This window comes from Mastigocoleus testarum BC008, from assembly GCF_001456025.1.
Lineage (GTDB): Bacteria > Cyanobacteriota > Cyanobacteriia > Cyanobacteriales > Nostocaceae > Mastigocoleus > Mastigocoleus testarum.
The window spans coordinates 1-57,671 of sequence record NZ_LMTZ01000099.1 but is presented as its reverse complement, the minus strand read 5'-3'; the positions used below and the strand labels follow the sequence as shown (position 1 = coordinate 57,671).

41 protein-coding genes are annotated in these 57,671 nt (G+C 37.1%); 24 read left to right on the top strand and 17 right to left on the bottom strand.

What is annotated here, in order from left to right; translation table 11 throughout:
• The first annotated feature begins 28 nt into the window (after nucleotides 1-28).
• Nucleotides 29-1,462: a vWA domain-containing protein gene (locus tag BC008_RS22580; protein WP_027844430.1), complete on the top strand. Its 1,434-nt coding sequence runs from the start codon at nucleotides 29-31 to the stop codon at nucleotides 1,460-1,462.
• 168 nt (nucleotides 1,463-1,630) lie between these two features.
• Nucleotides 1,631-2,230: a translation elongation factor Ts gene (tsf, locus tag BC008_RS22575; RefSeq protein ID WP_027844431.1), complete on the top strand. Its 600-nt coding sequence runs from the start codon at nucleotides 1,631-1,633 to the stop codon at nucleotides 2,228-2,230.
• 169 nt (nucleotides 2,231-2,399) lie between these two features.
• On the opposite strand, the gene BC008_RS22570 is transcribed toward tsf, so the two are convergent.
• Complete coding sequence (locus tag BC008_RS22570) at nucleotides 2,400-3,797, bottom strand: TldD/PmbA family protein (protein ID WP_027844432.1); 1,398 nt, start codon at nucleotides 3,795-3,797, stop codon at nucleotides 2,400-2,402.
• Nucleotides 3,798-4,183: 386 nt separating this feature from the next.
• A complete protein-coding gene (locus BC008_RS22565; RefSeq protein WP_027844433.1) occupies nucleotides 4,184-4,540 on the bottom strand; it encodes a Rieske (2Fe-2S) protein in 357 nt (118 codons plus the stop codon).
• 1,667 nt (nucleotides 4,541-6,207) lie between these two features.
• Here BC008_RS22565 and BC008_RS22560 point away from each other — a divergent pair.
• Nucleotides 6,208-6,639, top strand: a complete 432-nt coding sequence (locus BC008_RS22560; RefSeq protein WP_161938143.1) for a hypothetical protein — start codon at nucleotides 6,208-6,210, stop codon at nucleotides 6,637-6,639.
• Between the two features lie 132 nt (nucleotides 6,640-6,771).
• Here BC008_RS22560 and BC008_RS22555 read toward each other — a convergent pair whose 3' ends face one another.
• The 4 genes from BC008_RS22555 to BC008_RS22540 all read right to left on the bottom strand — a co-directional run bounded on the left by BC008_RS22555 (nucleotide 6,772) and on the right by BC008_RS22540 (nucleotide 11,881).
• The gene (locus BC008_RS22555) at nucleotides 6,772-7,284 is read right to left on the bottom strand and encodes a TIGR00725 family protein (RefSeq protein WP_027846380.1); all 513 of its coding nucleotides are present in this window, start codon (nucleotides 7,282-7,284) and stop codon (nucleotides 6,772-6,774) included.
• A 117-nt stretch (nucleotides 7,285-7,401) separates the two neighbouring features.
• Nucleotides 7,402-8,745 carry a peptidoglycan-binding protein gene (locus tag BC008_RS22550; RefSeq protein ID WP_036268388.1) on the bottom strand — a complete coding sequence of 448 codons (1,344 nt, stop codon included), beginning with the start codon at nucleotides 8,743-8,745 and terminating at the stop codon, nucleotides 7,402-7,404.
• 188 nt (nucleotides 8,746-8,933) lie between these two features.
• On the bottom strand, nucleotides 8,934-10,082 hold the full coding sequence (locus BC008_RS22545; protein ID WP_027846379.1) for a DMT family transporter: 1,149 nt from the start codon (nucleotides 10,080-10,082) through the stop codon (nucleotides 8,934-8,936).
• Nucleotides 10,083-10,522: 440 nt separating this feature from the next.
• Entirely contained in the window at nucleotides 10,523-11,881 is a 1,359-nt protein-coding gene (locus BC008_RS22540) for a glycosyltransferase family protein (RefSeq protein WP_027845465.1), read from the bottom strand.
• Nucleotides 11,882-12,152: 271 nt separating this feature from the next.
• Here BC008_RS22540 and BC008_RS22535 point away from each other — a divergent pair, with 271 nt between their 5' ends.
• Together BC008_RS22535 and BC008_RS22530 are read left to right on the top strand one after the other, a co-directional pair.
• Nucleotides 12,153-16,139, top strand: coding sequence for a magnesium chelatase subunit H (locus BC008_RS22535; protein ID WP_027845464.1), 3,987 nt, complete (start codon nucleotides 12,153-12,155; stop codon nucleotides 16,137-16,139).
• Between the two features lie 127 nt (nucleotides 16,140-16,266).
• Nucleotides 16,267-16,446, top strand: a complete 180-nt coding sequence (locus BC008_RS22530; RefSeq protein WP_058183848.1) for a hypothetical protein — start codon at nucleotides 16,267-16,269, stop codon at nucleotides 16,444-16,446.
• Nucleotides 16,447-16,769: 323 nt separating this feature from the next.
• Here the strand turns inward: BC008_RS22530 and BC008_RS22525 are convergent, their stop codons facing one another.
• From BC008_RS22525 to BC008_RS50675, 3 genes are read right to left on the bottom strand one after another with little or no spacing between them, the layout of a single operon-like run.
• Nucleotides 16,770-20,828, bottom strand: a complete 4,059-nt coding sequence (locus BC008_RS22525) for a LamG-like jellyroll fold domain-containing protein (RefSeq protein ID WP_058183847.1) — start codon at nucleotides 20,826-20,828, stop codon at nucleotides 16,770-16,772.
• Between the two features lie 3 nt (nucleotides 20,829-20,831).
• Entirely contained in the window at nucleotides 20,832-21,449 is a 618-nt protein-coding gene (locus tag BC008_RS50680) for an IS630 family transposase (protein ID WP_072207749.1), read from the bottom strand.
• Nucleotides 21,359-21,820 carry a helix-turn-helix domain-containing protein gene (locus tag BC008_RS50675; RefSeq protein WP_082650598.1) on the bottom strand — a complete coding sequence of 154 codons (462 nt, stop codon included), beginning with the start codon at nucleotides 21,818-21,820 and terminating at the stop codon, nucleotides 21,359-21,361. The genes BC008_RS50680 and BC008_RS50675 overlap by 91 nt, the downstream gene beginning before the upstream one ends.
• Before the next feature lie 258 nt (nucleotides 21,821-22,078).
• Here BC008_RS50675 and BC008_RS22510 point away from each other — a divergent pair, with 258 nt between their 5' ends.
• From BC008_RS22510 to BC008_RS22460, 11 genes are all read left to right on the top strand, one after another.
• Nucleotides 22,079-22,771: a glutathione S-transferase family protein gene (locus BC008_RS22510; protein WP_027842065.1), complete on the top strand. Its 693-nt coding sequence runs from the start codon at nucleotides 22,079-22,081 to the stop codon at nucleotides 22,769-22,771.
• A 140-nt stretch (nucleotides 22,772-22,911) separates the two neighbouring features.
• On the top strand, nucleotides 22,912-24,192 hold the full coding sequence (locus tag BC008_RS22505) for a cytochrome P450 (RefSeq protein WP_027842066.1): 1,281 nt from the start codon (nucleotides 22,912-22,914) through the stop codon (nucleotides 24,190-24,192).
• Between the two features lie 104 nt (nucleotides 24,193-24,296).
• A complete protein-coding gene (locus tag BC008_RS22500; protein WP_027842067.1) occupies nucleotides 24,297-25,583 on the top strand; it encodes a cytochrome P450 in 1,287 nt (428 codons plus the stop codon).
• Nucleotides 25,584-25,988: 405 nt separating this feature from the next.
• Nucleotides 25,989-27,374, top strand: a complete 1,386-nt coding sequence (locus BC008_RS22495; RefSeq protein WP_036264951.1) for a cytochrome P450 — start codon at nucleotides 25,989-25,991, stop codon at nucleotides 27,372-27,374.
• A gap of 263 nt (nucleotides 27,375-27,637) precedes the next feature.
• A complete protein-coding gene (locus BC008_RS22490; RefSeq protein ID WP_027842069.1) occupies nucleotides 27,638-27,868 on the top strand; it encodes a peptidoglycan-binding domain-containing protein in 231 nt (76 codons plus the stop codon).
• A 961-nt stretch (nucleotides 27,869-28,829) separates the two neighbouring features.
• Nucleotides 28,830-29,312, top strand: coding sequence for a RidA family protein (locus BC008_RS22485; protein ID WP_027842070.1), 483 nt, complete (start codon nucleotides 28,830-28,832; stop codon nucleotides 29,310-29,312).
• A gap of 718 nt (nucleotides 29,313-30,030) precedes the next feature.
• On the top strand, nucleotides 30,031-31,485 hold the full coding sequence (locus BC008_RS22480; RefSeq protein WP_058183845.1) for an aromatic ring-hydroxylating dioxygenase subunit alpha: 1,455 nt from the start codon (nucleotides 30,031-30,033) through the stop codon (nucleotides 31,483-31,485).
• A 257-nt stretch (nucleotides 31,486-31,742) separates the two neighbouring features.
• Nucleotides 31,743-33,395: an MFS transporter gene (locus tag BC008_RS22475; protein ID WP_027842071.1), complete on the top strand. Its 1,653-nt coding sequence runs from the start codon at nucleotides 31,743-31,745 to the stop codon at nucleotides 33,393-33,395.
• 490 nt (nucleotides 33,396-33,885) lie between these two features.
• Entirely contained in the window at nucleotides 33,886-35,106 is a 1,221-nt protein-coding gene (locus BC008_RS22470) for an MFS transporter (protein ID WP_027842072.1), read from the top strand.
• 158 nt (nucleotides 35,107-35,264) lie between these two features.
• Nucleotides 35,265-36,221 carry a c-type heme family protein gene (locus tag BC008_RS22465; protein ID WP_058183844.1) on the top strand — a complete coding sequence of 319 codons (957 nt, stop codon included), beginning with the start codon at nucleotides 35,265-35,267 and terminating at the stop codon, nucleotides 36,219-36,221.
• A 443-nt stretch (nucleotides 36,222-36,664) separates the two neighbouring features.
• Nucleotides 36,665-37,075: a hypothetical protein gene (locus BC008_RS22460; RefSeq protein WP_027842074.1), complete on the top strand. Its 411-nt coding sequence runs from the start codon at nucleotides 36,665-36,667 to the stop codon at nucleotides 37,073-37,075.
• Between the two features lie 309 nt (nucleotides 37,076-37,384).
• On the opposite strand, the gene BC008_RS22455 is transcribed toward BC008_RS22460, so the two are convergent.
• The 3 genes from BC008_RS22455 to BC008_RS22445 all read right to left on the bottom strand — a co-directional run bounded on the left by BC008_RS22455 (nucleotide 37,385) and on the right by BC008_RS22445 (nucleotide 41,676).
• On the bottom strand, nucleotides 37,385-38,869 hold the full coding sequence (locus BC008_RS22455) for a serine/threonine-protein kinase (protein ID WP_027842075.1): 1,485 nt from the start codon (nucleotides 38,867-38,869) through the stop codon (nucleotides 37,385-37,387).
• A gap of 428 nt (nucleotides 38,870-39,297) precedes the next feature.
• Entirely contained in the window at nucleotides 39,298-40,461 is a 1,164-nt protein-coding gene (locus BC008_RS22450) for a DUF1822 family protein (RefSeq protein WP_027842076.1), read from the bottom strand.
• A gap of 3 nt (nucleotides 40,462-40,464) precedes the next feature.
• Nucleotides 40,465-41,676 (bottom strand): sigma-70 family RNA polymerase sigma factor, encoded by a 1,212-nt coding sequence (locus tag BC008_RS22445; protein ID WP_027842077.1) that lies wholly within the window; start codon nucleotides 41,674-41,676, stop codon nucleotides 40,465-40,467.
• 562 nt (nucleotides 41,677-42,238) lie between these two features.
• Here BC008_RS22445 and BC008_RS22440 point away from each other — a divergent pair.
• The gene (locus BC008_RS22440) at nucleotides 42,239-44,809 is read left to right on the top strand and encodes a caspase family protein (protein WP_027842078.1); all 2,571 of its coding nucleotides are present in this window, start codon (nucleotides 42,239-42,241) and stop codon (nucleotides 44,807-44,809) included.
• 72 nt (nucleotides 44,810-44,881) lie between these two features.
• Here BC008_RS22440 and BC008_RS22435 read toward each other — a convergent pair whose 3' ends face one another.
• Nucleotides 44,882-45,820: a c-type heme family protein gene (locus BC008_RS22435; RefSeq protein ID WP_235595908.1), complete on the bottom strand. Its 939-nt coding sequence runs from the start codon at nucleotides 45,818-45,820 to the stop codon at nucleotides 44,882-44,884.
• Nucleotides 45,821-46,537: 717 nt separating this feature from the next.
• Between BC008_RS22435 and BC008_RS22430 the strand changes: the two genes are divergently transcribed.
• A complete protein-coding gene (locus BC008_RS22430; RefSeq protein ID WP_058183843.1) occupies nucleotides 46,538-46,999 on the top strand; it encodes an HIT family protein in 462 nt (153 codons plus the stop codon).
• A 338-nt stretch (nucleotides 47,000-47,337) separates the two neighbouring features.
• A complete protein-coding gene (locus BC008_RS22425; RefSeq protein WP_027842081.1) occupies nucleotides 47,338-47,805 on the top strand; it encodes a GNAT family N-acetyltransferase in 468 nt (155 codons plus the stop codon).
• Nucleotides 47,806-47,821: 16 nt separating this feature from the next.
• Here the strand turns inward: BC008_RS22425 and BC008_RS22420 are convergent, their stop codons facing one another.
• The 3 genes from BC008_RS22420 to BC008_RS22410 all read right to left on the bottom strand — a co-directional run bounded on the left by BC008_RS22420 (nucleotide 47,822) and on the right by BC008_RS22410 (nucleotide 51,095).
• Nucleotides 47,822-49,579, bottom strand: a complete 1,758-nt coding sequence (locus BC008_RS22420; protein WP_027842082.1) for a tetratricopeptide repeat protein — start codon at nucleotides 49,577-49,579, stop codon at nucleotides 47,822-47,824.
• A 43-nt stretch (nucleotides 49,580-49,622) separates the two neighbouring features.
• A complete protein-coding gene (locus BC008_RS22415) occupies nucleotides 49,623-50,093 on the bottom strand; it encodes a hypothetical protein (RefSeq protein ID WP_027842083.1) in 471 nt (156 codons plus the stop codon).
• A 165-nt stretch (nucleotides 50,094-50,258) separates the two neighbouring features.
• Nucleotides 50,259-51,095, bottom strand: a complete 837-nt coding sequence (locus BC008_RS22410) for a TrmB family transcriptional regulator (protein ID WP_027842084.1) — start codon at nucleotides 51,093-51,095, stop codon at nucleotides 50,259-50,261.
• Nucleotides 51,096-51,203: 108 nt separating this feature from the next.
• Between BC008_RS22410 and BC008_RS22405 the strand changes: the two genes are divergently transcribed.
• The 5 genes from BC008_RS22405 (at nucleotide 51,204) to BC008_RS22385 (ending at nucleotide 56,451) form a co-directional block, all read left to right on the top strand.
• Nucleotides 51,204-52,169 carry a branched-chain amino acid transaminase gene (locus BC008_RS22405; protein WP_027842085.1) on the top strand — a complete coding sequence of 322 codons (966 nt, stop codon included), beginning with the start codon at nucleotides 51,204-51,206 and terminating at the stop codon, nucleotides 52,167-52,169.
• Between the two features lie 99 nt (nucleotides 52,170-52,268).
• A complete protein-coding gene (locus BC008_RS22400; protein WP_027842086.1) occupies nucleotides 52,269-52,970 on the top strand; it encodes a hypothetical protein in 702 nt (233 codons plus the stop codon).
• 355 nt (nucleotides 52,971-53,325) lie between these two features.
• Entirely contained in the window at nucleotides 53,326-55,116 is a 1,791-nt protein-coding gene (locus BC008_RS22395; protein ID WP_058183842.1) for a GMC oxidoreductase, read from the top strand.
• 259 nt (nucleotides 55,117-55,375) lie between these two features.
• Nucleotides 55,376-55,903: a dihydrofolate reductase family protein gene (locus BC008_RS22390; RefSeq protein WP_027842087.1), complete on the top strand. Its 528-nt coding sequence runs from the start codon at nucleotides 55,376-55,378 to the stop codon at nucleotides 55,901-55,903.
• Between the two features lie 179 nt (nucleotides 55,904-56,082).
• Nucleotides 56,083-56,451 (top strand): hypothetical protein, encoded by a 369-nt coding sequence (locus tag BC008_RS22385; RefSeq protein WP_027842088.1) that lies wholly within the window; start codon nucleotides 56,083-56,085, stop codon nucleotides 56,449-56,451.
• A gap of 399 nt (nucleotides 56,452-56,850) precedes the next feature.
• Here BC008_RS22385 and BC008_RS22380 read toward each other — a convergent pair whose 3' ends face one another.
• A complete protein-coding gene (locus BC008_RS22380; RefSeq protein WP_082650597.1) occupies nucleotides 56,851-57,555 on the bottom strand; it encodes a sensor histidine kinase in 705 nt (234 codons plus the stop codon).
• Nucleotides 57,556-57,671: the final 116 nt, after the last annotated feature.

Below are 57,671 nucleotides of genomic sequence, written 5' to 3'. Positions count from 1 at the left end.
AATTCGCTTCGTTTTAGGAGGTAGTAAGATGAATACAGCAGAACGCGATTTACGTTTGGAACTTCTCAATAGCTTGCTAACAACTCCTCATCGTCAGTTAGACAAAGTTACAGAATTCCACAAATTAATGGTGGAACTCGATCCACTCTTTTATGGACATTTGGCGGTATGGTATCAGCATAATGGTGATGTCCGCGACCATAAGGAAGTATTTTTAGGACATTTGCTCACAAGTAACCTTACAGAACATCGCGATGCAGGTTTTGTGATGTTGCAAGAATTCCCACCTTATCAAGTAGCGCGCATTGTAGACTTTATGAAGCAGCATCGAGGTAAAGTTCCTCGTTCTGCACGTACTGCGGTAACTCGTTATTTGAAAGCGCGGGAAATAGATCGCAAATTCTTTGATCGCGCAGCTTTGCGGGGACGTAAAGCAATGAAGCATCTGTATGCAAGTTTGCATATTAAGCCCAGTCAGCGTGCAGACAAGGTTTTGTTTAAAGATGAACCTCCAGAGGACAGTCTTGCATACATCCTCAAGCAGTTGGCGAAAGCTGAAACACCTGTAGAACAAGCTGCTTTAATTGTCGAACACAATATTCCTTACACCATTGCAATTGGTACAGTGAAGCAGTTAACACCTACTGTATTAGTAGCGTTAATTAACTCCATGTCTCCTCAAGAGGTTATTAATAACCTTAAATCCTTGCAAGCGCGGGGTGCAATGGAACATCCTCAAGTTAAAGCTTTGATTGATGGAAAGTTAGAGGAAGCAAGTAAGAGTAAGCGGGTAAGTGCATTCAAAGCTCGTGTAGCTGCTGACGTCACCCAGGTAGATGCTGCGACTGCTCAAAAGTTAGAAAAAGTCGCCAACGAACAGGTGAAAAAGCGCGGTAGAATTCGCAAATCAACTGCTTTGTTTGTGGATAAATCCGGAAGTATGGACGTAGCTCTGGATGTTGGTAAGCAAATCGCAGCTTTGATTTCTGGGATTACAGAAGCTGACTTGTTTGTTTACGCATTTGATACCATTGCTTATCCTGTCAAAGCTCAAGGTAAAGAACTATCTGATTGGGAAAAAGCTTTTGAACATATCTTTTCTGGTGGAGGTACCAGTATTGGTGCAGCTTTGGAAGTTATGCGTTCGAAAAAGCAAATGGTGGAACAAATCATCATCGTCACTGACGAGGGTGAAAATACTCAGCCATATTTTACCCAAGCATACACAGCTTATCAGAGAGACTTGGCTACAATACCAAACGTCATCATAGTTAAAGTGGGTGGTGCTTATGGCTATTTGGAAAACCAATTAAAGCAAAAACAAATTCCTGTAGACAGCTTTACTTTCAAAGGTGACTACTACTCTTTACCTAACTTGATTCCCTTACTATCTCGTCCATCACGCTTGGAGTTGTTGATGGAAGTGTTAGAAACACCGTTACCTGTAAGGGCTGATAAGTAGATAGATTCGTTGTAGAGAGACGTACCAGAGCCTGCGGCGTCGGCGTTTGAACGTATCAAGCGCGGATGTTCGCTGTAAGCGCGTGCAAACACCGTAGGTGCGGTTCAGCCTCTGGTACGTCTCTACATACCAAAATCAAACACCTACAATTAAATACTTAAAACTATGATGGTAGACATATCTGCACAACTTGTCCGGGAACTACGCCAAAAAACTGGTGTTGGGATGATGGACTGCAAAAAAGCGCTACAAGCAACCAATGGTAATGTTGAAAAAGCTATTGAATGGTTGCGTCAAAAAGGTATTGCATCTGCGGTGAATAAAAGCGAACGAATTACAGCAGAAGGATTAATTGAAAGCTATATTCACACTGGCGCTAAAGTTGGTGTTTTGCTCGAGGTTAATTGCGAAACAGATTTTGTCGCTCGTTCTGAAGCTTTTCAAATCTTGGTGAAAGACATCGCTATGCAAATCGCGGCTTATTCCAATATTGAATATATAAACATCTCTGATATTCCCAACGACATTATCAATCGCGAAAAAGCTATTGAAATGGGACGGGATGATTTAGCGAATAAGCCAGACAATATCAAAGAAAAAATCGTTCAAGGAAGAATTCAAAAACGCTTGAAAGAAATGTCTTTGATGGAACAACCTTATATGCGGGAGCACAATATCACCGTTGCACAACGAGTAAATCAAGCAATCTCCGTATTAGGTGAAAATATCAAAGTTCGTCGCTTTGTACGATTTGTACTTGGTGAATGAATTGTTGGTGAATGAATCATTAATGTACGAATCTCCTAGCTAAATAGAGGGAAGAAGAAAAATTTGTTTCTCCTTTCCTCTATTTCCTGAACTACCCCAACTTAACTCGGTCGGTATAAGACCCATACTGTAATGCAAGCAAGGTCAATCAATTACTTTAGTGCGTAGATTAAGCGACCTCTCCACCCACAACGACGTCTTTAATACGCAAACTCGGACCTCCGCAACCTACCGGTAAGCCATTTTGACCACCTTTACCGCAACCACCGGATTCATCCCAGTAAAAGTCATCTCCTATCGCTTCAATATCTCCTAAGGTTTGGAAAACATTACCGGAAAGGGTTACATCCTTAACTGGTTCAGCAATTTTGCCATTTCTAATCATCCATGCTTCCCCAGCACTAAAGGTGAACATTTCACCGTTGGTCATTCCACCCAACCAATTACGGGCGTAAACTCCTTCTTTAATATCAGCGAACAAATCTGCAACAGGTGTCTTTCCCCGTTCGATCCAAGTATTGGTCATGCGAACAATTGGCGCATAATGATAATCCAAGCAACGAGCATTACCTGTTGGGGCTTCACCTAACTTTCCTGCTGTTTCCCTCGAATGAAGACGTCCCACCAAAACCCCATCTTTAATCAATTGTGTTGTTGTTGCGGGGGTTCCTTCATCATCATAGAAATAACTCCCCCGATGTCCCAAAGGTGCAGCTCCATCAAAAATTTGCAATTCTTCAGGACCAAAGCGTCTTCCAATGGTCATTACTTCCAGTAAGTCTGGGTTTTCGTAAGCCATGTCTGCTTCAGAAAGATGTCCAAAGGCTTCATGTACGAATAAACCACTGAGAATTGGATCGATCACAATGGTGTAAGCGTCACCCCTAACCGATGGTAAAGATAGAGCCGAAACTGCTCTTTGTGCTGCACTTTTTACCTGTTTTTCCAAACCTGTTAAATCTTCATAGGCTTTGCGCGAACCAGTTGTTTCTCTTCCTGTTTGCACAGTTTCACCATTGCGGGCGGTTGCAGCAAAGCGCATTTCCATGTCAACCCAAGATTGTTCGATTAAAGCACCTTCACTAGTAGCAATAGTTACATTTTGGTTGCTATCTGCATAACGTACGGAAGTTGTAGTAATTCTACCATCCACACTTTTCAGTAAATCGGCATAATCAATACATAATTGTTTTTTATCAGAAAGGGCTATTTGACGGGGATTGGTACCTGTTAGGGGAATATGGCATACTGCTCGAATTGGTTCGATGGGAGCAAGGATAGTTTCCTCATCTCCAACCATTCGTGCAGAGGCGATCGCTTCTTCAATCCGTTCTTTTAAACTCGCCAACTGATTAAAACTACTTAATCCCCATCCTCCTCGATAACAGGCGCGAACTTGTCCGCCAACAGAAATACCTTCGCTGAGAGTTTCGACTTTATCGCCACGCAGCAATATATCTGTCCCCTCAGATTCTTCCAAACGAATCATCAAATAATCTACTTTGGAGGAATAATGGGCAATTAAGTCGGAAAGCAGGTTTTTAGTATCGGCTAATAAGGGAGGCATTGGTAGATACGAACTATCGGGGGTCAACTGCATTTATTGTGCAATTTTCTGAGCTTAGATGCCACTCTAATACCAGATGGAAACTGAATTTTTCTAGGTTAAGTCAGGGTAATTGCGAATATATTCTGGGAGTAAATGAAACTTAATACATGGGTATTTACTTATGCAAACAACTATTTCAAATTAATTTGAATACTATTTTTTACACCTGTAGGAAAATCAGAATAAGCAAATATAGCAGTCGACATAATTTTTAGGATGTTTTTCTATTCCCCGTTCTCTTTTCCCCGTTTCCTTTAAAGCAAAATCTCAAATCAAAATTTAAACTAAATCAAAATTTAAACTTAGCAGCCACCTGCAAATGCGATCGCAGGTGGAACTATATTTTATTCTTCCAAACCAACCAAAATATTTCCATCTTCTATACGGGTGGGAAATACAGGAAGTGATTTTTGGTCTGACATCTTACCCATCATAGAACCAACAACAGGTGGGAAAGTACACCATTCTTTAACTTCTCCACTGCGGAGATCGAAAGCACTACGATGCCAACGACATACAATAGCACCATCATCTGTAACTTTACCTTTTTTTAGGGATAGTTTGAGATGAGGACATTTGTTATCCACGGCAAAGATTTCACCAGAGTGATTAATTATCAGGATAGCTTGTTTGCCAACCTTGACAACTTCTCGCGCACCTGGTGCTAGAGATTCTTGAGAAAGAACTTTGACCCAGTTCACTATATTTACTCCTTTTAATAAATGGGACTTGAAAAACCGAAAATGGCAAACCAATTACTTTTTAACATTATTGAATAGCTTGGTTGCAGAAACTTATTTGTAAATGATGTTAACAATCACTTTCCTAGTAAATTGAGAATTTTTATCAATAAACTTAGGGAAACACAAGCGTTTATTTTAAGGACAATTTGGATTAAAAAAGGCAGAAGGCAGGAGGCAGAAGGCAGAAGTTCAATTAGATGGGGATTTAAACCCCAACTAATTGTGGACACCGTAAGACGGTGGGGTTTTAAACCCCAGTGGCGGTTAGCGCAGCGTTACGTTAGTAATAGGCAAGAAGTTTTAGTTTTTATACCAGGTTTTTCCTTCTGCCCTCTGCCCTCGTACTTCTGCCTTCCGCCGAAGGCGGATAATTAAGAATCTTACAATCTTGGTTTAGTTGCAAGTAAAGGTTTAATTTGTAAATATGGACACGAATTCAATCAAACTAAATCAAACTTTTGAATTAAATAAATAATTTTTCTCGATAATTTGGGTTAACTAGTCTTGTAAATTATTTTATAAATACTCATTATTTATATAGATTTACAATCATAATTATATTTAGATAACTCTACAGTACAGAGGCATAATTTATTCTTTCTAATTAATAATTCTTAAGATGATAATAATCGATTTTATGGATAGACAACTGCATAATTTATCCTATCCCAGTATTCGATAATATCTTTTAATACCTTGATTATCTCTGACTCACAACAAAATTAAAACACAAAAGATAATTTTATATTTGGCAAAAAATTAGTTTAAGTTTTGACCTAATAGCAGAATATAGCTGGAATGCAACTGTAACAACATCAGCTTTAACTGATAGCAAAAATACTACAATAAATAGTCAATTTTTTAACAGACAATCTACCAAGCGAATATCTCAAAAAAATTAAATTTTATGGAAAATTAGCGAAAATATCCCAAAAAAATGTATCACTCACAATCTCAAAATATTATATATTACCAAGCAATAAGTAAATAAGCTTAAACACAGCTAGCAAAATATTGCTTAACTAAGAAATACAAAATTAAATAATAAACGTTTCTAATTACTTGGTGATAATTGTAGAAACTACCTGCTAGGTCGTCTTTTTAATGTGAAACATAAGACTAAATTGGTTGGTAGACTAAATGTGGTAGTTAGAGATATTGCAGAGATTAACGCCGACACCGTGGGCTTATGCCTTAATTCATATTGTGTATACCTTATCAACGTGAAACTCCTACGCTACTAAATTAAATGTTTATCTTTTTATCATTTACAGTGGTTCAAATCTTAAGTAGGTAAATCAAAAAAAATTGTGTACGTACTTACTACTAAATTTACATATATTTCTCTATCATAAGCCTTTATCAACAGTTAAATTAATTCTGGCTAGATAGTTATATCTTTAATTAAAGTGTAATTGAAGATACGGTTTAGCTTCTAAATTTGATGTCAAAATTTGATTAGTAAAACAAGTATAAATGCCTTGATTCCGGATGCATCTGAGAATAGAAGTAAAGTTAATAATTTCCAACAGTAATTATTTAATTAAAGGTATTTTTATACACTTGTTAACTGCATCTATACGTAAGAAAATAGTATCTGAAAAATTACACTTTGTATAAAACAAGTGAGACACAAACTAAATGATATTTTTGTGTTCTTAGTTTCTTCTACAACTATTGTGACTTTAATAGTTAATCCTACTTTTGCTAACAGCCGTCCCGCTCAATGTGTTAGTCCTATGACAAATACACCAGGCAATATAAGATACACGGGTGATTGTATACCTCGTCCTTTATGGATAAACCCCAATTACGGTTCTAACTATGCTCGATTTATGCGCGTTGCAATTAAATCAGCTGTTAATAAATATGATTACGATACAGCAATCATTAATTTTTACAGAGCACAGGAAATCTCGGGTTATCGAGACCCTGAAGTCAGACGAGGTTTATTAGGAGCAGTGATGGCTAAAGCAATTAAGAAAACTCCAGTTCCAGGCTATTCTCATCCTCGGATTTGGTTATTAATTACTGGAGAGTATTATGATGAGAGGTAATATTAATTAGTACTTGCTGATTTAAATATTCATTTTTTAAAATTCCAGGGAATCATTCGTTGCGAATAAAACAATAAAACTAAACAATACACAGTATTAATTAATTTAGTATTATTAATCAGCTAAGTAAAGTTATTTTAGATTCGTGTAATTATCATTATTTAAAATCATTTCGATTATCGACATTGCTGCTTCAGGATTTGTCGCAAAATAAACAAGTTGGGGTGATAGTTTTTCAAAAAAATTAAAGTTCTCTTTCTCATCCGTAAGAAAAATTACTTTCTTATTTGCTTTTAAAGCCAGAGCAATTTCTGAAACTGTACCGGGACCAATACCACAAGCAATAACTACGTGTGAGGAAAGAACATTAATATTATTGCGGGCGCTACCCATATTGGTAACAATGGGAATATCAACAAACTTGGAAACATTCTGTAAGTTGCGATCAGGAAGAATTCCAACGGTTAACCCTCGAACTGATTTAGCACCGCAAGATGCTGCGTCCATTACGCCGATGTTTCTACCCCCGGTTAGTAATATCCAATCCTGTTTTGCAATTAACTTTCCCAGTTGATAAGCATTTTGTAGATCGATTTCTTTTGCTGTTTTTCCAGGTCCCATGACACCAATAATGATTTTTTTCATAATAGGGAAGAGAGAACAGCAGTACTCATATTACATATATTTTCGTAGTTGGACTTTAGCACTAAAATTTACCGTTCGCACTAAACTCACAACTACATTTTTTATTCTGAAAAATTCTTATTCTGAAGTAGGATATTCAATTTGATTAATTTCAGTAGCTTCTAATTCTTGAGGAAAGTCTTCCAAGTGATTTAGCGAACGAATACGATTCATCTGAGATAAAGCATATCGTGCTGTTTCCCGTACCTGTGAGTTCTCATCCTCCAGAGCATGAGATAGGATTTGACTAATTTGAGCCATCATATCGTATACGCGAGTAATATCACGAATGGCATTTTGTCGCACTTGGGGACTTTCGTCTTGTAATGAAATAGCTAAAGCTTGATTCATTGGTTTGAGAGTGCGACTACCAATTTCTGATAAAGAACCTAAAATCAAACTTCTTTCTTGGGAATCAGCGTTGACCATCAACTCGGTTAAGGGTTGAATCGCTCTAGAGTCACCTTCTTGTCCCAAATCCCAAATCGCTTTACGTCGTTCTTGGGGGTCGGGACTATGTAAATCTGTAATTAGCCCATCAACTACGCTGAATTTACCAAGATAAGAACTTTGTTCGGAAGACAACCATGTTTTTGATGGTATTGCTGTTGCTTCTTGTCCGCTAATGAGAGTTTCGTCTTCTGGAGAATATTTTTTTACTGGAGGTGCGATCTCTGGAATGGTCTCAGCAATTGTATTCAATTCATGTAATGGAGGTTGAATTCCGTTTGGTTGAATTCCATTTGGTTGAATTCCATTTGGTTGAATTCCATTTGGTTGAATTCCATTTGGTTGAATTCCGTTTGCTTGAATTATATTTGGCTGGATTCCATTTGATTTAATCCCATTTGTATTTGATGTACTAAGGTTTTTTGAGTAGGAAGGATAAAAATAACTAACTTCTTCTTCGTCTCTACGGGCAAATAATTTAATGATATAAAGAATTGCTCCCGTACTTCCCAAAACCCCAACAGCAATTAAAGACCACCCAAATATACCTTGTTCTTGTGCTGTGATATGACTCGATTGGGCGCTAGAACCGATAGAAGACTGGAGTCGTTTCTCTTTAAGTGCTGTTTCTAAAGCATTTTTAGTTGAAATACCGAAAACGCCATCAGCAGATAAATCCTTGGCTGACTGAAACTTAGAAACAGCGCTTTTTGTGGTTCCACCATATTTCCCATCAACAGAACCCTTATAATATCCCAGTTCTTGGAGTTGAGCTTGCAGAATTTTGACTTGTGCTCCTCTGCTTCCTGGTCTGAGAGGTAAAACTCCATTGGCGATCTCATCAGAACTTATTTGAGAAATTTTTGCACTCTCAGGCGCGGCTTTAAAAGGGGCTATGCTTGCACTACTAGGTTTGTACCCCAGGCAAGTAAGGCAGGTGATGGTTAAAATTAGATAATGGCATAGCCTCATATTACAATTGTTCTCAAGAATATCCGGCTTAATCCGGTTAGTGAAATTAAAAGTATGTTCAACAAACTTAACACTTTATACCCTGAGATATTCAAATCAAAGGGTACAGCTATTCATTATAAAGATGTCATCAGCTAACGTCTCTAACTGATATGTAATACGTAAAATGTATATCCTATATTCTTGATTTAGGGCAAAATTTCCGAGTCAGATTTTCTCACATTTACGGTTAATTGGTGAAGCTTTTTAGTTGAAAATTTTTGAAAAGGCTGTTTTTTGAGGTTTTTATTCTCATTTACTTTATTTTTGTGCACTTTTTTCTCATTTTCTGAAACTCGGGTGTCTTCGCTCATCAAATTTTGACGTTGGTTAATTAAGTAGACACTGAGTAGAGTTAAGCACACTCCAGCCCATTGCAAAGGACTAAGAACTTCACTTAGGAGTAAACTGCCGAAAATTAAAGCAAATACAGGAGTTAGAAAAGTTAGAGAACTAAGACTGGTGAGACTTCCACTGGAAGCAAAATAGAAAAATAATCCATAGGCGATCGCACTACCAAATACAGTTGCATATGCCAAGGCTATACTATCTGATGGTAGCAAATTAATCCATTGTCCCGATTCTGTGAAAGCGGAGATGCACCACAATGGTAACCCACCTAAAATCATATGCCATCCGGTAGCAGTTACGGGATCGGTGTAACGGATGACGAAGCGAATCATTACCGTTCCTACCGCCATTGATAATGCAGCTAATAGCATTAACCATTCACCGCTTTCGAAGAGCGAACGGGAAATCAACAAGATTTCAGAACTTGGACTTTGAGAAATATTGGTGGTTTGGGAGAAAATATTTAGTTGAGATATCTGAGAAAAAATACTTAAAATCCATTCGTCGGGTAAACCAATTAAAGCAATTCCGGTCACCCCTAACATTAGTCCGAGCCATCCCCATAAACCAATCTGTTCTTGGAATAACCAGCAAGACAATAACGCTACAGCTAAGGGTTGGGAGTCAATCATCACCGAACCCAAACCAGCACCTGTTTTAACTAAACCTTCTGCCAAAAATCCTTGAAATAATGCTCCATCTATCAGAGCAAATAAAATAATCCACAACCATCCTTTCCAAGTTTTGGGTTGGGGTCTACCCATAATTGCTGCGACGATCAAAATTAGCACGCCAGCAGGGAGTATTCGCAATCCAGCGAGAAATAACGGCGTTGTGTGGGGAATTACTCCTTTCATTGCTACCATCGCCGTACCCCACAGGAAAAACGGGGAAATTAGAAGCAGTGGAGCAAAGGGGAGTCGGGATACACGCTCGTTAATTTGCATGGTATTGCTGATACCGTTTGGTAACAAACGAAGAAACTAAACCTAACTAATTTTAACTAATTATGTCGTTTTGTGAAGGAATAAATACTCAGGAGTCAGAAGTCAGGAGTCAGGAGTCAGGAGTCAGGAGTCAGGAGTCAGGAGTCAGAAGTCAGAAGTCAGGAGTCAGGAGTTAGGAGTTAGGAGTCAGGAGTCAGAAGTCAGGAGTCAGGAGTTAGGAGTTAGGAGTCAGGAGTCAGGAGTCAGGAGTCAGGAGTCAGGAGTCAGGAGTCAGGAGTCAGAAGTCAGAAGTCAGGAGTCAGAAATTACTCATTATTGTGCGCTGTAGACACTAAAGTTGTCTGTGCTTACGCCCCGCTATAGCTATAGCTGCGCTACCTACAGATCGCTAACAGTTAACAGTTATCAGTCACTAATCGCCAATCCCCAATCCCCAATCCCTAATCCCCAATCCCCAATTTCTCAATTTCCTCCTCAACCATATTTGCTAATTTTGCTGCTGCTCCTGCTTCTCCGCGAATGCTTTGCAGTTGCGATCGCATTTGTGCTAGTTTTTCTGGATTTTCTAAGTAGTCTAAAACCATTTCCCCAATTTCCTCGGGTTGAAGTTTGCCTACTAATTCTGGTACAACTTCCTTACCTGCCCAAATGTTAGGCCATGCTAATAAGCCTTTTTTACGCAGGAAAAACCAATTGATTGTTTTGGCAATACTAGAACCAATAAATGGTAAATTTGCCAATATTCCCGGTACTCCATCCCAAGAACGCATTGCGTCCAGTTGCTGTGTGGGTAATAATACAATCATAGGTATTGCTAGAGAACCTATTTCAGCAGTATTTGCACCTACAGTAGTTAAGCAAATTTGGCATTGAGATAAAATTTCGTAGGCTGGATGCTGATTCCAAAGTTCTATGGTGACGCAGTTTGCTGTTTTAAGTTTTGGCTTTTCCAAGTTAATTTCTGGTCGAAATTCTGAATTAATTTCTGAATTAATTTCTGAACTAGTTTCTACGATAATTTTTGGTTCGTGATTAAGTATTTTTGCTGAGACATCCCCAAAAATTTTTGTGAAGGGATTTTTTTCGGGATTTGCAAAACTTTCTAGGGTTTCTAAATCTAATGTCGGCGCAACGGGAAGTATAAATTCCGTTTGCGGACGCTTTCTGTGAATATATTCCGCGATCGCTAAACTTAATGGTACCCCCTGGGTTAATTTTGCCGCCTTTGAACCGGGAAGGAAAGCAATTATTTCTTTGGCTTTTACTTTTTGATTGGCAAATTTATCTTTTTCATGGGAGAATGACAAATCACTATTTGCTTCTTGCATTAGGTCGCCAACCACAGTGAATTTATCAGCATATTTGGGATCTATTTTGGCTGAAACTTCTGCTTTCATGACGCCAAAGCGATCGATTAAATTATGCCAGCGCGCCTCCCATTCAGCATAAACTATCGTCCGATAACCCAGTCTTTTCCCAATAATTGCAGCAAAAAACTGATCCCCACCCAGGAAAATAACTATTCCTTTTTTGCGCCATTGCCAATTTTGCTCTGTTTTTCCCCAAACCAAAAACCGAAGGAAATGCTTTGCATCCTGAGTTCTATCCACTTCCGGATAGGAATTCGCGATCGCAGCTTCTTTTCCACTGGCGTTGGGACAAGGAGACAAAATTACGGAAATTCTTAGTTTGCTTGGATCTTTTCCTAGCTTTCGTCTTAATTCCCTAACTACTGGTCGCACCCAAGTGGTTATTTCCCCTGGTCCATTGGAAAGAATTAGAACATCTACGTTTTCCATTATTTTTAATTTAATAATTTGATTTTAATATTTTGAATTTGATAGATTTTCCCGGAATTCCACATAAAATCAGCCTTATTCGTGTTTACAAAAATACATATTTTGTGAGTAAATGCTAATGCAGTATGCAAATAAATATTAATTTATGTTTCGGAATTTATATCGTTTTGTGTCAGATAATCTACAAAAGCAGAATTTGGGAGTTATTTTCTGATAAAAAGACTGATATTGCCGAGCATAGAGAACACGCATCAAAAGGAGCCTCGTTAGCATGTTCACCCACGTCAAGTCCACCATCAGACATATCGCGCCAGAAAATCTCGGGGGGCGACATTTAATTAAGGTGGTCTATGTCGTGCTAGAGTCCCAGTATCAGAGCGCACTCTCCCAAGCGGTAAGAGTAATTAACGCCAATAACCCTAATTTAGCGATCGAAGTTAGTGGTTATTTGATCGAGGAACTCCGAGACCAAGAGAACTATGAGGAGTTCAAGCGCGATATAGAAACTGCCAACGTTTTCATCGCCTCGCTGATTTTTATCGAAGATTTAGCCCAAAAATTAGCGGAAGCGGTCAAGCCACACCGCGACAATTTAGATGTTGCAGTGGTTTTCCCTTCCATGCCAGAAGTTATGCGCCTCAATAAAATGGGTAGCTTTTCTTTGGCACAATTGGGACAATCCAAGAGTGCAATAGCACAATTCATGCGTAAGCGCAAGGAAAAGTCTGGTGCTTCTTTTCAAGATGGAATGCTCAAGTTACTGCGGACGTTACCGCAAGTTTTGAAGTTCCTTCCGATGGATAAAGCCCAGGATGCTAGGAATTTTATGCTTAGTTTTCAGTATTGGTTGGGTGGTTCCCCAGAAAATCTGGAAAACTTCTTGCTGATGCTGGCTGATAAATATGTATTAAAAGATGTAGAGACGTTCCATGGAACGTCTCTACAATATGAGCAACCTGTTGTTTATCCCGATATGGGGATATGGCATCCTTTAGCCACCACAATGTATGAGGATGTTAAGGAATACCTCAATTGGTACAGCAGCCGCAAAGATATTTCTCAAGATTTAAAAGATCCTTTAGCACCTTGTGTGGGTTTGGTATTACAGCGTACCCATTTGGTTACCGGTGATGATGCCCATTATGTGGCAATTGTCCAGGAATTGGAATCCATGGGGGCGCGGGTTGTGCCAGTTTTCGCTGGCGGTTTGGACTTTTCCAAGCCTGTGGATGCTTACTTCTACGATTCGGCGACCAATAGCTCGTTGGTTGATGCTGTAGTATCCCTGACGGGTTTTGCTCTGGTAGGTGGACCTGCAAGACAAGATCATCCCAAAGCAATTGAATCTCTCAAGCGCTTAAATCGCCCTTATATGGTAGCCTTACCTTTGGTTTTCCAAACCACTGAGGAGTGGATGGATAGCGATTTAGGTTTGCATCCCATTCAGGTGGCGTTGCAAATTGCCATTCCGGAGTTAGATGGGGCGATTGAACCGATTATTTTGTCGGGTAGGGATGGTACCACCGGTAAAGCGATCGCACTGCAGGATCGGGTAGAAGCTGTTGCTGGTAGAGCGTTAAAATGGGCGAGTTTGCGTCGCAAGCCCAAGCTAGATAAGAAGGTAGCAATTACTGTATTTAGTTTCCCACCGGATAAAGGTAATGTGGGAACGGCTGCGTATCTGGACGTGTTTGGTTCCATTTACGAGGTAATGAAAGCCCTGAAGAATAATGGCTATGATTTACCGGAATTACCTGGTAGCGCCAAAGAGTTAATGGAAGAGGTAATTCATGACGCCCAAGCCCAGTATGCTAGCCCCGAACTAAATATTGCTTACCGGATGTCGGTTCCTGAATATGAAGAATTGACACCATACTCCCAGCGTTTGGAAGAAAACTGGGGTCCACCACCAGGACATCTCAACAGCGATGGACAAAATCTGTTGGTTTACGGTAAGTCATTCGGTAATGTATTTATTGGGGTACAACCAACTTTCGGTTATGAAGGCGACCCGATGCGGTTGTTGTTCTCTCGCTCTGCAAGTCCCCACCACGGTTTTGCTGCTTATTACACCTACCTAGAAAGAATTTGGGGTGCTGATGCGGTACTACACTTTGGAACCCACGGTTCCTTGGAATTTATGCCCGGGAAGCAAATGGGTATGTCCAATGAGTGTTACCCAGATAACTTAATTGGTAGCATTCCCAATCTGTATTATTACGCAGCCAATAATCCTAGTGAAGCCACAATTGCTAAGCGTCGCAGCTACGCCGAGACAATTTCCTATTTGACTCCCCCGGCGGAAAATGCAGGTTTATACAAGGGGTTAAAAGAACTCAGCGAGTTAATTGCTTCCTACCAAACCCTGAAAGATTCCGGTCGCGGTATTCCCATTGTTAATACCATCATGGATAAATGCCGGATGGTAAATCTAGATAAAGATATTGACCTCCCGGAAACTGACGCCAAGGATATGAGTTCCGAAGAGCGGGATAATATCGTCGGGATTGTATACCGCAAGTTAATGGAAATCGAATCGCGACTTCTACCTTGTGGATTGCACGTTGTCGGAAAACCTCCTAGTGCAGAAGAAGCGATCGCAACTCTGGTAAATATCGCCGGTTTGGATCGTTCCGAAGAAGGAATCAAGAGTTTGCAAAGGATTATCGCCGAAAGTATTGATCGCGATATCGAAGAAATTTACCGCAACAGTGACAAAGGCGTTTTAGAAGACGTCCAATTGTTGCAAGACATTACCATGCTTACTCGCGAAACCGTTGGTTCCATGGTCAGAGCGCAAATCGACGCCGAAGGTAGGGTTTCCCTAGTTTCCAAGTTGAATTTCTTAAATATGGGTAAAAAAGAACCTTGGATCGAAGTACTGCACAATGCAGGTTACACCAAGGTAGATAAGGAAGCCATCAAACCCTTATTTGAATACTTGGAATTCTGCTTACAGCAAGTTTGCGCCGACAATGAATTGGGAGCATTACTCAAAGGTTTAGAAGGTGAATATGTTCTTCCTGGACCCGGTGGCGACCCAATCCGCAATCCTGATGTATTACCCACCGGTAAAAATATTCACGCCCTCGACCCCCAAGCAATACCCACCCAAGCAGCGGTACAGTCAGCGAAAATCGTTGTGGAACGCTTGCTAGAAAGGCAAATGCGGGAGAACGGCGGTAACTATCCCGAAACAATTGCTTGTGTACTTTGGGGTACCGACAATATAAAAACCTACGGGGAATCACTCGCCCAAATTATGTGGATGGTAGGGGTGCGTCCAGTTCCCGATGCTTTGGGAAGGGTTAATAAACTAGAGTTAATTCCTTTGGAAGAGTTGGGACGTCCCAGAATTGACGTAGTAATTAACTGTTCTGGAGTATTCCGCGACCTGTTCATTAACCAAATGAACCTGCTCGATCAAGCGGTGAAAATGGCTGCGGAAGCAGAAGAACCCTTGGAAATGAACTTTGTCCGCAAACATGCAATGGAACAAGCGGAAGAATTGGGAATTAATATACGTCAAGCAGCTACCCGCGTATTTTCCAATGCATCCGGTTCCTATTCATCTAACATCAACTTAGCGGTAGAAAACAGCAGTTGGGAAAGCGAACAAGAGTTACAGGAAATGTACCTCAAACGTAAATCCTTTGCTTTCAGTGCTGATAACCCTGGAATGATGGAAAATTCCCGGAAAATCTTTGAAACTACTTTGAAGACAGCTGAAGTTACTTTCCAAAATCTGGACTCCAGCGAAATTAGCTTAACTGATGTTTCCCACTACTACGATTCTGACCCCACCAAGGTAGTTGCTAGTTTGCGGGAAGACGGTAAAATGCCAGCTTCTTACATGGCAGATACCACCACAGCAAATGCTCAGGTGCGTACCTTATCGGAAACCGTGCGTTTGGATTCTCGGACTAAATTATTGAATCCTAAATGGTATGAAGGAATGCTTTCCCACGGTTATGAAGGGGTGCGGGAATTATCGAAACGGTTGGTTAATACCGTTGGTTGGAGTGCTACTTCGGGTTCCGTTGATAACTGGATCTATGAAGATGCGAACGACACCTTTATGAAAGATCGGGAAATGCAGGAAAGGTTGCTCAACCTGAATCCTAATTCTTTCCGCAAGATGGTGACAACTTTGTTGGAAGCTAATGGTCGGGGTTACTGGGAAACCAGTGATGAGAATTTGGAGTTACTGCAACAGTTGTATCAGGAAGCTGAGGATCGGATTGAAGGGATTGAGTAGTTGATTACCGAATCGGTTATAAATTCTGTAGAAATCAACATTGTAGGGATGTTCCATTTGTAGGTATATCCGATGTAGAGACGTTGCATGCAACGTCTCTACAGTTTTGTGGAAAAACCAATAACCGATGGATTTTAAATTCAAAAATAAATATCGAGTTAAATCTACACGTTTACCAAATCGAGATTATGCTGCAAATGGGTATTATTTTGTCACCATATGCACGCAAGATAAAACCTGTTTTTTCGGAGATATTATTTCTGGGAAAATACAATTATCAGAAATTGGGCGAATAGCACAACAGTAAACAAAGCTTTATACTTGGAAAATTTATCACAAAAACTTTGAAAAGCTAAAGGGCGAAAACTGCACCAAAACCTAAAAAACTGAAATAAAATTAGTTAAAACTTATACATACGACAACAATCATTTCGAGGGATTGCTTCCCTACACTGCGTTTCAGTCGCAATGACAAATCTATGTCCTACGGACACGCTATGCTAACGTTGCGTGAGTCCTGTTGAAGTGTAAATATTTAGCAGTGGATGGGTATTAGCAACGGATGGGATCGCGCGTAGGATGATTATGGGAAAAACGGATGTCTATTCCATCCGTTTTTGAATCCCTTATCTAACTTTTCAAGCTTGGACGTTCTACATAGGTAACGCGATGCAAAACTCGCCAGGTTTTGTTGGGTGAGCTTGTATCAACTTGACGTAAGGCACGAGCTTCTTCATCATTACTGGCTAACCATTCGGGGTCAACTACATAGTCAAAGAAATCATTGAAGTTATTGGTGCTACCTTCTAGGTAAAAACTCATAAAGCGATAGCGATCTACTTTCTCACCGGGTAAGATAGGGCGATCGTTGTGATCTGTAATACCTCTATTTTCTACTTCGCCAATATTAACATTCAACTCAAAGCCCTTACTCCGACTTTCTGTCTTGATCATTGTTTGGGTAAGATGATAAGTTGCTTGTGCCTGTAACTCGTGACCTACTCCAAACACTTTAAAGCCACCTTGAAAACCATCAGCAGCATCTAAACTAAAGGAACCACCAACGGTATGTTCAAAGGTATTCGCAAATTGTTGGCTTTCGGAATAAATTCCTCCATCTGCATCCCAGACATAGGTATTAACGATATTGCGCTTCCCTGCTAAAATTTGGATATTCTCCATCTTTGTTTGCCAGTTTGCAAAACTTTCAGTGGCATGAACTTTTTGAGATGTACTTTCAAACCGGGCTTGTATCTCTTTCTTTTTCTGGTCTGCTGTATCTTCGCTAGAAGATTTTAAACTCTCTAGTTCTTTAATTCTCTGTTTTAATGCCTCTTTTTGTTTATCTTCCTTCTCAGCTAGCTGTTGCCTTTTTTCAATCAAGCTCTCTCTTTCCTCTGACGATAACCCTGGCGATTTATCCTTTTTCTCAAGCTCTTTTATCTCTTGTTTCAACTTTTGAATTTCTTCATCAAGCTCTTTTGTTGAATCTTCTTGTCCGATAGCAGTTTCTTCACTGTAGTAACCGGCATTATTTGTTTCATCATCTAAAGAACCTTCACTAACTCCAAGGGTATTAAACTGATCGAAATAAGCTTGTCTTTGGCGATCTCGATAATCAATTTGTTCTTTCAATTGATATGCTTCTGACAAACGGAAATAACTGGCTGGGTAAAGAGAGCCATATTGCGATCGCATTTCTGGTACGTCTTGGAAAAAGCTGTTGTTGCTTGCGTTACTTCCTGTCATTCCATCAAGGCTACCATTCATGGTATATGACGGATTGATTAAGAAAGTAATAGTATTGACATCTAGGGGAATATCTTCATTGGGTTCAATTTTGTAACTTACCATTTGCTTGCTGCGGGTAAGACGCAGTACGTAAACATCTGCTAAGCCAGATACAACTAGTGCGTAGCCGACATTTTTGGGGATAAAGCGTTTACCCAAGTGCGGAAATTTTGCTTTATATTCCGGAGTCCCAACTAAATTTAATTTATTGGTGATGTTTAAACCAGAAGAAGATGAAACGTTACTGCTATTAAGGGTGTTAGAGGAAAAAGAGAAGTCACCTTGAAAACCAGCTTTAGCTTCTAGAGCGGTTTCACCAACTAATAATCCGATACCTTTTTGAATATCAATTTCTTGCTCAACTCCACTGAACAAAGATAATGTTTCACCTTTTCCTGAATCTTGACTGCGCTCCCAACTATAGGAAATATCTTCGGAGGAGATGAGTTCTACAGAAGTAGCGTTGTTATAGTTGTCTTCTAGGGTTAAGTTTTCGCTCGGTACGGGTGGCGCTCCTTCAATATATCCCAGTAAAGTTGGTTGAAATTGGGCGTTACCAATCCATTTGAGTTCTAAGGTTTCTACCCGTTTATCCGGTAATATATTAACGCCATCCTTGCTAACAAAGGCAAAGAAACGCCTCATCATGGCAGCTTTTTTATTGTTTACGGGATTTATACCGATAGTGCTATATTCGCAGCTAATTAGGTCACCATCGTCTGATGTGATGGTGGGTTTGTTCTTCACAGTGCCGTTGTGTTGGGCTGCCAAATCTACAACTATTCGATTTTCTTGGTCATCTTGAATTGCATTCAGTTGCCAGTAGCTAACTAAGCCATCTTCTTTGCCTATGAGCCTTTTGTGTACATTAGCTTGTATTTCTGACTGTGTAAGAGCTTTATTCCAGACACTAACTTCGCTAATGTAACCATTGAAAAAATAACGAGGTTCTTTTTCTGTTACTCCTGCTCCAATTCGTAAGGGTTTACTTTCATTCAAAGCTAATTCAACCTGCTGTTCTTCCTTCACTAAATCCCCATCAACATAAAATTTTAGTTTGGTTTCATTCTTGTTGTAGGTTGCTGCCAAATGAGTCCATTTGTTTAAAAACACCTCTGAACCTTTCAAGACTTTCCATTCAGAACTTTTTGTTCCTACCCAAAACTGCCAAGTATTATCATTTGCAGCATAAATGAGATAACCTCTTTGAGGAGAAACATCTCTTGATGTGATAACTGAGCGATAGGTATTTTCGCCACCTGTTACTTTTACCCAACAGGAAATGCTAAAGTTCTCAGGGTTTAGTTCTTCCTTGTAAGAAACTTCTACATAATCATTGCTACCATCAAAAAACATTACTGATGATTTAATTTTTCCTATTGGTGCGGTGCATCCCCACCAATTGCTAGAACCTTCAATTGATGCATTTTCTTCATTTTGTTCTGAATAATCTCTGACTACATTTAACTCATTTAAAGGATAATATGCGAGTAATCCAGGTTCGTTTCCACTGAGTCGGATTTTATGATTAACCGCAACTTCTTCAGCACTCAATGCAACATTCCAAATTCGGACTTCTGCTAATTTTCCGCTGAAAAATTTATTCCGCTCAAAACTGCTCCCAAGAATAAAATCACCTGAACCCTCATATTCATCGACTTCCTCTGGTGTTGCAACTTCTTCACTATCTCTGTAATGTGTTGCAACTGTTTCCCCATCTCGATAAATAATTCTGGTTCGATTTACAATGTCATAAACACACGACCAGTAATGCCATTCTAGATCGTTGTAAGTGCTTTTGGTATCGTGGTCGTTGCGGAAAAAGCCAAAGGTTAGTTGTCCATCTTTACGGAAACCGATATGTAATCCTTTGTTTGTGTCTGCTTCTCCTTGACTGACAATAAGTTGATCTTCATTACCAATTTCATCACGTTTTGCCCAAAATTCAATAGTAAAACTGGAATTGGCGAGATCGATGTTATTCTCACAATTAACATAATTATTGCCAGAAAATTTGAAGCACAAGGGTAATTTATCGGGAATCCACTGCTCAAATGAGGCATTACGGCTATCAGCAGTCGCATCAAAATTGGTTTGCCGCATTTTGCCTTCCTCATCAAAGTAGCTCAGTTGTACATTACCTTCGCAGGTTTCAATGGCATTGAGTGAACTGATAGGACGAGCAAAACCTAAAATTGCACCGTTAGTAACCAATCCCCTTCGGTCTTGGTTTAATTCCGTCATTGATTGGGAAGATTGCTGAGTTTCAGAGATACCCTTTATTAGTTCGTCATTTAGCCCTTGTAATTCTTCCTGTAAATTATTAAGTTGATCTTTCAGATTTCCTAAATTAGTTCTGTCTGCATCTCGTTCGCCAATTAATTTATCTCTTTGAGCTATTTTGGCATTTAATTCTGTTTTCTTGGCATTCCAATTATCTTGGGCATTGCGAATCTTCTTATTACAATGTTCGTTAGTTTGCTCGCGATACCAAAGCTGATGATATTGCTGGCTACTATGCTTCTTCCACTGATGAACATTTGCTCCACTTTCTGTTGATTTACCTTCTACATCAATTACTTTGTTACTATTCTTATTAATAATATAGAAAGAATCACTACCTCCATCTAATATCCATTTTTCATTATCTCTATAGTTTCTTTGATACTGTTGGAGATTAGCTCCATCACTAGAAGAAGCATTATGAATATTTAAATATTTACTACTTTTTTTACTTTGAATCAGGTAATACTCACTTTCCCGAATAAATTTCCACCGTTGATTGTCTCCTTTATGGGCATCGTATTGATGGATATTTCCTCCATCATCTATGGAGTTACCTTGAACATCTAAGGCTTTCTTACTTTTTTTATTCCGAATAACTTGATAATACAGCACTTTTCAGGTAAGTGAGGTACAGTAACAACAACTTGTGAACCAGTTTTTTAAATGCTTGGGATTGACTAGATCGAGGGCAGTTCTAATCAGGACATCAACCATTGTCGAATTGGTTGGAGAAAACTGACGTAGAAAAGCTTTGAGTTGTGACCACCAATGTTCTATTGGATTAAAATCAGGAGAGTAGGGTGATTGGTAAAGAACCCTTGCACCAACGGATTGAATCAATGGTTCAATTTCTACTACTTTATGAGCTGGAAGATTATCCATTACAACAACAGCACCTTCCCATAGTTGTGGAAGTAGACACTTTTCTACAAAAACTTTAAATCCGTTTCCGTCCATGGAACCGTTTAAAGTCATAACAGCCAAGACTTGTTTTATACTTATGGCTCCAATAACTGTAACCTTTGCTCCCCGATAAAATGGCTTAAAATCGTATACCCTATATCCTCGAGGGCTCCGGGCACGGGTTCGAGTCAAACCAAGCAAAACACCCATTTCATCAATAAAAACCAAGTTTCTTGGATCTATCTGTTTGACTTGCTGCCAATACTCACTTCTGAGATTTTGGACTCTTTGCGTCTTCCCTTGGCTGCTGCGTAACGTCTTTTTTTTAATGTTAGTGTTAATTTTTGCAAGGCACGACACATGGTACTTGTACTTACCCAATGGTTATAATTCATCCCCCAATATTCACAATATTCGAGTAAGGTTGCATCTGGGTATTTTTCAACCATTGCAGCTATTTTAACTTCACATCCATCTAACTCACCCTTCATTAACCCACCTTGTGGTTTGGGTTTTACATGACCTTCATTCTTTTTCATCAAGAGCAGTTTTTGTACAAAACTTTTGGCTACACCGAACCTGGAAGCGACTTTTCTAACAGAGGTATCACCTTGCTCATAAGCTTGTACTATTTTTTCTCGTAAGTCTATGGAGTAAGCTTTCATTTTACCCGTTGACGCACCAGAGCTAGTGTACCTCATTTACCTGCAATCTGCTGTATTAAATGTTTGTACGAGCAGTTAGGTTTTGAGCAGTACGGGGAAACATTTGTTGAAGCGGGAATTAATCACGTGAGAATGAAGAAAATTCTAGTTATGCCTTAATATCAAAATATCAACTTCAGAAATACTTTATAAATAAACTGTAGCTAGAGATTAATTAGGTGGAAAACTTACAATCTTTTGTCACCTCATTAATGAGAATTGATATATTTGTTGTCATTCAACATATTTATTGACATGAAACTTTACTATGCTCCAGCTTCATCCTATTCTCAGCGAGTACTAATTTCTCTATATGAGAAAGAAATAGATTTCACAGCCATTGAAGTTAATCTTTTCGAAGCCCAAGCACGTTCCCAATACTTACAAATTAACCCTTTTGGTAAAATTCCCACACTCATAACAGATGAAGGTGAGGTTTTGCACGAAGCTTGCATTATTATTGAATATCTCGATAGATGCAGCAAGGGCTCACAAAAAAGATTAATTCCAAAAGATCCAAAACTCGCTTTAGAGGTGAGAATGCTGGAAAGAATAATTGATATATATGTTAACGCTGGAAGAGAAGCACTTTTTAAGGATAGTCAGCTTCCACCTGAAGAAAGAGCTAAAAAACCGGTTATCAAAGCACAGCGATTGTTAGAAACTGCTTGTACCCTACTAAATGAAAAATTAGTGGATCGAATTTGGCTTGCAGGAGAAGAATTTTCTTTAGCCGATTGTGCTGCAGCTCCTACTCTTGCTTACCTGCGTATGGTTTACAACTACAAACACTTCTCTAACTTAACGGCTTATGTTGGACGTTTGGAGTCTAGATTGTCTGTAAGTAAAGTATTCCACTCGGGACGCGAACAGATGATACAAATGCTATCTACACTACCCTATCCATTAGAATTAGTAGCTTTAGAAGAATTAACTCTTCCCTGTTAGCAAAGTGGTGGGCTACCACGCACAATCCTATACATACTCTAATTTCTTATCTTCTAGATCCTGTCTTTTGACTTCTATTTTTTGCATAAATTTCTGTACCATATCCCTACAAAAATATTAACCAATATTTTTCCCTGAAAATGTCTACTCCAACAATCCAGAGATTAAACCCATTTTTACCTGAAGTAATGCCAGATCCCTATAAATTCTATCGTTACTATAGGGAACACGATCCAGTGCACTGGGGAGTTTCTTCTAACCCAAACTTACCTGGTACTTGGTATATTTTCCGTTATCAAGATGTAATGAAAGTTTTGGAAAGCCCAAAATTTGGTCGTGAAGCCAGCAAAATTAGAAACGACGGTGAAGGTGCACCAGTACCAAAGGCTTATCGCGGATTTAGTTCAATGGTAAGCAATTGGATGGTTTTCCGAGATCCACCAACTCATACCAGACTTAGAACTATAGTTAATAAGGTCTTCTCTCCTAAGATGGTTGAGAATGTTCGTCCGGCTATTATCGGTATTACTGATTGTTTATTGGATAGAGTTCATTTTCAGGGAGAAATGGATTTAGTGGACGATTTTGCTTTTCCACTACCTGTCATGGTAATTGCTGATATGTTAGGGGTAGATCCCAAAGATCGTCCTCTATTTCGTAAATGGGCTTTGGCGTTACAGAATGCTAGTGCTTCTCGTCTCAAACCATCTCCAGAAATTTACGAACAAGCAGAAGCTGCAACTCAGGGATTTATTGACTACTTTAAAAAAGAAATAGCTAAACGACATCTGGAGCCAGGTAAAGATTTAATAACTGCTTTAGTAAAAGCACGGGATGAAGGAAATAAATTAAACGATGAGGAAGTTCTTGCTACTTGCATTCACTTATTAACAGCAGGTCATGAAACCACTATTAACCTAATTACAAAGGGAGTATTAGCTCTATTACGTCAACCAAAAGCTTTAAAATTGTTGCGTTCTCATCCAGAATTAATGCCTGCAGCAGTAGAGGAGTTAATTAGGTATGATGGTCCAGTACAAATGATAAGTCGATGGGCATACGAAGATATCGAGATTGGCGATAAATTAATTCGACGAGGCGATAGCATTGGTTTAATGCTTGGCTCAGCAAATCGGGATGAAGAACGCTTTGAAAATCCTGATGAGTTGAATTTTCATCGTCCGGAAACTAAACATTGTGGTTTTGGTAGTGGTATTCATTTTTGTTTAGGCTCTTTCCTTGCCCGTGCTGAAGCAAGTATTGCATTGAATACTTTACTTAATCGATTACCAGATCTGCGCTTAAAAAACGATTCTATTGACTGGGCAAATAACATTGTATTTCACGGACCAAAGCATTTACAAGTTGCTTTTAGATCTCCTCGAGAATCAAAAGGTTTATGGGGATATGACCATGTTTAAGATAAAAGGTCGGGCAATTTTTTCATATCTCAAAATTTTCATATTCAAGCGTTAACACAATATACAGGATAATGAGTAATTCTATGATTTGAGAGGAATAAATCATGAACTCACCAAATATAGGAAAAGACCATAAAGAAGATTGTCCTTTCCATCAAAAAAGATCGCAGATAGAAAAAATAGGGAAAGAATACCAACCTTTTGTCAGTCCTCAGTTGCAAGAACCTTATTTATTTTACAAACGGGCGAGAAAAGAGGGACCAATATTTTATAGTTCCTTATTAAAGGGTTATGTTGTAACTCGCTATGATGATATTATTTCTGTCCTCAAAGATCCTACTATATTCTCTTCCAGGGATGCTTTACAAGAGATTATTGAATTTACTCCTGAAACATTTGAAGTCTTGCGTCAAGGTTTTCCCTTTGTTCCCGATCTAGTAAACAGCGATGGCGATCGCCACAAACTATTACGTGCACCTTTGCAAAAAGTATTTGCACCAGCACGAATCAAAAACTTATCTGCTTCTATTACTGCGATCGCGAATCGATTAATCGATGGTTTTATTAATGATGGTAAGACCGATATTATTACTCAGTTTGCTTATCCCCTACCCTTGGAAGTGATTTTTACTCTCTATGGTGTTCCCTTAGAGATGATACCTGATTTCAAGAGATGGGGTTACGACAACACGAAGTTAGTTTCTTCAGTTTTAGAGCCGGAAGAACAGGTCAAATGCGCCCGTAGTGTTGTAGAGATGCAATATGCAATTGCAAAACTGATAAAAGAGAAACGTCAAGCACCCCAAAACGATTTAATTAGCGAACTTCAGGATTCCGAACTGACCATTAACGATATGGTAATAGTTTTATCTGGCTTGATTATTGCTGGACATAAAACTACCTCTCATTTGATTGGAAATACTTTAAAAATTCTTCTAGAGCAACCAACTTATTGGCAAGCAATTTGTGAGGATTCATCTATAATTCCTGGGGTTTTGGAAGAAGCACTCAGATATGATGCAACAGTTCCGGGAATGGTCCGCACAACTAATGAAGAAGTCAATATATCTGGGGTAAAACTACCAACAAATAGTAAGTTATTTTTAATGTACGCTTCTGGTAACCGGGATGAAGACCATTATGAAGACGCTCAAAAGTTTAATATTCAACGTTTTCAAAATAAGTCTTCAGATCATTTGGCTTTCGGTCATGGAGTTCATCGCTGTATTGGTTCGCATTTAGCTCTTTTAGAAGCACGCATTGCTTTTGAGTTATTGTCCACAAGATTACGTAACCCTAGAATTACCTCCAATCAAAAACTGGAATATATCCCCACATTAATGACTCGAGGTTTCAAAAACTTAACTATTGAGTGGGATATGAGTTTATGATTTTCGCTTCAAATTTTGCTTCAAAAACTTTCCTTGGTAATTTACACTCATAAACCAAAAAGTTTGTTCTTAATAAGAAAACTTAGTTAGGGTTGCAGCTGACAACATACCAATTATTTAGTGAACCTCTTTTAAAGATAGACAAAGCTGGGTAAAGTTTAAGCAAAAATTTCTAAAGACGATGAAATATAATAACATTTCCGGATGTATTTGTAGCAAACAAAAGATATAAGTAAAACAGTTAGTCAAAAAATACATTTTTTACTTAATAAATTACATAGGACTTACGCAAAATTAACGTAATTGCGTCATTACGTTAGTGGATCGGGAGCCGCTACCTTACGGATCTGCTTTCGTTGTGTAAGTCCTGTTACATTAATTTAATTACTAAGGAGTTTATCCATAATGAAATTAGATAAACATCAATCCAATCAAGATATTTTTTCTTTACCTGGTCCCCAAGGTAATTTCTTACTGGGTAGTCTAATCGACTTTGCTCGAGATCCCCTCTTATTTATGACTCAATGTGTTCGAGAGTACGGCGAAATTACTCCCTTGCGCTTGGGCTCCAAAAAAGTAATTTTGCTTGCAAAACCTGAATACATTCAACAAATGCTTAAAGACAGAGCAACATTTACTAAGTCTATGGCATTAAAAAGTATGCATGCACTGTTAGGACAAGGTCTTCTGACCAGCGAAGGAGAAACATGGTTCCGACAAAGACGTCTAGCTCAACCCGTATTTCATCAAAAACGGATTGCTGACTATGGCGAAATCATGGTTACAAACACTCAAAAAATGCTTGCAAATTGGCAAGATGGGGATATCAAAGATATTCAATCTGAGATGATGCACCTAACGTTCAGTATCATCATGAAAACACTTTTCAACAAAGATGTATTAGAAGATGAAGCCCATGATGTTGCTCAAGCAATGCAAATATCATCGGAGTGGATGATAACACAACGCAAATCTCTAATTCCTTTCCCAGAGATATTTCCTACACCTTCCAATCTCCGTTACCATAACGCAATCAAAAAATTAGATAAATATATCTATCGGATCGTTGATGAAAGACGTTCTAGTGGTGAAGATCCGGGGGATTTATTATCGATGATGATGCAAGCACGAGATGAAGATGATGGAACCCAAATGAATGATAAGCAGTTGCGAGATGAAATAGCAACTCTAATTTTCGCTGGACATGAAACTAGTGCTAATACTCTAGCCTGGACGTGGATGCTATTGTCTCAGCACCCTACGATACAAACAAAGTTACGGCTAGAGGTAGAACAAGTACTAGGCGACCGCACTCCTACATTTACAGATATTCCAGCCTTGAAATACACGAGCATGATAATCAAAGAAGCAATGCGGCTTTACCCAGTAGTTTGGACTATTATCGCTGATACAAGTAGAGAGTGCACAATTGGTAATTATCACGTACCTGGCGATTGTACTGTCATTACGAGCCAATGGGTTATGCATCGTTGGGAACGCTATTTTGAAGAGCCTGAGTCATTTAAACCAGAACGCTGGGCTGAAGATTTAGAAAAAAGATTACCCCAGGGAGTTTATACACCCTTCGGTGGTGGACCACGTACTTGTATCGGTAAAAATTTTGCATTAATGGAAGCAGTTTTATTACTAGTAACAATCGTCCAAAAGTTTGAAATAAATTTGATTCCTAATCAATCTATTGTCCCCGAACCAACAATTACATTACAACCTAAAAACGGCATCAAAGTTGTTTTAAATAAATTACCTCAACCAAGTGTAATTGTTGCATAAATTTAATATTTCTGACCCTATATTTAAATAAGGACAATAATTAAATCAGGTAAAAGTAAATAGGAAAATATTAACAATAAGTATTAGTTTAGTTTCGTGTAAATACTTTTAACCCCAAATAATTTAATTCTATTGGTTCAAAGTATTTTCCTAATAGTTCCTAACTTACTTTATTAATAAACAATTAAATTTTATCCATAAATATAAATTAGTTTATTACCTGGTTTATAAAACTAACAACATTAAAAAGGAGAAATTTCAAAATGACAAATGTACCACCAACTTTACGTCTTGGAATGAGTGGATCTTATGTAGAACGTCTACAAAAAGAATTATCTGAACGAGGATACAAACTTGGACCAAATGGTATTGATGGGAACTTTGATGAGTATACAGAAAATGCTGTCAAAGAGTTTCAAAAGGATAATAACTTAACTGTAGATGGAGTTGTTGCAGCAGAAACCGGTCCAAAATTAGGCGCTTCCCTTGCTTAAATTTAAAGTTCAACATTTTCAAAGCTAAACTTTTAAACCTAAACATTTTTGATTTTAATAACTTGCGGATTGAATTATCAGTCCGCTTTTTATTTAGGGATGTATGAATTAACGGTAATTAAACAACAATTAAGCCCAAACAAAATCTAAACTGGCTTTATAAGTGATAAATACATCAGAATTTTAGTTTAGCTACTTTATAAAACGATCAGAAATACCTGTACGGATCATATCTCAAATCAGCAACGCCTGTAGTTGTGTTGCAAAGGTAGTGCAAGCTAATAGAGTATTAATTGTTACGCAAATATAGTACCTCATTCATGAGTTTCGGTGTTCCAAATAAGCACGCCTCAATACTACACTCAGCCAACTTTAATAGACAAATGATTCCAGATAATATTTTTGAGTATCACAAAAATGAATGCTTTTTAATTAATGCTCAATCTCATTTCCAATAAATAATCTCCTAGCCACGAGCGATCGCAGTTAGGAGATTAATTCAATACGTCTGGGTGTTGTTGTGCAAAGATTATAACTCAATTTTTCATATACACTGCAAATTTTTGTATTTCTGCCTTTAAGCTTTGTTACACACATAAATCAAAGTATATTGTTCTTTTCGATAAGACAAGTTACATGCTTCTTTTGTCACTATCATCTTTACCGTATTGAATCATGGTGTTAAGAGTGATGTATTGTATAAAATGTTCGATAATCCAAACATAGAATTTATATAGAATGAATGCATAAGGGTTATGAATATTTTTATCATCCTTCAAAGGAAAATATGAAACAATAACAAGATAAAATATTTTTAATTTTTATTTTTATTTTATTTTTACCTAAAATTAAATAGTATTAAGTTTTAGAGCATAAGCTCCAATAAAGTATTTTAAAGAATTCATTCACAGACAATTTAATTTTTTATCAGCTATTTTCAAATTATGTTGAGGAGAATACCATGAAATTCATATCTCCACTTGTTGCCGTAATATTATTGAGTGTTGCTTTAACTTCTACGACCATAGCAAAACAAGAAAATCTAAACTCCGCAAACTCCGTTGAATACCTAACTTCAGATGAAACAACATCTTTGAATCTACCTTTTTCAGAAGCTGTACGTGTTGGGAATATACTTTACCTTTCTGGCGCAATTGGTAATATACCTGGAAAAAAAAAGCTTGTTAGTGGAGGTATCAAAGGAGAAACGAAGCAAGTAATGGAAAATATCAGCCGTATTCTCCAGAGAAATGGATCCTCCCTAGATCGAGTAGTTAAATGTACAGTAATGCTTGCTGATATCAAAGAGTGGAGTGCAATGAACCAAGTTTACGTCACCTATTTTCCGGAAAAACGCCTACCAGCACGTAGCGCTTTGGGTACGAGTGGTTTAGCCCTAGGTGCAAGGGTAGAAATTGGATGTATTGCCACAATTGATGACTGAGATAGTATAGTTAAGATTCAGTAAGTGTAGCTTTTTTTACGGTACTACGTTTTTGAATTAGGACATTTTTTGTTTCTTGTTCCCTATTGGAATAAATTTATAAACAAACTTCCAAATTTTATTTTGCTATCAAGAATCTTGTAGGAAGATGAGAACCCATCTGCTTTAGCGAGGGGATGTTAGCGTTCGCTGCTAAGAGCGGCTCAGCGAGACGTAAGTCTAAATCTGACTCAGCAGGATTTATCCTGTTGTTTTCCTTACCCATTTTTCAATTTGAAATTGGTATAAATAATTTATTAAAATAAAACACCCTCTCAACGGTATAAGACTGTATAAGCTCAGGAGAGTCAACTCTATTTATTTAGTGGCAACATGTGAAACTAGCAATTAAATAATACTTTGTATCGATTTTTAAAATATGTAATGCTTTTAAAATTTCAATACTCTAAAATAAACAATGTGAAGATTAAAAGCCTTATTGATCTAGCAACAAAGCCCAGCCTTATTTTGATTTCGTAGCAGTTTAGGCTCTATGGGATAGTATTTACTTGATTTTCAAAATTTAACCTAGTAGAAGAAACAATTGGGTGTACCAAAGTTATCCTATTTTATATTCGCCAAATACCCAAGTTTTAGAAAATTCCCTAAACACTCATACATCACTTTGAAATATTCTCTGTTTAAATTAGTGTAAATTAAAAGTTAGGAATATTCATTCATGCATCTTAATAGTAGCGTAAGCAACAAAGTAATTAGTGAGACTATAAAGTCAGTAAAGAAATCTGCAACGATCGCATCTAAAAAAGAGCAAAATTTCAACCGGCAAGAATGCTGGTATCCTGTTTGCTTCGTGCGGGATTTATCTGTTAACACGATCCATAGCTTTTCCTTAGATGACGAACCTTTTGTCTTATTTAAAACTCAAGATGGCGAGCTTGCATGTTTATTAGATCGTTGCCCTCACCGTGCTGCAAAACTATCAGATGGGCGAATAATTGATGGCAAAATAGAGTGTTCGTATCATCGTTGGCAGTTTGCTCCAGATGGTCAATGTCTAGATATTCCCCAGTTATCAGCAAATGCCAAAATTCCTCTTAATGCATGCGTGCAATCTTTTCCTGTTGTAGAATCTCAAGGTGTCATTTGGATGTGGTCTGGTGAAACAACATCAGCAGATCAAAAATCCATACCTACCGTCCCGGATTTAGATAAACTCAATTGTGTGACAGCAGAGTACATGGCTGATGCTCCTTACAATCAATGCTATTTCGTAGAAAATATTGTAGATTTCGGTCACATTGATTCTATCCACAATGGAACTTTAGGTAATGACAAAAATATTCAAGCCTTGGAAATGGAAGTTACTGAAACCTCTATTAAGGGATTTCGAGGCAGATTTCGCTATATGCGTAAACCTGATGCTCCTTGGCTAGAAATGAGCTTTATTGCTCCTAACTTTATTACTTATAGTTGTAAGGTCAATCCACTGCAGGATTGGACTTGGGGAGTTGTTTGTTATTCTATGCCTCTGAGTGAAGATAGATGCCGAATTTTGATCCGGAACTATAGAAACTTCATGACTGGGTCAATGAATTTGAAACCTCGTTGGTTAGACCATATGTTTCAAAACAAAATATTTGAAGAAGATTTACAAGTCATTATGGGACAGCAGACACAAATGAAGCTGTTGAGAGAAAACTGGAGAAAACATTATTTACCTTTGAAGACATCAGATCTTTTTATCCTGGAGTATCGCAAGTGGCTTGATAGGGTGGATCTATCTTTACCTACTGATGGGAATAATTTAGTTTCACAAAGTACAAATATACAGAGCAGCAGTACAGATATAGATCATAAATTCGAACTAAAAGTTAATTGTTCAGATAGATTATCAAGACACACACTGATGTGTAGCTCCTGTAAATGCGCCTATCAAAGAATAAAAATTTTCCAACAGATCTGTCTGGTACTAGCGACCCTTATTTTGGTTTATGCAGTTACTGCGGAAGCCTTAGAAAGTCAAATAGCAATACTTTATTTTATTTTTGCTGTTACTCTAGGTGCTTTTGCTCATAAACTCAAAACAAAGTTTGAAGTTTCTCATACTCCAAGCCAAAAAAATTGGTTACACTGGAGTTTTTCACAAAGAATAAGAAACAATTCTCAGACTTAATTTTAAAAATGCTGTGTTTTTATTAGAGCAGTGTTAATTAACAGAAAAAGCTGCACATTCTCTGATATGAGTTCTTGCTCTTTCCCCAAATACTGTTGGTGAAAGTCTCTTCTGTCTGTCAACCTGTGGGTTCAGTTCTAAGCCTGCAGACTTTTAAGCATGGGTAGTTGATTTTTGAACTGCATAAATTTCATAGAACTACTTCTATTGATATATGAGTCCATCTAAGTCATCCCTATTGATATTATTTTAAATGCATGAACAACTTATCTATACAATCACAGCATAACAAATCACAAAATGTCGCCAAAGATAAAAATCTTTACATAATTGTTGGTGTGACTTTGACTGCAATTATGGGTGGATTAACAATTGCACCTATACAACCAGCTTTAGCCGAAAAATTCAATATTTCAAGTGCTGCGTTGGTAATGACGGTTTTTATGATTCCAGTTGGAATTGCAACTCCTATATTAGGAGTTTTAGCTGATCGTATTGGCATTAAAAAGGTTTTGGTTCCTTCATTGATACTGTTTGCAGTCGCTGGAGGTTTCGCCTCTTTTTCAGAGGATTTCAATACACTTTTAGGGTGGCGATTTTTACAAGGTTTAGGTGCAGCACCCCTAGATTCTTTAGCGCTCACCATGATTGGGAATATATATACTGGCAGAACTATTGCTACAGTCATGGCAATCAATGCTAGCGTAATTGGTATTTCTTCAGCCATTTACCCGTTAATCGGTGGAGCTTTAGGAGAATTAGATTGGCGATATCCATTTTTACTTGCAGTTTTTGCTTTCCCTCTTGTCATGTTGGTGCTCATGGTTCTGAAATTACCTAAAAGACCAACTGATATTCCCAAACAAAATCTCAGAGCCTATTTAAAAAATACTTGGAAAAGCGTTAATAATCGTTCTGTTGCCGGACTTTTGTTTGCAATAGGCGCTACATTTATGATTCAGTTTGGAGCTATTATTACCTTTATTCCTACTTTAGCGGGAAATTCTTTTGGTTCCTCTGAGTTTACTAATGGTATTATTCTTTGTACATCTTCATTTGTTTTAGCTTTGACTGCTTCGCAGTTGGGAAAATTATCGCAATTAACCTCAGAAATTAATTTAATTAAAATTTCCTTTCTTATTAGTGCTTTAGCATTATTTATTACTCCATTACTTCCTAGTTTGTGGCTGCTTTTAATCCCCAATGTTCTGTTTGGTATATCATTAGCTTTTGCACTACCGTCAAGTCTGGCGCTGTTAACTGGACTTTCCAGACAAGATTCCCGAGGTGGATTTATGGCTGTTAACGCCAGCGTGCAATCTATGGGACAAGCATTGGGTCCTATGCTGGGGAGTTTTGCTCTTAGTCTATGGGGAATACATGGAGTTTTTTTTAGTGCTGCTACTTTTGCAATCATTTCCTTCGTAGTATTTGGTGTTCTACTGACTCCAGTTATTCAAGGTGCTTCTCAAGGTACTTCTAAAGAAAATTCAATTTCAATTTCAGAACGAGAAGTTGGTGTTGAAGTTACCGAACAACTTGTAAATCCTCCATCTTTTGCATCTCCGACAATTTTACAAACGCCAGTTCCACAACTATTTCATCTAGAGACTAATAAGGTAATTGAGTTACCTGAAGATTTCTCAATCATAACAATTGGTAAGTTGAGTAAAAGTGAAGTTCCAGATATCAATTTATCTGAATTTCCCCATGCTGAATTTGTTTCGCGCAAACACGCCCAAATTCGTTTTGATGGGAAAGACTACTTTATTCAAGATATGGGTAGTGCTAATGGTACTTACATTAATAAATATCCAATGCTTCCTGGAATTTGGTACAAGATAGCTCCACAGGTTCGTATTGGTTTCGGGAAAAGGGATATGGTATCTTTTGTGTTTCAAATATCCTGAGAACAATAAATTATAGTTTTTTTATTTGCTTATTAATAATTAAGTAATACAGATTAAATAAAGTACAAAATTAGGGTGTTATTAGCGCAGCTATAAGTGTTGCGTAATATATCATCCCAAATTCCAGAATTGCAGATTATTAAATTATTCTTACTGAACGTAATTTTAATCATATTTTATTTTGCTCTGCGTAAAATAATTGCGCAGAGAATATTTTTTTATTGTGATATGCAATATCAAACGTTATTTAATTAACTCATTATTTAATCAATTGATGATGCTATCCATCTCGTGAAACTCATGAATTATATATCTTTTACATAATAAAAAAATGCATAAATTAGTTTATCTGTACCCTACAAATAACTAGCTATATAATCCAATCTTAATCGATATAAATTGTGGGATTAAATTTCATTTTTAGAGTTTTAGCCCACGTTAATTATCTAACTATGAACCATATAAAATTAACATTTACTAGACAAAAACAATGAATACATCATCAACAAATTTTAATTCTAAAATAAAAGGTAATATCTACCAAGATAAAAATATTTTTATTGTTGTCAGTATCACTATGATAGCAATTCTACCTTTGTTTAGTGTTAGTCCAATGCTACCGAGTATTGCTGAAGCATTGAACGTATCGCTAGATCGCATGGGATTAATAATGGCTGCTTTTTTAATCCCAGTAGCACTTGGAACTCCAATTTTTGGGATTTTGGCAGATCGTTTTGGTTTTAAACAAATTCTAATCCCCTCATTACTAGTATTTGCCCTCGGGGGTATTTTGTGTGCTTTTGCACCAAACTTTCGTAGTCTTATAGAATGGCGAATTTTACAGGGTCTTGGTGCAGCAAGCTTAGAGTCTCTAGTTCTCTCAATTATAGGTGGTTTATATACCGGGAAAAAACTAACTGCAGCTATGGCTGTGAATGCGACTGCGATTGGTGTCGGTTCCACATTTTATCCTCCTTTAGGAGGGGCGTTAGCCGCAGTTAATTGGCGATACACTTTTGGGCTATCATTATTAGCAGTTCCTGTTGCACTACTGGTATTGCTAGCACTTAAATTACCAGAAAAACGATATAGCAATCGGGAATTTGAACTCAAAAGGTATATCATCAATGTCGGTAAGAGTATTAAAAATCGTCAAGTTTTGGGACTGTTTTTAGCAATTATTGCTTTATTCATGATTGAATTTGGAGCATTTTATACTTTTACTCCAATAATGGCTGGAGATACCTTAGGTGCTTCAAGCATGGAAATTGGAATAATATTTACTACGAATTCCATATCCCTAACATTTTTTGCTTTCCTTGTGGGATTATTTGCTCGCAGAGTTTCTGAAACTAGATTAATCCAAATCTCCTTGGTTATTTTTTCTGTAGCTTTGTGGATAATTCCTACAGTTACCTCAATCAAAATGCTAGTAATTCCTTGTATTTTAATTGGGATAGTTGAAGCGCTAGCTTTTCCTTCACTCCAAGCTTCTTTAGCCAAGTTAGCCCCAAAAGACTATAGGGCTGGTTTTATGTCACTTAATGTCACGGTTCAATCAATTGGAAGGGCAATAGGTCCAATTTTAGCTGGGATAATATTCGGAATTTCAGGAATACAAGGAGTTTGTTATATTGGTAGTGTTATTATTATATTTTCCTTAATATTATTTAGCTTTTTAGTGAGTTATAAGCCCAAAAGTAAGTCATAACTATGAGCTTAATCAATCTGAATTTCATAAACTTGTAAACTTGAATTCAATAACTTTAATATCAAGAAGTTAATATTCAATAAGTGAAGAATTAATCAAATTGGTAATAATGAATAAAAATATTACCAATTATTTATTACGAATTACAAATAAGTAAAATGTTTAGAAAAATTGAGAAAATATTTCGAAGTTTAAGTTTAGCTAGGAAATTAACTATTTTACTCACGGTTATATTTTTAGGAGGAATCATATTTAGTGGTATAGCTTTCACTAAAATCCTCAACTATAAAGCTCAAGAAGAAATCACCTCTAATACTAAATTATTGTTTAGCACCTTAAATTCTGTTCGCTCTTATACAAGTGTTGAAACAACACCTGAATTAAAAGAAAGGTTAGAAAAAGAGGAGTTTTTACCTCAGATAGTTCCTTCTTATGCATCTCGGAGAGTCTTTGAGAAACTACGTCAAGATGAGTACAAAGATTTTTTGTATAAAGAAGCAATGCTAAATCCCACTAATCCTAAAGATAAAGCTGATGAGTTTGAAGTTAAAATTATCGAAAAACTTCGTAAAACTGCCGATCTAAATGCTGAAATATCAGGATTTAGAAATTTTGGTAATGAGAGATATTTTTACATTGCTCGCCCTTTAGCAATCACTGAATCTAGTTGTTTGGAATGTCACAGTACGCCAGATGTTGCACCCAAAGCAATGATTGAAATGTATGGCGATAAAAATGGATTTGGCTGGCAATTAAATAAACCATTAGGTACTCAAATTCTTTCTATTCCAACCACGGAAGTTTTGCAAAAGGCAAATACATCACTTGCAATTGTTATGAGTATTGTAACTGTAATTTTCGCCTTTACTATTTGCATGACTAATTATTGGGTAAAACGATATGTTGTTCGACCAATCAAACATGTTGTTAATGTTGCTGAAGCTGTTAGTACTGGTAATATGGAAGCTGAATTTGATAAAAAATTTGGTGGTAAAGTTAGTAAAGATGAAATAGGTAATCTAGTAGAAGCGTTTACCAGAATGAAGATAAGTTTAGTAATGGCAATTAGAGCTTTAGAAAAATATCGTTTTAATACCAATAGAGATAAGGATTAATTCTGCTGATATTTAGTAAAATTATTTGGTAAGTTTTAACAATAAACTACCACCGCTTAGTCTAGGAATATTGGGTTTTAATTCCTAATAGGATTTTTAGTAAGTTTCAACGGGGGTTGGGCGTTTCATCAATCCCTGATAGGGATTTTGGTAAGTTTTAACCTTCTATCTTGTTCCCACCACAGCAACCAATCACGTTTCAATCCCTGATAGGGATTTTGGTAAGTTTCAACTGCTCATTATAGAACCCTTACCATATTTAGTTTTCAAGGCTAAATCTTGTTTTAATACACACGGTTCGCCCATTTTAAATTGAGTTAGAAAAAAGCTGAACGATTTAATCAGGGTTCTAGCTTGTGATTAAAATGTACTTTCGTCCTGACTTTGTGTAATCGTATAAAAATAGAGTTGCAAGAAAAGTGCTACTGACGACTACAGGAAATATGAACACTAAGAAACACTTCCAATTGCTTCCATACAGCTTCATTACTTGGCTCATTTTTTACATAATTGGACTTCCCGACTATTACCAGCAATGGTACTTTTGGGCAAAAATTGTAGTTTGTGTCTTCGTCACACTCATCTATTTTCCGATTACGCAATATACCCTCAAAAAGTACTGGACTGACGGCAAGCATTTGGTCAACTCGTGTTGGCTGGCCCTATACCTGACGCTTCCGCTTTTTGTATATGACTATCTGCTGCTGGCCGTTTACAAGGGGCTTGGAATCGGGTTTGTTATTCCATACTGGTATTTGACGTTCTTCTACTTTTCTTTCTGGATTCAATTTCCTCTTGTCGGTTGGTGGATGCAACGCACCAAAACGCAGAGTGTGGAAGCAAGCGCAAGATAACAAGGCAATGCGTGTAAAATTCTTCTAGGAACTGCGTTAAGTTTTAATACCTTCATTAAATTTCGTCTTCTAGAAGTCTTTCATGATAATGCTTTCAGCCACGTTGGCACTTTGTGACACCTTCTCTGGCATTACCCCAACAGGTGGTTTCAAACACCTACAGATTGGCGCAAAAGAGCAGCAAATATAAATCAAACATTATTATTCTTGCGTGGGTTCTCATCACCAGTAAGTTTAATTTTTGGTTCATAACAACTGCAAAAAAATTAAAAGCGAACAAAAACTAATGTTATCAATTGACTATCAAAGCTAATAAAACGATCTGATTCGGCGCTTAAAATTTTCTGCTCTCTCTGAATCAGGTATTTGTAATATTAGATTTTCGATCAATTCTTCTGGTGTTAGATCGGGGTTACCATTTAAAGTATCATCAATAATAATACTAGCAAATGGCCCGACAAAAGTAGTAAGTTCTCTTCGACAGTTCTCGATGAATTTTGGACTAAAAGTAGTTACTGGATTTAAAGATTCATCATTATTATTATCCTGTACTTGAGAAGGACTTGAATAACGATATAAATAGTTTTGTAGCCGATTTCTTAATGCTTCTGCCTTTTCTGGCTGAGAAATTGCTTCACTAAGTACTTCTACCAGTTTTTCAGGTGCGATTGCAGGATTACTTTCTAAAGTACGTTGCATTAAAATTTTTGCAAAAGGACCAACAAAAGAAGTTAGTTCTTGTTGACAGTAATTAATAAAATTTTGACTATCAGCTATAGTATCTTTAATCTCTGGTTGAGAATTTAATTGAGTGTCTTTTCTAAGTCCTTTTTTATTATCTGAAGATATAATTTTTTCTTCTAAATATTTTTCTGGTATTGTATGAGACTGATTCTCAGATTTTAAATTATTTGTTTGTACAGTTGTAGGTAATATATTGATATCAGAATTATAATGCTGCAGTTCTAATAATATTTCTTTGGCTGATTGATAACGTTGAGTTGGTTTTTCTGCGAGCATTTTCCTCAAAATTCGACTCAAATCATCACTGAGTCTAGCATATGATTCCCAGTTCCATTCTAAGGAACTATCTATGAGCATGAATGGTGCTTTACCTGTCAATAAAACAATAGCGCAAACACCTAGCGCGTAAAGGTCACTACAGGGGTAGCAATAGCCCATACGTAATTGTTCTGGTGGAGAATAACCAATTTTTCCTACCACCGAACCACACATTTGTTGTTGACTAGATTCAACAGCAAAAAATTGAGTAAATTTTTCTTTTACGACTCCAAAGTCAATCAAAACAGGTTTGTTTTGTTGCTTGCTAAACATGATATTATCTAGTGATATATCACGATGGATAATATGTTGCCCGTGAATATAATCTATAACTGGTAATAGTTCTAATAGCCAACTACGGACTTCAGTTTCACTAAATGGCTGTTTTGTTTTCGCCAAGCGTTCGCTTAAAATCTTAGAAAAGGTCTTGCCGTCAATAAATTCTTGAACAATAAATAACCGTTCTTTTTCCGTAAAGCAAGCTTTAAACTTTGGAATTTGTGGGTGTTCAATTTGGTATAATACTCTTGCTTCCCGTTGAAAGAAATTTTGGCATCTGCGAAGAATTTCTGGGTTGGAATTTGTAGAGATAAATTCTTTCAGAACGCAGGATTCGTCAAAACGTCGAGTGTCTGACGCTAAATAAGTTCTACCAAAACCTCCCTGTCCCAGAAATTTTTTAATGACATAACGGTTATCGACCAGGGTTCCGCGATAAATTTCTGTAAGCATGGTAATTTATTCAGTTTTAATTTACAGGTTTACAGGTGACTAGTTGCAGGTTAGTTATTTTTGTTAGATTTGGGCTTTAAAATATACAGCACACAAACTGATGAAGTAGGTAATCAAATTCTTCAGTCATACTTAATTAGTACATGATAACGCGAATCGAGAGATGACTAAAAGCGTGAAGAATTAATAAAATTTGGCAGGAAAATTTTGTTGCGCAACGATTTTCATTGCACCCTGGAGAAAAAATTTTTTTAAATCTATGACTTTCGACTGATCTTCAGTCAGTAGTATTGAATTGTGTCTTAAACTAGATAGATATGGAATAGCCTTTATTTATTTTGAGCTTGGTCATCGGCATAACTAGAAGTTAGCTTAACAATAGCCAAGTACAACAGCGCATTATTATTTACTTCTTCAAAACTGTTTGTTTAAAAAATCAAAATTTCCCTTTCAAAATTTTCTGGTAGTGGTTCTACTTCCCAAACCAATCCTTCTTCAGATTCTGATAAAGCAACATCTATATAAAGGCGTTCCACATAAGTTTTTGCTTTCGCTTGGTTACCAGGAAATGGCTGTAAGTCTTCAGTAAGTAGTTTTAATTTAAATCCACTTGGAATCATTGCGTTAGGATTGGTATTTCGCAATTCAAAACGCCATATTCTATCTTCGATTTTATCTTTGGGTTGTATTCGTAATTGATACGTTTGATTATCAATGATTAATTCTCTTACTATCATTTGTAGTCCTGATGCTGTTTCAGCACTTCGCGCTCCGAGGTGAGCAGGTCGTATCTGGATGCTTCTCCACCCTGCAGATGTAGCTATATTTGATACACCTAATTGCATCCATTGGGGAACTGACCACTGTTTTCTAATTCCTTGGCGAAGTTCGTATAAGCGTTGTCTCCAACCTCCATGTTCTAATAATGCGCCCCAAGTTACAAATGGCACTTCTAAACGGGGTAAAAGTAATTCTGAATTTCCTAAACGCACTAGTAGGTTTTTGATTTGCGCAGATCCTAATTCGGGTAGAGGTTTAACTTCAGCACGGGTAACTTCTCCAGGACAAAGTTGATGTGTTACCCACAAAACACTCAGATCTGCAATTAAGTTTTCTCCATTTAAGCAATAACTGCGATCGCTCAAATCTTGGCGAGCTTGGTTTTTTAATTGTGCGTGAGTAGTGTAGCCCCAAAACCTTACCCACTCTTCTTCTGGATTAACTTGTACTGCTACGTAGTAATCAGCCACCCAACCTGGAATATCTACCCATTCTTGAGGAACGCGTAATTCACTTAAGTCGATCGCATCACTGGGGATCAACACTAAACGCATTCCCTGAAAGTCTATTGCGGTACCATTAACGACTTCCCAAAAACTTGGTAATGCAGCAGAATTAGGAAAAATACTTGCACCAGGTGCATATTCCTGCAACCAGGGAAGGAAAGCATTGATACTTAAGCGATTCAAATAAGCATTCCAACAATTGCTTGCTGTAGAAAAAGATTGACTTTCTTCCCAAGCTTGTTGTTGTTCGCTTTGGGGTATTTCTAACCACAAATGGTTTAATTCCGTCATTGGTGTGACAATCATGGTCTAATTCTCCATTTCAGAGGTCGGAGGGTTAAATTTGAGTTTTAACCATTCCTTCATAAGGGTACTTATATAATCAAGTACCGGTGGGTTTAAAGAGATATGCAGCGACTCTTTACAGTAAGCAGCAAGCTTGTAAAGTAAAACTTCCCTTGATTTACTAAGACGACGGGAAATATTATATTGCTTCATTTCCAGCTTTTTGGCAATTTGCTGTTGGCTGAGTTCGGCACCATAATATAACTGGATAATTTTTCTTGATTCTTCATCAAGCTCTTCCAATGCTGTAAGTAAAACACTTTTAATTCTATCTTGCTGAACCTCTCTGGCAAGCTTCTCCTCTTGAATAACAATTTGAGATATTGGTGATTTTTCTTCATCTCCTGGTAAATCATCAATTAGTTCCCTGGAAGCTTCACTATTTCCATGGGGTACATTCAATGAAATATGGCTGGGATAAAAATAAGCACGCACAGCTTTTGCACTAGCTACCATCCACTTTTCAATAATTTCAGGACTGCATTCTGGCGTGTTTGTAGGTAATTGCTTCAGGCGTTGATTATTGTAAAGTTCAGCTATTGCTTCCCATGTTTGTAGGGTTGGTTTTTGCAGTTTGCGGGTTCCAGTACGTTGCGTAGGAGTATAGAGCATTTGGTAACATTTCCAAGCTAAGATGTAACGCTCTATAATTTTTGAGTTCATTCCAATATTTTCTAAGGATTCTGTCAACCGCTTTTGAGTCAGTTTTCGTAACAATCGCCAATTAGTACAAATATCAATTTCCTGCTCTTGACGCAATAATTCTTTGAGTTCGCTACTAAAAATTGCACTTCCATAATTTTTGAGACCGAAACCCATTTCAGGTTTGAATCCCTTTAGGACTTTATCGGTACGAGCGATCATCATTTGAAAGCAGTCAGATACCGTATATTGTGGGGAATAAATATTTTTAACAGTTTTACTCGCGACCCAATAACATGTTTCTTGCAAGTAGGCTAACAAGTGTTCTTTTGCTAGACTTTTTGGATTGTCTTGCCATTGTTTATACCAATAAGTTACCCAAAAATTTTCCGAATTTTCGATTTCTGATGAATATACTTGGGAATTTACTATATTTCGCCTTAACCTCCCATCAGTTACCCAACCAATTGCTTTATCGCTATCAAATTGTAAAAAGGTTGTGAATAACCTGATAATGGTCTTGCGTGCTTGCATAATTGATTCCTCATTATTTGCATAGGTACAGCATAGATTTATCTACATAACTAATAAAGCAAAGTACGCAATGAGGGAATTTTTATTTCGAATTTTTCTTTTGAATGTTTATTTTTCTATTTACTAGTTTATTACAAGTGAAAGTTTTTATAATGATATTTAGTGGTTCTGAGTTTACTGAAGGAATACCATACAAGTAGTGAATCTAATATTACTAAGTAATACTTGAGATTTACAAGTTGCCGTTGTTGTATAAGAGTCACTAATGTGATATCGATGTATATTTTATTGTAAAAACTATTGCTGTCAAGCCTTGGAAAATCAAGGGTTCGAATATTTATAAGCGTACAAGAAGTATATTATTTTGGTTTTCAACTTCCTAAATATATGCTTATAAAAACCTTAATCGTTATTTGAGATTAATTTTTCTTCCCTATTTCTTCTCGATTATCTTTTAATTAGTTAGTTATTGAGATAGGTCTCAGCAATATTATTTGTGGTCAAAGCTCGATGATTATCCCTATTTTTTATTTTCAAAGCTATTAACATTAAGGAAATCGCTATGTCTCCTATAGGTATTGGTGCTAGTCACTCTACATATACATTAAGAACAGGAGAAGCTAAACTGTGGATTTTATTGGTAGGCGTTAACCAGTACCAGGATAAAAGTTTACCTTCTTTACGTTATCCTGCTGTGGACTGTAAAGGTTTGGGAGATGCTATGACCCAAGCAATTCATAATTTTCCCAATAAGGAAGTTATTGTCCATAACGACTTTACAGAAAAACCTCCTACATTAAGCCAAGTTCGTAATAGCTTAGGAAGAATAGTCACTCAAGCACAATCCCGTGACTCAGTAATATTGTACTTTTCCGGACATGGAATGTTAGATGAAGATACTCAGCAACCAGTACTGTGTATGGCTGACACTCGTAAAGGTGACCTGCTAAATACTGGTTTAGTAATGCAAGAATTATTACAATTGCTTGGGAGTAGTTCAGCCCACCAACAACTCTTATGTTTAGATACCTGTCACAGCGGGAACGTAATGTTGTTGGGAGGAAATAGAGGTCTATCTAGGGATGCAGGTGCATCAGAAGCTTTAATTAACTCCACACCAAAGTTTATGGAGTTATTACGACAACGCGCTGCTAAAAGCAAAGGATTTTGTGCTTTACTATCTTGCGATCACGGACAGCAATCTTGGGAGTTTCCTGAGTTGGGGCATGGAGTTTTTACTTATTATTTAATGCAGGGGTTATTGGGTGGAGCTGCAGATTATCAAGGTATTATCGAGGCAGATGGTCTGTATAAGTACGTTTATCGTCATACACTGCAATATATCAACAAGTTAAATCAACAGTTACGTTTAATTAATGAACATAAACTACGTCGTGGGGATAGCGAACTTTATCCAGAATATCCACTACAAACTCCAAAACGCATTGTGGAAGGAGTTGGAGAATTAGTTCTGGGTTTCAAGTCTCACTCCGTTCAATCTCGAGTTCAATCTTCAAAACAGCGATATGCTTTTACTGTTGATGGGTTAGGAAATACAAAGACTACCACTAATCTTGCTCGTTTTTTAGGTGGTTCTGGTGAATTTGAAGTGGAATATTATCTCGATAACAAAAGTTCTTCAAACTTACGAGCAAGTATTCAACAATTTATCCAACAAAAGGGGAGAGTTCAAGCACAAATTAATTCTGGATCTAATGTATCTGGATATAACATAATTCAAAATACTCCAACTAAGCTGCTATATTTACGTGGAAAAATTGAGGAAATAGAAGAAGGAGAAGCTTGGTTCGTTTTGGATTCTGGAGCCAGATTGAGTCGTTCTTGGTTAAGACAACAGTTGCGTCATTCAGGAATATGCAAACAAATAATTATCTTGGATTGTCCTGGAGCTAATGGTTTAGAAAGTTGGGTTGAAGATTTACAACTCAACTCGGAGCAAGCACAATGCTTAATAGCAGCAGCTTCTCCAATCGGAAGACCAGAATTATTTTCTCAGATAATTATAGAAACTCTTGCAAAATCTGAACCTTTTACGGGCTTATCGGTTGCTGAATGGATTACTCAGTTGCAAAGTGCTGTTCAAAGAACTGGTATTAAGACTTATACTTGGTTGTCAGGTACTCGAGGAGTAATTGATATTTTACCAGGTAATATCTCAGCTGCTTTTCAAAGATCACAACAGCTCGACACCCAACGATCGGAACATCTAAGATCCCATTCAAATTCACATAGTTATCCAACTAATACCGAACCCCCAACAACTGTATATAATGGTACGCCTATACAGCCAAATAATGCTAAAAATTATGATGCTCAAGCACACTTATCGGATGATACTTGCGGTAAGTCACAAATCGTACCCAAAACCGAAGCATCACTTCCTGAGTTTGAAAAATCTTTTACCAATCCTACTCGTTCCTTCGCCCTAAATGGTCAATACTATACTCAAATAGAAAATCTACTGAAGCAATTTATTGGACCTGTTGCAGTAACTATTCTAGAAAATGTATTACCACAATCTAGAAATTTTCAAGAACTTGTGGGGATTTTGGCTTCATTCACATTGCCAGAACATAGGAATAAATTCAAAGAGCAAGCAATAGCCATTTTAAAACATGTAAATTCACAAGGTCTAAGTTCAAACAGTACAAATTCAAATAATATAAACTCAAATAATCTGGGGTTACAAAATCCAACTTCAGGAAGTGCAAACCAGCAAAATATATCTTCACCTAATTTAAGTCCAACAAATCCTAGGTCGAGAACTTCAACATCAAGAAATTCAACCTCAAGAAATCCAACATCAAGAAATTCAACCTCAAGAAATTCAACCTCAAGAAATTCAACTTCAAGAAATTTAACTTCACACACATCTAACTGTAACCCTCAAAACAAAAATCAGAATTTTGAGATAGATGCTAAATTTATCCACGAATGTACGCGTGAGCTAGCTTATTTAGTTGGTCCTTTTGCTAATTTTATAATTCAAAATATACTGACAGAAAATCAATATATTTCTGCACTAGAATTAGTTAATAAAGTTGCAGAAGTTATTCCCGATCCAATGCAGGCCGTGGAATTTAAAATTAAAATGCTGGAGAAAATAAAATAATTGCAAAAGTGAAAAATTAGATTACCAACAAACACTACTACTATCTTTGTTTTCGATTTTGTATATTATTTATTATCGTATTCTTTGATTTAACATATTTACTGCGATTTCTAAACTATATCTCATTCTGTTAAAAGATTCAGCTAATGCTCCAATCTCATCTTTATCCTGTTTTTCAAATTTTGCTTCCATGTCACCGATACTTACTTTCTCTGCAACTTTAGCTATATTTTTGAGCCGCCGTAATATAATTTTTTTCAGAAAAATATTCATAGCTATAGCAATGGAAGCAAAAATGCTAGATAGAACTCCAATAACTAGATAAAAGGAACGACTGACATTATTAAAAATTTCTTGTGCAGGAACGTAAATGATTTGAGTCGCAACTATTTCGTTTAGCTTCCAGCCAAAACCATTTTTCCTCCCATAAGTCGCAATTTGACTTCTAGGAGCTTTTTCTGGAGTACTATGACAACGCAAACATGATTCATCTTCTATTTTAAAAGGACGGGCAATATAAAAGAGATTTTCTCCAGATATGTTGCGAAAACCATTTATAGATTTTAAATTTGAACTCTTTTTAAAGTTATTTACAATTTTTGTTTCAAATACATCAGCTTTATCTCTCAGGTTTACTGGGTTTAATGTAGCATCTTTGTAAAGAAAATTACTGTACTTTTTGTCATAACGAAAAATTTCAAATACTTCCCTGACCGAATAACTTGGTATTGCTTGGGATATAAACCTTTCTTCTGTATCAAATCTTGGCTCCAAAATAGGTTCTACCTGAGTGTTTGTATATTTTCTAATTGAGTTAACCATATGCATGAGATCCTGTGCGTTGCTACTAATCTCACTTTTTGCTTTTTGTTCTAATACTTGTGACAGTGCAACACCACTAATTAAAATACCAGATACGAAAACTAAGATTAAAATTATGTTTACTTTCTTGCCAATTTTCATTGTTGCTACTAGTTGCTGAGATATAGCTAATGGGTATATTACCCACATCAGAATCGCTCAGATATGAGAGCATAATATATAAATTAATCAACTAAATTTGATGTTAATCTGACTTTTCTATCTTAAAGTTAACTTCATCTTCTAACTCAAAATAAGAAACTTGCAAAAATGTATTAAGTCAATAATTAACACCGAGATTAGCTAACATAATTAATGCTATTCTGTAAGAAAGAGTTCAAAATTTCATTTCTAAGTAGTAAGAACTCTTGCAGAGTTGAAGATGAAAATTATCTTCATAAATCACTGATATAAGTTCGATATCTTGCTGACACAACAACTCAAACAACAAAAATAATTAATATATTACTGGCAAATGATATCTTGTCTCGTAAATATCTTAAAGCAAGTACCTTAAATTTTATGACTTCAATTTTACTAAGTATGTTCTACTTATAATTTTGTCCACTATAACCCCCTAAAATTTAACCAAATATATAGCATTAAAATCGAATATATTCTCATCGTTACCGGTCATATAATAAGTCTAACGTTTTTTCTATTATTGTGATAAATATATTCAAAGTGGAATCAGTCTCCACTTATTTACATAGTATAACTATCAATACTTTTATAGATTCGGAGTAGAGCGTAAGATAAAACCTTAATTCCATAGGTATATTGATAAAAAATAAGGCTAAAACGCCGATTGAAGATATCAAAGTAATAAAATAAGAATTATATTTGTAACCAAACAAAAATACAAATGTGAATAAATGTAAAACCTGCGAACTTATTAGTTTACGCGATCGAGGTAAAGCTCCACTATGGGATAATATTTATCGTTATCAAAATTGGGATGTAGTTCACAGTTTTAATAGTACTTTACCTGGGTGGCTGCTTTTAGTTGCTCACAGACATATAGAAGCAATTGATCAACTGACTGAAAATGAATCTATTGACTTGGGTGTAGCAGTTCGTCGTGTTTCTATTGCTTTGAAAAAAGTAACTGGCTGTGTGAAAACTTACGTAATGCAATTTGCGGAATCACCAGAACATCCCCACGTTCATTTTCACATTGTTCCTCGCATGGTAAATCAACCAGAAGATTACAAAAGTACTAAAATCTTCAAATATCTTGGTGCTTCAGAAGAAGAGCGAGTTAGTGAGACGAGAATGAATGAAATTGCAGCGCAAATTCAACATATTTTGATTTCTATGGAGTCATAAAAATCATAGGAGTAATTGAGATTTGCATTTATAGCGCTACGCGCAAGTAAAAAGTAAAAAGTCATTAGCATAGCGTGTCCGTAGGAAATAAGCCTGATACCTATGGCTTAAGCGGGTCCTAACGTAGCTTCGTAGTGCTATATTTCCTAGTTCATGTGATGAACTCGATCTAAAGTCAGCTTCTCAGCATCAATACGAATAAAACATCTGTTTATTTGATTGGGTTCTTCGAGAGCCATCTTTTTACCTAAAGCTTGCATATACCAACGGTAATACAATACACTACAACTAGATTACATGTAGTGTAAAAATCCAAATAAATAGAAAATCTAAAATAAATGAATATTCGAGAAGCTCAAATAGAAGATATTGAAACCATGTTTGAAATTAGAACTAGCGTGACTGAAAATCATCAGTCTCGGGAGGAGATTTCTGAATTGGGTATTACTCCAGAAACAGTTACTCAAATGTTGCAAAATGACTGTTGTGCATGGATCGCAGATATCGATGGTAAGTCGATTGGTTTTTCAATTGCTAATGCAACAGACAAAACAATTTTTGGGGTATTTGTCCTTCCATCCTTTGAGGGTCGCGGAGTGGGTAAAGCTCTGGTACAAAAAGCTGAAGAATGGTTATTTTCCCAAAACATTGAGGAAATTTGGCTGTTAACAGGAAATGACCCAAGTTTAAGAGCTTATGGTTTTTATCTTCACCTGGGATGGAAGCCTGCAGGTGTTATCAAAGATGGTGATATGGAAGGAGAGATGAAATTTGTGAAAGCTGTATATCGGAACTCATCCACGTAAAGCCTCTGTTTTTATCTTAATTTAGATCGGACTTTGCCCACTTATAGCGCTTTGGATCTTTGTTTAGAAGATATTCTACAACTGCTATGCGTTTATCCTTATCTTTTGTCATTCTGACAATTCTTTCAATTTCATCGTCTGTATCGTTAGCACCCCGTTTTGCAGCCATATCAAACCAGGTATCGCCTTCAGTATATCTACCTTGGTCATAACAAATCGCTCCCATTAAAGTGTAAGGCTGGTGGTTATCAGGTTGGGATTCCATTGCTTGCATAGCGCAACTTTCTGCTTCTTCCAATTGCGCCAAATCGCGAAAAGCAGCACCTCTTGTTACTAGCAAAGCAGATTTAAGGTCAGCCTCTCGCACCTTATTCCAATTTAGATTTTCTGTAAGTTTTAAGGCTTTTTTTGGTTCACAAGCTTTACGCCAGTTACTGCTTGCACTAGGTAGATTCCACTTATTCCCAGTTCGTTGATACTCTTGTTCGTAAAATATTGCTTCTAACCTGCAGTGAGCGATCGCAATTTTTCCACCTTTGGACAGACTGTCTTCTTCAATTAATTGAACTACCTGTTTTGGATCTAACCTCTCTTCACGCTCAAGTTTGAGCATAATTAAGTAGAATGGGTCTGCTGGTAAATTATGACCTATAATCCGATATTTACTTTTTAAAGATTGAAAATGAATTTTATGAGCAATTGCTGCAGTTTCAGGAAGTCCTTGTTCTGTTAACCAATTAATATCTTTTTCACGTAGTTCAGATTTGAAATGTTCGGGAAATGTTTGAATTATTCTCAATAATTTTGAAACACCTGTGTCACAAGAAGCCATTCTTATCAGCACTTTAAATAAGTGATCACTTAGACGCACCTGTGGTGAACACGCATCCCCTGTGGGGATATCGCAAACTTTTGTATCATTATGTTGAGTAGCATGATACGTTTCTTTTAGTTCGATAAATAATCTGCTTATTCTTTGTTCTTCATCTAGTTTAATTAGAGAGTTTAATTTTTTCTTTTTTAACCATTGCCCATCTTTATGGTTTAAAGTGTCTCCAGAATCTAGTTTTTTTAATATGGCATAAAGTTTGCTAGAAATAACGGTTTCTGGATAAGAATCAACCTGATATTTTGATTTTAATTCCAAGAATTCAAGTTCGGCTTTTCTTATATTTTTTTGCTGTTGATAAGTTTCAAATACTTCTTGTAACCCTGAATTTAAAAGCCATTCCGCTTCAGAGTCAGATAGCTCTTCTTTTGCAGAAAGCTTTTTCAGGATGAGATAAAGAGGTTCTTCAGGAAAAATATTAGAGCCTTGAGTAACTTTGAACTTATTTTTTAGCTTTAAAAAATTTTCAATGTCTTTGATTAAAGCAATTGTTTCTGAAAGATTATGAGTACGTAGTATTTCAATATCTGAATTTGCCAGTTTATAGTTGGTTTCTAATTTCCACAGTACTGAATCGATGGGACTAGCAATCGGAAGCTCTATATTATCTGGAATGCGATATTTGGCTCGCAGTTCCATTAACTCAGATTTTAATCTCTTTTCTTCCTCTGCTTCGTATTGCTGTAAAGAAATGGAGTCAACACAATTGAACAGACGATTTTCTGTTAACCATTGAATCTCTAACTCTGTCACCTGCATACCTAACTCAGCTTTTCGCAATATTAAATAGAGAAAACTATCAAACGTAACATTCCCAGTACTACCTATTTTGTACTTTAGCTTTAGGCGATCGAAGTGTATTTTTTGTAATTTAGTATCATTCATGTTTTACAGAGGGCTATTAACACTGCAGACAACAAAGTCATGACTACGAACTACGATTTTGGCTGAATGCTTCTTTCAAGTCCGATCTCAATTCTTCTATATTCCGCTGACGCATCAAATTTGGACTTTCTAACAATTTGGCTTTAGTGTCGTACCAACCCCAGTTAACTCCTATCACTTCTTCATCAATAAGTCTGAGATCGTTGAAGTCTGCAACCCAATGAACTTTAACCCATCGAAAAATACCCCACAATTCTTCTTTTTTCCACTGGCGTTCATCTTCACTTTTTTCATTAACCAGTTCAACAACATGAGTCAAGTACCGCTTATTATCACCTCTTCGTCTTTGAGAAAGGACGATCGAAGATTCTTTTTTTAGATTTGAAGCATGAGTTTCTACACCTTTACCCTGTTTGAAATTCAACTGGAAATAAGCCCCAACAGGGTAGCAATCATACGCCCAACCACGATCTGCACTGACATTTTTGATATAATCCAAACGATTAAAATCCATTGTTTTACCTATAGCCTGTAAGCATTTAGAGGATTGCTGAAAAAAAGTATGAAAAATTTATGTAGGTACAGTTTGATACTTAAAATCATAAAATCATAACTTTACAGAGTACATCAGCATTTATTCTGATTCAGACATCTCTTTCCATTACCAATTCCCAGAATATTAAATTAACTGATGCGGATCTACTCCCTGTGGATCCACTGTCCCCTGTCCCCAAAGTGTTTCAAAAGCAATCTGTAACATTTTTGCTAAACCTGGATGATTAATACTCAGAGCAGTAAAACTGGGAGTACTGACTAAAGGATCTTGCAATGATAGAAGTATCGTCCTCTTGTCAAATAGTTGCATTTTAAAAGGAACTTCTGGAACGAAACGAACTTCCTGTCCCCATTCCTGACATTGACGAATAAAATCACGACTACTCGGATCTTCCCAAATACTATATTCATAGATACTGCGGTAAGTAATTCCGCGTTCAAGGGGATTTTTTACTAGCTTTAGTCCTTCTTCGTAGCCCAATAACGAAGGATAAGTGAAGAACACAATAATACTTTCTTCAGCCGATTGGGCTAAATTACTTCCCCGTTCGACAATTCGATTGGGCTCTGAGAGTACCTCAATATAAGCTAAAGGGTCTTGGGTCTTATGTCCGGCTAAATACAATGGTGCTAACGCAGTCACAAGTTCTTTGGTCTGTTGATTTTGTCGCGCTATTTCTGCTTCGTACTGACGTTGTTTTTCTTGTACCAGATTTGGTAAAGCATTACTGGGATCTACAGCCTGAAAGAGTCGTTGTCTACCAGAACGACGCTCTACACATAAACCGCGATCGCACAGGGATGCTAACACGTCGTAAATTCTTTGTCGAGGTACTTGGGCGCGAGTTGCAACCTGAGACGGAGTGAAGTCCTGTCGTTCTAATAAACTCAAATATACTGCAGCTTCATACCGAGTTAGTCCTAAACTAGTAAGATTTTCGAGCTTTTGCGGATCGGGCATTGATTGACACCACTAATGAGTGGTGTTATTTTAATGTTCATGGTGAACTATTTGCAAGCAGATCAAATTAAACATAAATATTGAAGTAAACATTGAAAAATCAAAAAAATGAATACTACTGCAACAGAGCAAACAGCTAAAGCTGGGGAAAAATCTACTCCCTCTTTTCTCCCACAAGCTTATTTGCAAGGGAGCTTTTTGCCTTTTGAACAGGCTCAAATCTCTATTGCAACCCACGCTCTACATTACGGTACAGCAGTATTAGGGGGAATCAGAAGTCTACCTTCACCAAGTATTTCTAATCAAATTTTATTATTTCGCTTAGATGCTCACTGTCAAAGGTTAAGTAACAGTGCTAAATTTCTTGGATACTCCATAACCTCAGATTTTCTCAAATCCACTCTGCTGGAGTTTGTCTATCTCAATCAACCAAATTATCCTTTTTATTTGCGACCCCTGATCTACACTTCTGGTTTGGGAATAGCTCCTCGACTTCATGAAATTGAGAAAGATTTTCTGATTTACGGTTTATCTGTGGGTAGTAATTTATTTGCACCTGAAGTACGCTGTCGGATTAGTTCTTGGTGTCGTCAGGAAGACAGAAGTCAACCACTCAGAGGTAAATTAAGTGCATCTTATATTGCTTCGGCACTAGCCAAAACAGAAGCTGTTAACTCAGGGTTTGATGAGGCTATCATGATGAACTCCCAAGGAAAAATCAGTGAGGCTTCAGGGATGAATTTGTTTCTAGTGAGAAATGGTGAGTTGATCACCCCTAGCTTTGACCAAGATATTCTAGAGGGGATAACCCGAGACAGTATCATTACTATCGCCTCGGATTTAGGTATTTCAGTTCGAGAAAGACCAATAGATAAATCGGAGTTATTTATTGCTGATGAAGCTTTTCTTTGTGGCACAGCCGCACAGATTAGTTCTATCTTGAGTATTGAAAATTACTCTTTTCCCGAACAACGTCCAATGACTGAAATGTTACGCGATCGCCTAAAAGCAGTAATGGAGGATCGAGAGCCAGAGTATTCTCATTGGGTTACCAAAGTTCAACTACCTGACTAAACTTAATATTGGTGAGTTGTTTCTTTTTTAACGTAAGATTACTGAAGAGGGTAATTCACTATAGACAATTCACCATATATATTCTAAATATTTAAGCTTATGAAACTTAATGAAGTCGTTCCTTGGGGAAGATCGCTGGAAGAATACAAGTCAATGTTCAACATGAATGAAACGGACTTGAATAAGAAAATTTTAGGTTGTGGTGATGGTCCAGCCAGCTTTAATTCTGAAATGACAGCATTAGGATATTCTGTGATTTCGATCGATCCAATTTATCAATTTTCTGCCGTACAGATAAAGGAAAGAATTCAAGCAAATTACGAACCGATAATTTCTCAAGTCAAGCAAAACGACGATCGCTACATGTGGAATAACTTCCGCGATGCAGATGAGCTTGGTCGCGCTCGTCTTGCTGTAATGGAAAAATTTTTGTCGGATTATCAAGCAGATAATTCATCGCAACGCTATTTACCCTTATGTTTACCAACTCTAGACTTTCCTGACGGTCGCAACGCGCATGCCCTTCGGGCTTATCGCTTCGAGCTATGTTTATGTTCTCATTTGCTTTTCCTTTACTCCGAACACTTATCCCTTGACTTCCACATATCATCTATCTATGAACTGATGAGGATAGCTCCAGAAATTCGTATTTTTCCTTTAGTTAAGCTTGATTGCAAACGATCCCCGTACATTGATTCAGTTATCCAAGAATTTTCTGAGCAAGGTTTTCAAGTAGAAGTACAAAATGTTAGCTATGAATTTCAAAAAGGTGGTGACCAAATGTTAAAAATTCAACGTTAAAACCCTATCTGAGTTTTAATCTACTCTAAGTATTAATCAAAAGCGTAGCTTATGAATAACTACGAATTCAGCTTATGGAACTGAAATTTTAACTTGAGACCAGATGTAAATTTATTTATAGGATAGAATACAAGATTAAAAATATTTTCGGTACCAAATTCATATCACAAGAATTCATGATAAAAAAAACTTCAAATCTTAATGAAGTGACTAATAAAAGCGTCATTCTTAAATTTTCTGCAAACTTAACTTAAATTAGTCTTGAAGGCGGTTGTATTTCAAGTGTTGTAAATGATAACAACTACAGTTGTGAAGGATAACGACAATACAGAACAAGTTACACCGCCCTTAAATAATGTTTACGATCCGGTTTAATACAATTGATTTTCGTCCCGATTTGAAGATTTCCCTACGAACTGATGCCACAGGTTGGGACAACAATATTGCAGGCAAATACATTGATGATGGTTGGCAATTTGAACTATCCCATGCGGATTTTGCCCATGGGTTTAATTTCAAATTCATTTTAGAGAACGTCTACTGGATGTTTGGCGATAACTTGTTTTTACAACCTGCTCAGGGAGATGTTTATTCCTATGCAGCACCCGCCATTCAATTCCCACCAATGCAAGAGGTGCGCGTTGAAAATTCTTCTGTCCAACAGATGTTCTTTCAACCCAATTTAGACGAAGAGAAGTTATACGACGTCATAGTAGTTGGATCGGGAATGGGAGGAGGTATTCTAGCCGATCAACTTTCAGACCTAGATTTGGATGTTTTGCTGTTAGAAGCAGGTAGTTATCTTTTCCCAACTCATATTGCTAATTTGCCTCGTCAACATCAAATCGGACAATTTGATAAGCATGTTTGGGGTCTATGGGATGAGTTTCAAATTCCTAATTACATCAATGCTCCAGAATCAAATTATAACGGAGCACAAGGCTTTAACCTAGGTGGTCGTTCCATATTTTGGGGAGGATTGATCCCCAGAATGCAAAATTACGAAATGGAGTCATGGCCCCAAGAAATCAAGTGGTACCTTGAAGATAGTGGCTATCAACGGGCAGAGGATTTGATGAACCGATCCCCACAACCACCATCTCCTTATCATCAATTGGTAAAACGTGAGATTCGAAACTTTTTACCGGATTATAATCACTTCGATGCACCTATTGCGGTTCAATATAACAACGGTAATTTAGGAACTATACCCGTGGGTATGTTCTCCACAGCAGATTTGTTGATGGAATCTCGCCTCACTAATTCCCCCAAAGGAAATCAAAATCTGACTGTTAATCTCAACCATGCGGTTGTGAAGTTAGAAAAAACAGAAGGTCGAATTTCTGGAGTCACCGCTTATGATTTGATTGCCAATAAACATCGTACTTATAAAGGAAAAGTTGTTGTTCTTTGTGCGGGAACAGTTGAGAGTGCGAAGTTAGCCCTACTTAGCGAATTAGACAATGCATCAGAGAAAATTGGTGTAGGAATTACAGACCACCCTATTTTCTTTACACACTTTGCTATACCTTTGGAGTCCCCTTACTACACTGCACTGGACAGCAGTAAACTCCTTTCTCAGCATAAAAATGCTAATGATAACTCTGAAGAACATTCCTACAACATGGTGTTGGAACTAGGTTCGGATTTGAACCAAGGGCGATACGTGGATGATGACTTGCTAGCAGAGCACGTGACAATGCTGGGTAATTCCATGCTTTGTGAAATCGTATTTTTACTAAATGCACCTTTATTAGAAACTAATAACATCACTCAGGATGGAGCTTCTGTAGTAAAACCAGTGGTTCAGATGGAGCCCAATGAAGTCTCACCAGAGTTATGGAATGAAATCAACGATCTGAAGAACAATATCATTAACTGGTTGGGTGGCATTCCATTAGCAAATGAAAGTTTAGACCTCAAGCGATCTGACTTGGGTGGTGTTGCTCACGAAGTGGGAACATTGCGTTTGGGTGAAGACCCCACAACCAGCGTGGTCGATCCCAACCTGAAATTCCATGCATACGAAAACTTGTATGCTTGCGACTTATCTGTTTTCCCAACATCTCCTGCTGCAAATCCAAGCTTAACCTTGGCTGCATTGGCGATTAGATTAGCTGATCGCCTCAAAAAAGAAATAGCCTAAAAACCACCTCGTAAAATTCTTGGGAGTTTTTCAAGAATACTCGCAACAAACCACAGATAAGCAATCTTTAGGGGCGTGCTTCGGTACGCCCTTGTTCGTTATTTTTTTATTGATTGGTTTTCTGGAGAAAAAATAATAGTGCCAAAATTGGCTATACTGGCTAACAAATCGCCAAGGCAATATTAATTTTTATATCATTATTTAATTTAATTGTTATTTGGTTATTCAAATAAATACTGGATACCTATAATTTACAAGCATGGTAGAATTTATTATTTATATTGCAACGAGTATTGATGGATATATAGCCCGCTCCGATGGAAGCATTGATTGGTTGCCATCACCTGAAGATGGTGAAGAAGATTTTGGTTACAACAAGTTCTATGATTCTATCGATGCTGTGATCATGGGTGCTACAACTTACAAACAAGTTTTAGGGTTTGGAGATTGGCCGTACCCAGGTAAAATATCTTATGTGGTAACGAGTCGAAATCTATCCACTAAACGTACTGACGTATTGTTCGTCAAAGGTGGTGTAGAAGAAGTTCTCAAGAATATTAAAGAAAAAGATTACAAACGAATATGGTTGATGGGTGGTGGCAATCTTATATCGTCATTTATTAATAGGGGTTTAGTGAATGAATACATCATTACAATCATTCCAACAATTCTAGGCTCGGGAATTTCCCTTTATCAATCCGTCACAGAGCTAAAACTCGATCTTGTTAATACGAAGTCTTATTCTTCTGGTATTGTTGAACTTCGTTATAAAAAAAATTGGGTGTGATGCAATTTTATATTTAAACCTAAAAACTTAAAATCTATATACAGATAGATGAATAAATATACTAAGTCTGTAAAATAACATCCTGGACAAAGTTTTACCCATGTAGAAATAACTAAGTAAAACATGGTAAATACGTCTAGGATTTTTTGCCATAGTTCGCTGAAAGGAAGTATAGAGTTATGGATTATACTGTTTTAGAGACATTTACAGATCGAATGGATCCATACTTTATAATTCTCTGTGCGAAATTAGAACAAGAAGAAATTACTTTCCACCTAACTCCATCTCACCCAACAAAAAGAGATCGAAATATTGTTCTTGGTGTTCCGACACAGTATTTCGAACGAGCAGAAAAAATTTATGCAGAGGTCAAAGATTTATCTGTTGAAAGGTTAGACTTATTGAAACAGCGTATAGCGCTTAACTCTAGGACTCAAGATCTGCTCGCTCGCAGTCAAGGCGGTAAGTTCAGGTTAGATCGAATATTGCTCCTGGTTGTAATTATTATGATTATATTTATTGCGATCGCATTCCTCATCATTCGCTAGAGACTGTTAAAACAAAGTATAAAAATAATCTTATTAAAATTTAATACTAGTAAATTTACTAGAGGTCGTGCGGAAAATCTCCCAGCATAATCCATTTTGGACCAGCGAACGAATTGGATATTTCAATGAAAATGAGGTTAATGTGCATTTTATGTATAGAAAGATTACCAAATGTCACGTCCACTCAGAAACAGACGAAATTTTGTTCGTCCTTAATAATCGAGTTGTAATTGAGACAAAATATACTTATTTTCCTCTTCCGCAAAATGATTTTGTGAATAATTTAGTTAATTATACTTTCCAACGAACAGGTTAATTACGTGTAACTGATAACCATGAAGACGAAAGCACTCCACGTTCATTTACTTATTGGTAGGTCTAGACCAGATGACGGTAGCATTAGTTAGACACGGTAATTTCTTTAGGAAAAGTTATGGTAAAAGTAGAACCCTCTGTTGGTTTTGAAATTAGGTCGATTTTTCCCCTCAGTATTTTCACCAGCTTGTCAACAATAGCTAATCCTAAACCAGTGCTATCAGGAGAGTAAGTCGCAGACGTTCCGACTCTGAAATAAGATTCAAAAATTTTAGTTTGAGCTTCTGGACTGATACCAATTCCCGTGTCAGTAACAATAATCGACCATTGGTCATTCTCATGATCTTCACAAGTTATGGTAATAGTTCCCGATTCAGTGTAACGAATGGCGTTGTTTACCAAATTAGTAATAATTTGTTGTAACCTTAAGGGATCGCTTAATACTTCTTTGGGAGCGCGATTGCAATCCAGTATCATTTCCAGATTTTTCTGACGAGCAGAAGCATCCAAAGCTTCAACTACCATTTTTACATGCGATTGTACATTAATTGATTCTAAATTTAGCGTTATTCTCCCCGCTTCGTAGCGAGATATTTCTAAGGTATCATTAATTAGGCGTAATAATTGTCTACCATTTTTAATTACCTTTTCGGTAAGCTGTAAATTCAAAGATGTATCTTGCTCTTGAGCAATTTCCTGCTGTTGTCGTAATAATATTGATGAAAAAATTATTGAGTTGAGAGGAGACTTTAATTCGTGTGCTAAATGGGAGACATTTTCTTTTTGCATCGCCACTAAGCGAGTTAATTCTTGATTGTTAAGGGCACTCGCAAAAATAACTTCCTAATAAAAATAATTTCCCGTACACTCTTCATATGAAGAGTAAACTGATTCTAGAAACAAAT

Coding starts and splice junctions, on each gene's coding strand:
- BC008_RS22580 (WP_027844430.1), top strand. CDS start 29: ATGAATACAGCAGAACGCGATTTACGTTTGGAACTTCTCAATAGCTTG.
- tsf (WP_027844431.1), top strand. CDS start 1,631: ATGGTAGACATATCTGCACAACTTGTCCGGGAACTACGCCAAAAAACT.
- BC008_RS22570 (WP_027844432.1), bottom strand. CDS start 3,797: ATGCCTCCCTTATTAGCCGATACTAAAAACCTGCTTTCCGACTTAATT.
- BC008_RS22555 (WP_027846380.1), bottom strand. CDS start 7,284: ATGAAAAAAATCATTATTGGTGTCATGGGACCTGGAAAAACAGCAAAA.
- BC008_RS22550 (WP_036268388.1), bottom strand. CDS start 8,745: ATGAGGCTATGCCATTATCTAATTTTAACCATCACCTGCCTTACTTGC.
- BC008_RS22545 (WP_027846379.1), bottom strand. CDS start 10,082: ATGCAAATTAACGAGCGTGTATCCCGACTCCCCTTTGCTCCACTGCTT.
- BC008_RS22540 (WP_027845465.1), bottom strand. CDS start 11,881: ATGGAAAACGTAGATGTTCTAATTCTTTCCAATGGACCAGGGGAAATA.
- BC008_RS22535 (WP_027845464.1), top strand. CDS start 12,153: ATGTTCACCCACGTCAAGTCCACCATCAGACATATCGCGCCAGAAAAT.
- BC008_RS22530 (WP_058183848.1), top strand. CDS start 16,267: ATGGATTTTAAATTCAAAAATAAATATCGAGTTAAATCTACACGTTTA.
- BC008_RS50675 (WP_082650598.1), bottom strand. CDS start 21,820: ATGAGGTACACTAGCTCTGGTGCGTCAACGGGTAAAATGAAAGCTTAC.
- BC008_RS22510 (WP_027842065.1), top strand. CDS start 22,079: ATGAAACTTTACTATGCTCCAGCTTCATCCTATTCTCAGCGAGTACTA.
- BC008_RS22505 (WP_027842066.1), top strand. CDS start 22,912: ATGTCTACTCCAACAATCCAGAGATTAAACCCATTTTTACCTGAAGTA.
- BC008_RS22500 (WP_027842067.1), top strand. CDS start 24,297: ATGAACTCACCAAATATAGGAAAAGACCATAAAGAAGATTGTCCTTTC.
- BC008_RS22495 (WP_036264951.1), top strand. CDS start 25,989: ATGAAATTAGATAAACATCAATCCAATCAAGATATTTTTTCTTTACCT.
- BC008_RS22490 (WP_027842069.1), top strand. CDS start 27,638: ATGACAAATGTACCACCAACTTTACGTCTTGGAATGAGTGGATCTTAT.
- BC008_RS22485 (WP_027842070.1), top strand. CDS start 28,830: ATGAAATTCATATCTCCACTTGTTGCCGTAATATTATTGAGTGTTGCT.
- BC008_RS22480 (WP_058183845.1), top strand. CDS start 30,031: ATGCATCTTAATAGTAGCGTAAGCAACAAAGTAATTAGTGAGACTATA.
- BC008_RS22475 (WP_027842071.1), top strand. CDS start 31,743: ATGAACAACTTATCTATACAATCACAGCATAACAAATCACAAAATGTC.
- BC008_RS22470 (WP_027842072.1), top strand. CDS start 33,886: ATGAATACATCATCAACAAATTTTAATTCTAAAATAAAAGGTAATATC.
- BC008_RS22465 (WP_058183844.1), top strand. CDS start 35,265: ATGTTTAGAAAAATTGAGAAAATATTTCGAAGTTTAAGTTTAGCTAGG.
- BC008_RS22460 (WP_027842074.1), top strand. CDS start 36,665: ATGAACACTAAGAAACACTTCCAATTGCTTCCATACAGCTTCATTACT.
- BC008_RS22455 (WP_027842075.1), bottom strand. CDS start 38,869: ATGCTTACAGAAATTTATCGCGGAACCCTGGTCGATAACCGTTATGTC.
- BC008_RS22450 (WP_027842076.1), bottom strand. CDS start 40,461: ATGATTGTCACACCAATGACGGAATTAAACCATTTGTGGTTAGAAATA.
- BC008_RS22445 (WP_027842077.1), bottom strand. CDS start 41,676: ATGCAAGCACGCAAGACCATTATCAGGTTATTCACAACCTTTTTACAA.
- BC008_RS22440 (WP_027842078.1), top strand. CDS start 42,239: ATGTCTCCTATAGGTATTGGTGCTAGTCACTCTACATATACATTAAGA.
- BC008_RS22435 (WP_235595908.1), bottom strand. CDS start 45,820: ATGTGGGTAATATACCCATTAGCTATATCTCAGCAACTAGTAGCAACA.
- BC008_RS22425 (WP_027842081.1), top strand. CDS start 47,338: ATGAATATTCGAGAAGCTCAAATAGAAGATATTGAAACCATGTTTGAA.
- BC008_RS22420 (WP_027842082.1), bottom strand. CDS start 49,579: ATGAATGATACTAAATTACAAAAAATACACTTCGATCGCCTAAAGCTA.
- BC008_RS22415 (WP_027842083.1), bottom strand. CDS start 50,093: ATGGATTTTAATCGTTTGGATTATATCAAAAATGTCAGTGCAGATCGT.
- BC008_RS22410 (WP_027842084.1), bottom strand. CDS start 51,095: ATGCCCGATCCGCAAAAGCTCGAAAATCTTACTAGTTTAGGACTAACT.
- BC008_RS22405 (WP_027842085.1), top strand. CDS start 51,204: ATGAATACTACTGCAACAGAGCAAACAGCTAAAGCTGGGGAAAAATCT.
- BC008_RS22400 (WP_027842086.1), top strand. CDS start 52,269: ATGAAACTTAATGAAGTCGTTCCTTGGGGAAGATCGCTGGAAGAATAC.
- BC008_RS22395 (WP_058183842.1), top strand. CDS start 53,326: ATGTTTACGATCCGGTTTAATACAATTGATTTTCGTCCCGATTTGAAG.
- BC008_RS22390 (WP_027842087.1), top strand. CDS start 55,376: ATGGTAGAATTTATTATTTATATTGCAACGAGTATTGATGGATATATA.
- BC008_RS22385 (WP_027842088.1), top strand. CDS start 56,083: ATGGATTATACTGTTTTAGAGACATTTACAGATCGAATGGATCCATAC.
- BC008_RS22380 (WP_082650597.1), bottom strand. CDS start 57,555: ATGCAAAAAGAAAATGTCTCCCATTTAGCACACGAATTAAAGTCTCCT.